The organism is Pseudomonas morbosilactucae (assembly GCF_023241665.1).
Classification (GTDB): Bacteria; Pseudomonadota; Gammaproteobacteria; order Pseudomonadales; family Pseudomonadaceae; genus Aquipseudomonas; species Aquipseudomonas morbosilactucae.
In genome coordinates this window covers 1-56249 of the sequence record NZ_JALQCX010000051.1, presented here as the reverse complement: position 1 = coordinate 56249, position 56249 = coordinate 1, and the positions used below count along the sequence as shown (strand labels likewise).

Below are 56249 nucleotides of genomic sequence, written 5' to 3'. Positions count from 1 at the left end.
GTCGAAGCGCGCACCAGTGCCGGCAATCAGGAAGATCAGCGGGGCTGCGTGGTCCTGGGTAGCGATGCGGTAGGTGAGTTTTTTCACCGCCCAGAAGTTGTCCGGCAGGATGAACTCGCGCTCCGGGCGCAGGTTCAGGCTGCGGTCAGCCTGGTTGATGTCGTCATCGGACGGCAATTCCGGGCGTAACTCCGGCGGTGTGGTGGCGATGGTCGCTTCGAACGGGTTGGTCAAAGGGTAGCCATAGCTGGCGGCGTCGATGTCCACCGCCAGAGCGGACGCACTCAAGATAAGGCCGCCGAAAAGGGCAGCGAAGCGCAAGGAACGGAGCATGACTAAATCCCTTAGAGAAAGGTACCGGATAAGGTTCGCAGGCTATGACCACCGCGCTAGTGCCGAAGTGCCATGGTTCGGCACAAAAAAACGCTCAAGGCAAGGCGGGCTGGGGGTAATAGTAGCGGGACGATACACTTTGCCGGCATTGGCTGAACAGTTATCTGTGCAACACGCTTGCTTGGCGCTCTTGGAGGCTTATGCTGGGCGCCGTTTTCGCCTTATCGGAGTGTTTCATGTCCCGCCGTCTTCCCGTGATCCTGCTGCTCATTGTCTTGCCTTTGTGGCTGGCCGCCAGTTATGGCGCGCGCTACGGCTTTATGGAGGACGCACAATGGGTGGGCGTCTGTGTGGATGAGGCCAGTCGCTGGGAATGTCAGTTGCGCGCCAACCTGGGTTGGTTGATCCACTTTCAGGTGTTGGGCTGGTCAGCCTTGGGTGCGGCGCTGCTGGCCTTTGTCCTGCCGGGGCGTGTGGGCTGGGGGTTGGCAGTCGTTGCGTTGTTGCTGGGGCTGCCGGCGCTGGCGCTGTACAACACCACGCTGGCGGTGTTTGCGGTGGTGTTGGCGGCGTTGCGCCTGGTGCGGGCGACCCGCCCAGCCCATTGATGGCTGGCTGATTTCCATGAAAAAGGGATGACCGTGGTCATCCCTTTTTTATGCCTGGGTGTCAGGCCTTGCGGATGCGCAAGCTGCGCCACAATGCGGCCACCAACAACAGGCTGACCAGCGCCCAGCCCCAGGCTTGCTGGTTTTGCAGCCCTTCGCGGTACAACTGCGGCGCGATGCCGGCACCGATGATAAAGGTCAGCAGGGCAATTTCCCGGCGCGGCACGCTCACTGGGCGGCACAGGTAGACCAGGGCGGGCAGTAGCAGGGCGGCGCTAGGGAAGCTGCGGTAGCGTGGGTCGAACACCAGCTCCAGCATCATCACGGCTCCGGCGAAGCCGGCGGCGGCCAGCAGCCAGCCGGCGCGTTGTTCCAGGGCCTTGAACGCCCGGCCGCGCCAGCCGTCGCAGTTGCTCAGGGCCAAGGCGGTATGGGCCAGCACCAGCAGGTTCAGGCCCAGCAGCAAGGCAGCCCAGAGCCACTCTCCGGTAAAACGGCTGGTGACTCGCGCCAGCTCGCCCCAGGTGCCGATGCAACAGGCACCCAAGGCGCCGAGCGCTGGCAGGAGCAACGCCGCGCGGGGGTTGCGAACCCGTCCGCCCAGAACCAGGGTGGCCAGGAACAGCGCCCCGCCAACGCCCAGCCACAACGGCCAATAAGGCAGGTTGGAGACTGGCCCGGCGAGGATGCCCTTGTCCTGGCGATCCGCGTCAAACAGGCCCCAGTAGCCGCCGACGGCCCCTTCACTGGCACGTTTCCAGGGCTGATCAAAGGCTTCGATCAGGTTGTAGTGCCAGCCGTTGGCTTCGGCCATGGCGACAAAACCACGGATGAACTGGGCCTCATTGACCCGACTTGGCAGGGCGGTTTCGCGCTGGCGGCCTTCGCTGGGCCAGCCGGTCTCGCCGATCATCACGTCCTTGGGTGCAAAGCGGTTGCCGAACACCTGGCGCACCTCGGCCACATGGTTCAGGGCGGCGTTGATGTTCGACGGATCGTCTTCCCAATACGGCAGCAAGTGAATGGTCAGGAAGTCCACCGCCGGGGCAATTTCCGGGTGCTTGAGCCAGAACTCCCAAACGTCGGCGTAGGTCACCGGCTGCTTGACGTTGGCCTTGACCTTGAGGATCAGCCGAGCCAGTTGGGCGCCGGTGACTTCCTTGCGCAGCAAGGCCTCGTTGCCGACGATCACCGCGCTGACCACGTCGGGGTTGGCGTTGGCCGAGGCGATCAACAGGTCGACTTCCTTCTCGGTGTCCACCGGGTTGCTGTTGACCCAGGCGCCGATCATCAGCTTCAGGCCGTGCTTGCGCGCCAGGTCCGGCAGGGCGTCGAGGCCGGTCATGGAGTAGGTGCGGATGCACTCGAAACGGGTGGCCAGCAGGGCCAGGTCAGCGTCCATGCGCTCCGGACGCAGCTTGAACGGCTGGTCGAACGGCGACTGGTCTTTGTCGAACGGGGTGTAAGAGGCGCATTGCAGCTTGTGGCTGGCGCTGGCGACATCTGGCAGCACCACGGGTTGGCCGAGGCCGTACCAGTAGCCGCACAGGGCGAACACGCCCAGTAGGCAGGCCAGTAAGTAGGGCAGGAGGGGGAAGCGGGCAGTCGCAGACATGGTCAGGCCGTGTGGGAGCAAAGCCGGGCATCTTACCTGCATTCATCGGCCCCTAGGTGGGCTGCATGATTTTGACATGCAAAGTTCGGGCGGGCCGGGAGGCAGGCGGTTCCGGGTGGCTGGTTGCTGGCTATCTGATGTCGTTGCTTGTTGCCTTGAGGTCGTAGACAGAGCAGGTCGCTGGAGGCTGCGGGTTGATTATCCAAGCATCAGTACTCCGCTGATGTTCGAACGAGTTTGCGGTGAGGCGTGATGGGGGCGCTGTGCACCATAACCATACGTTGACGCGCCGGGCACCCGCCTGGTGCAGCACTTTCGGGGAAGTAACGATGAAGATGCGAAGCATTTTAGGCGCAGGTGCCGCGATGGTCCTTGCGATGAGCTCCACCCTCGCCAGCGCCGACAGCAAGACCCTGAGCATCGGCTATGTCGACGGTTGGTCGGACAGCGTGGCGACCACTCACGTGGCGGCAGAGGTGATCAAGCAGAAGCTCGGTTATGACGTCAAGTTGCAGGCTGTGGCCACCGGCATCATGTGGCAGGGCGTGGCCACCGGTAAGCTCGACGCCATGCTCTCGGCCTGGTTGCCGGTGACCCACGGCGAGTACTGGGCCAAGAACAAGGATAAAGTGGTCGACTACGGCCCCAATTTCAAAGACGCGAAGATCGGTTTGATCGTGCCGGAGTACGTCAAGGCCAAGTCCATCGAGGACCTGAAAACCGACACCACCTTCAAGAACAAGATCGTGGGGATCGACGCTGGCTCGGGCGTGATGCTCAAGACCGACCAGGCGATCAAGGATTACGGCCTGGACTACAAGCTGCAGGCCAGTTCCGGCGCGGCGATGATCGCTGAGCTGACCCGTGCTGAAGAGAAGAATGAGTCCATTGCCGTCACCGGCTGGGTGCCGCACTGGATGTTCGCCAAGTGGAAACTGCGCTTCCTCGACGACCCGAAAGGCGTGTACGGCGCGGCTGAAACCGTCAACAGCATCGGTAGCAAAGGGCTGGAGAAGAAGGCGCCGGAAGTGGCGGCCTTCCTGAAGAAGTTCCAGTGGACCTCGAAAGACGAAATTGGTGAGGTCATGTTGGCCATTCAAGAGGGCGCAAAACCGGATGCGGCAGCCAAGGACTGGGTGGCCAAACACCCGGATCGGGTTGCCGAGTGGACTGCTAAGTAATAGACAAAGCGTCTAGAACAGCCTTCTAAAGACCGCCTGGGGTTCGCCCCTGGCGGTTTTTGTTTTTTCTGCGGGAGAAATTGGCGGCCGCGCTAATGTCGTTCTAATACTAAGGTCGTCTGGAACCTGCTCCATAGCCGCATAGAGTGGAATACGTTCTAACTAAAATCTGTGCTGCGAGGATAAAAACAATGAACGACAGCATTTACCTCTCGATTCAAAACAGCCCGCGTTTCAAGGAGCTGGTCAGCAAGCGAGAGCGGTTCGCCTGGATTCTATCGGCGATCATGCTTGGGCTTTACTCGGGCTTCATTCTGTTGATCGCTTACGGACCCCAGATCCTGGGGGCGAAACTCAGTCCGACGTCATCCATCACCTGGGGCATTCCCATCGGTGTGGGGCTGATTCTTTCGGCCTTTATCCTGACGGGGATCTATGTGCGACGTGCCAATGGTGAATTCGACGACCTGAACAATGCGATTCTCAAGGAGGCTCAGCAATGATCCGGCGTCTACTGGCAGCTCTCGGCATTGCAGCCTTCGCCCCGGCCGTTTGGGCCGCCGATGCACTGACTGGCGAAGTCCATAAACAACCCCTCAATGTGTCGGCGATCCTGATGTTCGTGGTGTTCGTCGGTGCGACCCTGTGCATCACTTACTGGGCGTCCAAGCGCAACAAGTCGGCGGCCGACTATTACGCGGCGGGCGGCAAGATCACCGGCTTCCAGAACGGCCTGGCGATTGCCGGCGACTACATGTCGGCGGCGTCCTTCCTGGGGATTTCCGCGCTGGTGTATACCTCTGGCTATGACGGCCTGATTTACTCCATCGGCTTCCTGGTGGGCTGGCCGATCATTCTGTTCCTGATCGCTGAGCGTCTGCGTAACCTGGGCAAATATACCTTCGCCGACGTGGCTTCCTATCGCCTTGGGCAGACGCAGATCCGTTCTTTGTCGGCCTGTGGTTCGCTGGTGGTAGTGGCGTTCTACCTGATCGCGCAGATGGTGGGTGCCGGTAAGCTGATCCAGCTGTTGTTCGGCCTTGATTACCATGTGGCGGTGATCCTGGTGGGCATCCTGATGTGCCTCTATGTGTTGTTCGGCGGCATGCTGGCAACCACCTGGGTACAGATCATCAAGGCGGTGCTGTTGCTGTCCGGTGCGTCCTTCATGGCACTGATGGTGATGAAGCACGTCAACTTCGACTTCAACGCCCTGTTCTCCGAAGCGATCAAGGTTCACCCCAAAGGTGAGGCAATCATGAGCCCTGGCGGCTTGGTGAAGGATCCGATCTCGGCCTTCTCCCTGGGCCTGGCGCTGATGTTCGGTACCGCGGGCCTGCCCCATATCCTGATGCGCTTCTTCACGGTGAGTGACGCGAAAGAAGCTCGTAAGAGCGTGCTTTATGCCACAGGCTTCATCGGCTACTTCTACATCCTGACGTTCATCATCGGTTTTGGCGCGATCTTGCTGGTCAGCACCAACCCTGCGTTCAAGGATGCGGCGGGTGCGCTGTTGGGCGGTAACAACATGGCGGCGGTACATTTGGCCGATGCCGTGGGCGGTAGCATCTTCCTGGGCTTTATCTCGGCAGTGGCCTTCGCCACCATCCTCGCCGTAGTGGCTGGCCTCACGTTGGCGGGTGCTTCGGCGGTGTCCCATGACCTGTACGCCAGCGTGATCAAGAAGGGCAAGGCCAACGACAAGGATGAGATCCGCGTCTCGAAGATCACCACCATCGCCCTGGGCGTGCTGGCGATCGGCCTGGGCATTCTCTTCGAAAGCCAGAACATTGCGTTCATGGTGGGCCTGGCGTTCTCCATTGCTGCAAGCTGCAACTTCCCGGTTCTGCTGCTTTCCATGTACTGGAAGAAACTCACCACCCGCGGTGCCATGATTGGTGGCTGGCTGGGGCTGATCAGTGCAGTGGGGCTGATGATCCTTGGGCCGACCATCTGGGTGCAGATCCTCCATCACGAGAAGGCGATCTTCCCGTATGAGTACCCTGCGCTGTTCTCGATGATCATTGCCTTTGTCGGGATCTGGTTCTTCTCCATCACTGACAAGTCGACTGCGGCAGAGAATGAGCGGGCGCTGTTCTTCCCGCAGTTCGTACGTTCGCAGACCGGCCTGGGTGCCAGTGGAGCGGTGTCGCACTGAGTCGGAACTGAGTATCGGCTTCTATATATAAGCTGTGTGATATTGAAATGCCTTGATCGAGAGATCAGGGCATTTTTTTATACCCGCCATCCAGTCAGGGTCGCAGGAGCTGGCTTGCCAGCGAAGGCGTCTCTGAGGCTGAGGATGGGTTTGGAGTTGGGTGCTGTGCTTGGGATCGATTCGCCGGCAAGCCGGTTCCCGCGAGAGGCTGGGACATGGGAGAGGAGGGCGGAAACAAATACGGCCTCTGTTTAGAGGCCGTATCCGCTGCAATCAAGACGTGTGCGCTAGGCGGGTCTTACTTGCGGTCTTCCAGTTTGCTGATGTCGCGCGATTCGTAGCCGGTGTACAGCTGGCGTGGACGGCCGATCTTGTACGGGCTGGAGAGCATTTCCTTCCAGTGGGAGATCCAGCCGACGGTCCGCGCCAGGGCGAAGATCACGGTGAACATGCTGGTTGGAATGCCGATCGCCTTGAGGATGATCCCCGAGTAGAAGTCGACGTTCGGGTACAGCGAGCGTTCGATGAAGTACGGGTCGGTCAGGGCGATCTCTTCCAGGCGCATAGCCAGTTCGAGTTGCGGATCGTTTTTGATGCCCAGTTCCTTCAACACTTCGTCGCAGGTCTGCTTCATTACGGTGGCGCGTGGGTCACGGTTCTTGTAGACGCGGTGACCGAAGCCCATGAGCTTGAACGGATCGTTCTTGTCCTTGGCCTTGGCGATGAACTTGTCGATGTTCGAGACATCGCCGATTTCATCGAGCATGGTCAGCACGGCTTCGTTGGCGCCGCCGTGAGCCGGGCCCCAGAGCGCAGCGATACCGGCAGCGATACAGGCGAACGGGTTGGCACCCGAGGAGCCTGCCAGGCGTACGGTGGAGGTCGATGCGTTCTGCTCGTGGTCGGCGTGGAGGATGAAGATCCGGTCCATTGCCTTGGCCAGTACCGGGCTGATCGGTTTGATCTCGCACGGGGTGTTGAACATCATGTGCAGGAAGTTTTCCGCGTACGACAGGTCGTTGCGCGGGTACATCATGGGTTGGCCCATGGAGTACTTGTAAACCATCGCGGCCAGGGTCGGCATCTTGGCGACCAGGCGCACCGCCGAGATTTCGCGGTGTTGCGGGTTATTGATGTCCAGGGAGTCGTGGTAGAACGCCGACAGGGCGCCGACGACACCACACATGACCGCCATCGGGTGGGCGTCACGACGGAAACCGTTGAAGAAGGTTTTCAGCTGTTCGTGAACCATGGTGTGGTTCTTGACGGTGCTGACGAACTGGGCCTTCTGTTCTGCGGTTGGCAGTTCGCCATTGAGCAGCAGGTAGCAGGTTTCCAGGTAGTCCGACTTCTCGGCCAGTTGCTCGATCGGGTAGCCCCGATGCAGCAGGATGCCGTTGTCACCATCAATATAGGTGATCTTCGACTCGCAGGAGGCAGTCGACATGAAACCAGGGTCAAAGGTGAAGCGGCCCGTGGCCGTCAGGCCCCGAACATCGATAACATCGGGACCAACGGTGCCGGTTAAAATGGGCAGCTCGACGGGGGCTGCGCCCTCGATGATCAACTGCGCTTTTTTGTCAGCCATGTGGCCTCCTATTTATGCTTGAAATCATCTGACAGACCCCCCACGCAGGGCCCGCACCACTATAGTGAGATAAATCTGAATGTCAATTTGCCTAAAGTCTTGCTCCAGAAGGCTTTAAGCCGAGTTTTTCCTCGAAATTCCCTGCCATTTACGCCTTTTATTACGGTAACGCAATCAGCTATTAGGGGGAGGTGTTTGCGTTGTCATTAGTAGCCTAACTGTCTATACTCGGCCACCGACCTCCGTAGGCTTCTGGGCCCGCTTTATTGGGGGTCGCACTCCCTGGGTAGTGGTTGCCTGACCAGTGCACTCCCCAACAACTTTGCCCTGATTGTTAGGGGCTCTTCAGTGTGAAAAAAGCCGTGAATAGCCAACGACCTGTAAACCTAGACCTAAGGACCATCAAACTCCCCATCACCGGCGTTACGTCGTTTCTCCACCGTGTTTCCGGCATCATCCTCTTCCTGGGCATCGGCATCATGCTTTACGCATTGAGCAAATCCCTGGGTTCCGAGGAAGGGTATGCCGAGGTGAAGGCGTGCTTGACCAGTCCGCTGGCCAAATTCGTTGCATGGGGCCTCCTGTCCGCCTTGCTGTATCACTTGGTGGCCGGTGTACGCCATCTGATCATGGACATGGGCATCGGTGAAACGCTGGAAGGCGGCAAGCTGGGCTCGAAAATCGTTATCGCCGTATCCGTGGTGGTAATCGTTCTGGCGGGAGTTTGGATATGGTAACCAGCGTTACGAACCTGTCGCGTTCGGGCCTTTATGACTGGATGGCGCAGCGTGTGTCTGCGGTCGTTCTCGCGGCTTATTTCATCTTCCTGATCGGGTACCTCGTTGCGAACCCTGGCCTTGGCTACGCCCAATGGCACGCTCTGTTCGCCAACAACTGGATGCGTATCTTCAGCCTGCTGGCCATGGTTGCTCTGGGCGCTCACGCCTGGGTCGGCATGTGGACCATCTCCACTGACTACCTGACGCCGATGGCGCTGGGCAAGTCGGCCACAGCAGTACGTTTCCTTTTCCAGGCAGTATGCGGCGTTGCGATGTTCGCTTACTTCGTCTGGGGTGTGCAGATTCTCTGGGGTATCTGATTCATGGCTAACATTCCAACGATTTCTTTCGATGCCATCATCATTGGCGGCGGCGGCGCAGGCATGCGTGCCGCACTGCAGCTGGCCCAAGGCGGCCACAAGACTGCGGTGATCACCAAGGTGTTCCCGACTCGTTCGCACACCGTGTCTGCCCAGGGTGGCATCACCTGCGCCATCGCTTCGGCCGATCCGAACGATGACTGGCGCTGGCACATGTACGATACCGTCAAGGGTTCCGACTACATCGGTGACCAGGACGCTATCGAATACATGTGTCAGGAAGGCCCGGCTGCGGTCTTCGAGCTGGACCACATGGGCCTGCCGTTCTCGCGTACCGAAACCGGTCGTATCTACCAGCGTCCTTTCGGCGGTCAGTCCAAGGACTACGGCAAGGGCGGCCAGGCTGCTCGTACATGCGCCGCATCCGACCGTACCGGTCACGCTCTGCTGCACACCCTTTATCAGGGCAACCTGAAAGCGGGTACCACCTTCCTTAATGAGTGGTATGCCGTTGACCTGGTGAAAAACGAAGACGGCGCGTTCGTCGGCGTTATCGCCATCTGCATCGAAACCGGCGAAACCACCTACATCCGTGCCAAGGCTACCGTTCTGGCCACTGGCGGTGCAGGTCGTATCTATGCGTCCACTACCAACGCCCTGATCAACACCGGTGACGGCGTCGGCATGGCTTTGCGTGCTGGCGTTCCGGTGCAAGACATCGAAATGTGGCAGTTCCACCCAACTGGTATCGCCGGCGCCGGTGTACTGGTGACCGAAGGTTGCCGTGGTGAAGGTGGTTACCTGATCAACAAGCACGGCGAGCGTTTCATGGAGCGTTATGCTCCGAACGCCAAAGACTTGGCGGGTCGTGACGTTGTAGCCCGTTCCATGGTTAAAGAGATCATCGCCGGCAACGGCTGTGGCCCTAACGGCGACCACGTGATGCTCAAGCTCGACCACCTGGGCGAGGAAGTGCTGCACAGCCGCCTGCCAGGCATCTGCGAGCTGTCCAAGACCTTTGCTCACGTTGACCCAGTGGTTGCTCCGGTTCCGGTTGTTCCAACCTGCCACTACATGATGGGCGGCGTTGCCACCAACATTCATGGTCAGGCCATCACTCAGGACGCCGAAGGCGTGGACACCATCATCCCTGGCTTGTTCGCAGTGGGTGAAGTGGCTTGCGTATCGGTTCACGGTGCCAACCGTCTGGGCGGCAACTCGCTGCTGGACCTGGTGGTCTTCGGTCGCGCGGCGGCCTGCACCTGGAAAAAGCCCTGACTGACGGTATCGAATACCGTGACGCCAGCGACACCAACGTTGAAGTTGCCCTGAACCGTCTGGCCAAGCTCAACGAGCGCACCACCGGTGAAGACGTGGCGACCCTGCGTCGTGAGCTGCAAAACTGCATGCAGAACTATTTCGGTGTATTCCGTACTGGCGAATACATGCAGAAGGGTATCGCTCAGTTGGCAGACCTGCGCGAGCGTATCGCTAACGTCAAGATCAACGACAAGTCCCAGGCGTTCAACACTGCCCGTATCGAAGCGCTTGAGCTGCAGAACCTGCTGGAAGTGGCCGAAGCCACCGCCATCGCTGCTGAAGTGCGTAAAGAGTCCCGCGGCGCCCACGCCCGTGAAGACTTTGAAGATCGCGACGACGAAAACTGGCTGTGCCACACCCTGTACTTCCCGGGTGAGAAGCGCGTTGCCAAGCGTGCCGTGAACTTCTCGCCGAAGACGGTTCCGACTTTTGAACCAAAAATTCGGACTTATTAAGGGTGGCCGATATGTTGAAAGTCAGTGTTTATCGTTACAACCCTGATCAGGACGCCGCGCCGTTCATGCAGGAGTTCCAGGTCGATACCGGTGGTAAAGACCTGATGGTGCTGGATGTCCTGGCACTGATCAAAGAGCAGGACGAAGGTTTCTCCTATCGTCGCTCCTGCCGTGAAGGTGTTTGTGGCTCCGATGGCATGAACATCAACGGCAAAAACGGCTTGGCATGCATCACGCCACTGTCTGCGGTCGTCAAAGGTAACAAGCTGGTTGTTCGTCCTCTGCCTGGTTTGCCGGTTATCCGTGACCTGGTCGTCGATATGAGCATCTTCTACAAGCAATACGAGAAGGTTAAGCCATTCCTGCAGAACGACACGCCGGCTCCGGCCATTGAGCGTCTGCAGTCCCCGGAAGAGCGCGAAAAGCTCGACGGTCTGTACGAGTGCATCCTGTGCGCTTGCTGCTCGACCTCTTGCCCGTCCTTCTGGTGGAACCCGGACAAGTTCCTGGGTCCAGCTGCTCTGCTGCAAGCTTATCGCTTCCTGGCAGACAGCCGCGACACCAAGACTACCGAGCGTCTGGCTTCGCTGGATGACCCGTTCAGCGTATTCCGCTGCCGCGGGATCATGAACTGCGTCAACGTTTGTCCGAAAGGCCTGAACCCGACTAAGGCCATCGGTCACATCCGTAACATGCTGCTGCAAAGCGGCGTTTGATTCAGCTGCTGTACCCGTAGAACCGCTTTACCCGTAGATGCTACGGCGCAGGCTTCAACCGGCGCCGTAGTTTTAACCTGAGCAGCAGCTCACAAAGTTGCCGCTCTATATTTTGAAGAAATGAGACAAGCAGGGGCATCCGGGCTGGTACCCGGACTATCAGCGTGATCCTAAGTGGCTTGTTTTAGTCGCTGCATTCGGACTTCTGCAAGTTTGCTCGGTGTCTTCGCAGGTGGTGTTCCCCTAACCGAGGGTGACCAAGCATGCAAGAAAGCGTGATGCAGCGCATGTGGAACAGCGCCTACCTATCCGGTAGTAACGCTGCCTATGTGGAAGAGCTCTACGAGCTCTACCTGCACGACCCTAACGCTGTGCCAGAAGAGTGGCGCACTTACTTCCAGAAGTTGCCTACCGACGGCAGCACTGCCATCGATGTTTCGCACTCCACAATCCGCGATCATTTCGTCTTGCTGGCAAAGAACCAGCGCCGCGCACAACCGGTATCTGCCGGCAGCGTGAGCAGTGAGCACGAGAAGAAGCAGGTTGAAGTGCTGCGATTGATCCAGGCCTACCGTATGCGTGGCCACCAGGCAGCCCAGCTTGACCCGCTGGGGCTGTGGCAGCGTCCTGCACCTGCAGACCTGTCGATCAATCATTACGGCTTGACCAATGCCGATCTTGATACGACCTTCCGTGCCGGCGACCTGTTCATCGGCAAAGAGGAAGCGAGCCTACGCGAAATTCACGAAGCGTTGCAGCAGACATATTGCCGCACCATCGGCGCTGAATTTACGCACATCGTCGATTCCGAACAGCGTCAGTGGTTCCAGCAGCGTCTGGAAAGCGTGCGTGGCCGTCCGACTTACTCCACGGACATCAAGAGCCACCTGCTTGAGCGCGTGACCGCAGCTGAAGGCCTCGAGAAATACCTGGGCACCAAGTACCCGGGTACCAAGCGTTTCGGTCTGGAAGGCGGCGAGAGCCTGATTCCGTTGCTTGATGAGCTGATCCAGCGTTCCGGTTCCTACGGCACCAAGGAAATCGTCATCGGCATGGCCCACCGTGGTCGCCTCAACGTACTGGTCAACACCTTCGGCAAAAACCCGCGCGAACTCTTCGACGAGTTTGAAGGCAAGAAGAAGGTCGAGCTGGGCTCCGGCGACGTGAAATATCACCAGGGCTTCTCGTCCAACGTGATGACCGCCGGCGGCGAAGTTCACCTGGCCATGGCCTTCAACCCTTCCCACCTGGAAATCGTTTCTCCAGTGGTCGAGGGTTCGGTGCGTGCTCGCCAGGATCGTCGTAACGACCTGAACGGTGACAAGGTACTGCCAATTTCCATCCACGGCGACGCTGCATTCGCAGGTCAGGGCGTGGTCATGGAAACCTTCCAGATGTCGCAGACCCGCGGCTTCAAGACTGGCGGCACCATCCACCTGGTGATCAACAACCAGGTCGGCTTCACCATCAGCAACCCGCTGGACTCGCGTTCCACCGAGTACGCCACCGACGTCGCGAAAATGATCCAGGCGCCGATCCTCCATGTGAATGGTGATGATCCGGAAGCCGTATTGTTCGTGACCCAGTTGGCCATCGACTACCGCATGCAGTACAAGCGCGACGTTGTGATCGACCTGGTCTGCTACCGTCGTCGCGGCCACAACGAGGCCGACGAGCCAAGCGGCACCCAGCCACTGATGTATCAGCAGATCGTCAAACAGCGCACCACTCGTGAACTGTATGCCGAACGCCTGACTCAGGGCGGTGTGCTCGACGCAGAGCGTGTTCAGGCGAAAGTCGACGAATACCGCAATGCGCTGGACAACGGTCTGCACGTGGTGAAAAGCCTGGTCAAAGAGCCGAACAAAGAGTTGTTCGTGGACTGGCGTCCGTACCTGGGCCACGCCTGGACTGCGCGTCACGACACCCGGTTCGACCTGAAGACCCTGCAAGAACTGTCTGCCAAGCTGCTGGAACTGCCGGAAGGCTTCGTGGTTCAGCGCCAAGTGGCGAAGATCTACGAAGACCGTCAGAAAATGCAAGCCGGCGGCCTGCCGATCAACTGGGGTTACGCCGAAACCATGGCGTACGCGACCCTGGCGTTCGAAGGTCACCCGATTCGCATGACCGGCCAGGACATCGGCCGTGGTACGTTCTCGCACCGTCACGCGGTGTTGCACAACCAGAAAGACGCGGGCACCTACATCCCGTTGCAGCACCTGTACGAAGGCCAGCCACGTTTCGACCTGTACGACTCGTTCCTGTCCGAAGAAGCCGTGCTGGCGTTCGAATACGGTTACTCGACCACCACGCCAAACGCGCTGGTGATCTGGGAAGCCCAGTTCGGCGACTTCGCCAACGGTGCCCAAGTAGTGATCGACCAGTTCATCACCAGCGGCGAGCACAAGTGGGGCCGTCTCTGCGGTCTGACCATGCTGCTGCCACACGGTTATGAAGGTCAGGGTCCTGAGCACTCCTCGGCCCGTCTGGAGCGTTACCTGCAGCTGTGCGCCGAGCACAACATCCAGGTGTGCGTACCGACCACTCCGGCCCAGATCTACCACTTGCTGCGTCGCCAGGTGATTCGTCCCCTGCGCAAGCCGCTGGTAGTCCTGACGCCGAAATCGCTGCTGCGTCATAAATTGGCCATCTCGACCCTGGAAGATCTGGCGGAAGGTTCCTTCCAGACCGTTATTCCGGAAATCGATGCCCAAGATCCAAAAGATGTAGGTCGCATCGTTCTGTGTAGCGGCAAGGTCTACTACGACTTGCTGGAAAAACGCCGTGCCGAAGGTCGTGATGACATCGCCATCGTGCGGATCGAGCAGCTGTACCCATTCCCTGAGGACGACTTGATTGAAGTCCTGGCTCCGTACAAAAACGTCAAACACATCGTTTGGTGTCAGGAAGAGCCGATGAACCAGGGTGCCTGGTACTGCAGCCAGCATCACATGCGTCGCATCATCAGCGGTCACAACAAGTCGCTCGTACTCGAGTACGCGGGCCGTGACGCTTCTGCTGCACCTGCATGTGGTTACGCATCGATGCACGCCGAGCAGCAAGAAAAACTGCTGCAAGATGCCTTCACTGTTTAATGCCTTCGCGCACCTGAAACCGAATTTAAGGAACCACAGATAATGGCTATCGAGATCAAAGCCCCCACTTTCCCGGAATCGGTTGCCGATGGCACCGTTGCCACCTGGCACAAACAACCGGGCGACGCCGTCAAGCGTGACGAACTGATCGTCGACATCGAAACCGACAAGGTTGTGCTGGAAGTGTTGGCGACTGCCGACGGCGTGTTGGGCGCTATCGTCAAGAACGAAGGCGACACCGTTCTGTCCGACGAAGTCCTGGGCTCCATCGTGGAAGGCGGCGCTGCTGCCGCTGCACCTGCCGCCGCCGCTGCTCCAGCGGCTGCCCAGGCTGCCGCTCCAGCCGCTGCTGGCGAAGACGATCCTGTTGCTGCTCCTGCTGCACGCAAGCTGGCTGAAGAAAACGGCATCAACATCGCTTCCGTTGCCGGTACTGGCAAAGGCGGTCGCGTGACCAAGGAAGACGTGGTTGCCGCTGTTGCTGCCAAGAAAGCCGCTCCGGCTGCCGCGCCTGCCAAGGCTGCTGCACCGGCTGCCGCTGCTCCTGTGTTCGCCGCTGGCGACCGCATCGAGAAGCGCGTACCGATGACCCGCGTTCGTGCAACCGTTGCCAAGCGTCTGGTTGAAGCTCAGTCGAACATGGCGATGCTGACCACCTTCAACGAAGTTGACATGACCGAAGTCATGGCCCTGCGTTCGAAGTACAAGGATCTGTTCGAGAAGAGCCACAACGGCGTACGCCTGGGCTTCATGTCGTTCTTCGTCAAGGCTGCCACCGAAGCGCTGAAACGCTTCCCGGCGGTCAACGCGTCGATCGATGGTGGCGACATCGTTTACCACGGCTACGCCGACGTCGGTGTTGCGGTCTCCAGCGACCGTGGCCTGGTGGTTCCGGTTCTGCGTAACGCCGAACTGATGAGCCTGGCTGAAATTGAAGGCGGCATCGCCACCTTCGGCAAGAAAGCCCGTGACGGCAAACTGTCGATGGACGAAATGACCGGTGGTACGTTCACCATCACCAACGGCGGTACTTTCGGTTCGATGATGTCGACCCCGATCGTCAACCCGCCGCAAGCAGCAATCCTGGGCATGCACAACATTCTGCAACGTCCGATGGCCATCAACGGTCAAGTCGTTATCCGTCCGATGATGTACCTGGCTCTGTCCTACGATCACCGTCTGATCGATGGCAAAGAAGCTGTGACCTTCCTGGTCACCATCAAGAACCTGCTGGAAGATCCGGCTCGTCTGCTGCTGGATATCTGATAAAGCAGCTGTGAGCTGCAGGCCGAAAGCTGCAAGAAAATGCAGCTTGGCTTGCCGCTCGCGGCTTGAAGCTTGTTGCTAAAAGAGGATCTTTTTACATGACTCAGAAATTCGACGTGGTAGTGATTGGTGCGGGCCCTGGCGGTTATGTAGCCGCCATTAAAGCTGCGCAACTTGGCCTTTCCACTGCCTGCATCGAGAAGTACACCGACAAAGAGGGCAAGCTGGCCCTGGGTGGTACTTGCCTGAACGTGGGTTGCATTCCTTCCAAGGCACTGCTGGACAGCTCCTGGAAATTCCACGAAGCCCAAGACGGTTTCGCGATCCACGGTATCAACCACGCTGGCGTGACCATGGACGTGCCAGCAATGGTCGGCCGTAAGGCCAACATCGTCAAAGGCCTGACCTCTGGCGTTGCGACCCTGTTCAAAGCCAACGGTGTGACCTCGATCCAAGGCCACGGCAAGCTGCTGGCCGGCAAGAAAGTCGAAGTCACCAAGCCTGACGGTTCGGTTGAAGTGATCGAAGCCGAGAACGTGATCCTGGCTCCAGGTTCGCGCCCAATCGACATTCCACCGGCTCCAGTCGATCAGAACGTGATCGTCGACTCCACCGGCGCCCTGGAATTCCAAGCTGTGCCAAAACGCCTGGGCGTGATCGGCGCTGGCGTCATTGGCCTGGAACTGGGTTCGGTCTGGTCGCGTCTGGGCGCACAAGTGACTGTCCTGGAAGCCCTGGACACCTTCCTGATGGCTGCTGACACCGCCGTCTCCAAGGAAGCGCTGAAAACCCTGACCAAACAAGGTCTGGACATCAAGCTGGGCGCTCGCGTGACCGGTTCCAAGGTCAACGGCGACGAAGTGGTCGTGACCTACACCGACGCCAACGGCGAACAGACCATCACCTTCGACAAGCTGATCGTAGCCGTTGGTCGTCGTCCGGTGACCACCGACCTGCTGGCCGCTGATTGCGGCGTGACCCTCGACGAGCGCGGTTTCGTGCACGTTGACGATCACTGCGCCACCACCGTACCGGGCGTCTACGCCATCGGCGACGTGGTCCGCGGCATGATGCTGGCTCACAAGGCTTCGGAAGAGGGCATCATGGTCGTCGAGCGCATTAAGGGCCACAAAGCCCAGATGAACTATGACCTGATCCCATCGGTTATTTATACTCACCCGGAAATTGCATGGGTCGGTAAAACCGAGCAGGCCTTGAAAGCTGAAGGCGTTGAAGTTAACGTCGGCACCTTCCCGTTTGCAGCCAGCGGCCGTGCCATGGCAGCGAACGACACTGGCGGTTTCGTCAAAGTCATCGCCGATGCCAAGACTGATCGCGTATTGGGCGTCCACGTGATTGGCCCAAGCGCTGCGGAACTGGTTCAGCAAGGTGCAATCGGCATGGAATTCGGCACCAGTGCCGAAGACCTGGGCATGATGGTCTTCTCCCATCCGACCCTGTCCGAAGCCCTGCACGAAGCTGCACTGGCAGTGAATGGCGGCGCCATCCACATCGCCAACCGCAAAAAGCGTTAAGACAATAAGAAACCACGGCGGATTGCCCGTCGTGAGCCTTGCGAGCAAGACTCACCGCGGAATCTCCGCTGGACTCGACCTCTCGAGGTAGCGCCGCACACTGGACCGGAGCCCTGGCTCCTGGTTCATGGGCGGCGCTGGTTTGAGAGTAGCGGTCACAGGTGGTGCGGCACTCATCATGAGCGCAGCGCCGAATGCGCAGTACCTAACGAAGACGGTAAAAAGCATGAATCTTCACGAGTATCAGGGTAAGCAGCTGTTCGCTGAGTACGGCCTGCCAGTATCCAAAGGCTACGCGGTAGACACCCCCGAAGAAGCAGCAGAAGCTTGCGACAAAATCGGCGGTTCGGAGTGGGTTGTTAAAGCCCAGGTCCACGCAGGTGGTCGCGGTAAAGCGGGCGGCGTTAAGCTGGTTCGCAGCAAAGAAGACGCTAAAGCATTCGCTCAACAGTGGTTGGGCAAGCGTCTGGTGACTTATCAGACTGACGCCAATGGCCAGCCTGTCACCAAGATCCTGGTTGAATCGTGCACTGATATCGCTAAAGAGCTGTACCTGGGCGCTGTCGTTGACCGTTCGAGCCGTCGCATCGTGTTCATGGCTTCCACCGAAGGTGGCGTGGACATCGAGAAAATCGCTCACGACACTCCAGAAAAAATTCTGAAAGCCACCATCGATCCACTGGTTGGCGCTCAGCCATTCCAGGGTCGCGAGCTGGCATTCCAGCTGGGCCTGGAAGGCAAGCAAGTTGCTCAGTTCGCCAAGATCTTCGTAGGTCTGGCCAAGCTGTTCAAGGATCACGACCTGGCTCTGCTGGAAGTGAACCCGCTGGTGATCAAGGCTGACGGCGATCTGCATTGCCTGGACGCGAAGATCAACATCGACGCCAACGCCATGTACCGTCAGCCTAAGCTGAAGACTTTCCACGATCCGTCGCAAGACGATCCGCGCGAAGCGCACGCTGCCAAGTTCGAACTGAACTACGTAGCCCTGGAAGGCAACATCGGCTGCATGGTCAACGGTGCTGGCCTGGCCATGGGTACCATGGACATCGTCAACCTGCATGGCGGCAAACCAGCCAACTTCCTCGACGTGGGCGGTGGTGCTACCAAAGAACGCGTAACCGAAGCCTTCAAGATCATCCTGTCCGACACTAACGTCGCTGCAGTACTGGTCAACATCTTCGGCGGCATCGTTCGTTGCGACATGATTGCCGAAGGCATCATCGGTGCAGTGAAAGAAGTCGGCGTGAAAATCCCGGTTGTTGTTCGCCTTGAAGGTAACAACGCTGAACTGGGCGCTAAAGTACTGGCAGAAAGCGGCTTGAACATCATCGCTGCTACCAGCCTGACCGACGCTGCTCAACAAGTTGTCAAAGCTGCGGAGGGCAAATAATGAGCGTCCTGATCAATAAAGACACCAAAGTTATCTGCCAGGGTATTACCGGTTCGCAAGGTAGTTTCCACACCCAGCAAGCCATCGAGTACGGCACCCAAATGGTGGGCGGCGTCACTCCAGGCAAAGGCGGCACCGAGCACCTGGGCCTGCCAGTGTTCAACACCGTGAAAGACGCTGTAGCTGCCACTGGCGCCACTGCCAGCGTGATCTACGTTCCAGCTCCTTTCTGCAAAGACTCCATCCTGGAAGCAGCATTCGGCGGCATCAAGCTGATCGTTTGCATCACCGAAGGCATTCCTACCCTGGACATGCTGGACGCTAAAGTTAAGTGCGACGAGCTGGGCGTTGTCCTGATCGGCCCTAACTGCCCAGGCGTGATCACCCCAGGCGAATGCAAGATCGGCATCATGCCAGGTCACATTCACTTGCCAGGTAAGGTCGGTATCGTTTCCCGTTCCGGCACCCTGACTTACGAAGCTGTTAAGCAGACCACTGACGCCGGTTTCGGTCAGTCGACTTGCGTCGGCATCGGCGGTGACCCGATCCCAGGCTCCAACTTCATCGACATCCTGAAACTGTTCCAGGAAGACCCGAAGACCGAAGCGATCGTAATGATCGGCGAGATCGGCGGTTCGGCTGAAGAAGAAGCGGCTGCCTACATCAAGGCTCACGTGACCAAACCGGTTGTTTCCTACATCGCTGGTGTGACTGCTCCTCCGGGCAAGCGCATGGGCCATGCTGGCGCAATCATCTCTGGCGGCAAAGGCACAGCAGACGAGAAATTCGCTGCTCTGCAAGACGCAGGCGTTAAAACCGTGCGTTCGCTGGCAGACATCGGCAAGGCCCTGGCCGAGCTGACCGGTTGGGCTGTCAAGTAAGCCTCGCGCTTAGCTGAAACCCCAATACGACAAAAGCCACCTTCGGGTGGCTTTTGTTGTTTTGGGGCAGCTACAAGTGGCGATTTTTTAGCTTCAAGCTTGAAGCCCAAGGCTGTTGCTTGCCGCTTATGGCTGCTTTTCTTTCAAAAACGCGACACGGAAATGTCGCTTATCAGATAGTTCGCCCTCTAACGGTGCGTTTGTCTTGTGAAATCTGTAATCTACCCGCCTCTTTTTGCGTCTGCTGCCCACAAGGTCGCGGCGCGCTAAACGGGTCAGTCTTATACGGATTGACAGCATTTCCCTCACTCATAGGGAAATCCCTCTCTAAATTCCGATTCAGTAGTGTGGTATTTCCTTAATGAACGTGTTGAAAGGTCAGGACATCCTGGCACTTGGTTTTATGACATTTGCCCTGTTCGTCGGGGCCGGCAACATCATCTTCCCCCCCATCGTCGGTTTGCAGTCCGGGCCTCATGTCTGGATGGCGGCGTTGGGCTTCCTGATCACCGCCGTCGGCCTGCCAGTGGTCACCGTAGTGGCCTTGGCCAAGGTGGGCGGGGCGATGGATGCGCTGAGCAGCCCCATCGGCAAGGTCGCCGGCGGCCTGCTGGCGGCGGTGTGCTACCTGGCGGTCGGTCCGCTGTTCGCCACCCCACGTACCGCCACCGTGTCCTTTGAAGTGGGCCTCGCGCCGCTGACCGGTGAAAGCCCGCTGGCGCTGTTCCTATACAGCTCGGTGTACTTCCTCCTGGTGTTCTTCGTTTCCTTGTACCCGGGGCGTCTGCTGGACACCGTTGGGCGCTTCCTGGCGCCGCTGAAGATCATTGCCCTGGCCGTGTTGGGCATTGCCGCGTTCGCGCTGCCGGCGGGGGATATCGGCACGGCCACCCCTGAATACGTGGCGGCACCGTTTTCCCAAGGCTTTATCAATGGCTACCTGACCATGGATACCCTGGGCGCACTGGTGTTCGGCATCGTCATCGTCAATGCCATCCGCTCTCGGGGTGTCGAGTCGCCGCGCCTGATCACCCGCTACGCCATCATTGCCGGGCTGATTGCCGGTGTCGGTCTGGCGCTGGTGTACATCAGCCTGTTCCGCCTGGGTTCGGGCAGCCATGAAGTGGCCGCCGGTGCCAACAACGGTGCTGCGGTGTTGCACGCTTATGTACAACACACCTTCGGTTCCCTGGGCAGCGGTTTCCTCGCGGTGCTGATCTCCCTGGCATGCCTGGTGACTGCGGTCGGCCTGACCTGCGCCTGCGCCGAATACTTCAGCCGGGTGTTGCCGCTGTCCTACAAGACGCTGGTCATCATCCTTGCGCTGTTCTCGCTGCTGGTGTCCAACCTGGGCCTGACCAAGCTGATCGCCTTCTCCATCCCGGTGCTGACCGCCATCTACCCGCCGTGCATCGCTCTGGTCGCCCTGAGCTTCTGCAAGGATTTCTGGCATGAACAGGGGCGCATTGTTGGTCCGGTGATGCTGGTGGCCTTCCTGTTCGGCACCATCGATGCTCTGAAAGGCACTCCGCTGGCGAGCCGTATGCCGCAGGTGTTGCTCGACCTGCCGTTGAGCCAGCAAGGCCTGGCCTGGCTGGTGCCTTCGGTGATTGTCCTGGTGCTGGCAGTGGTCTGCGACCGCATGCTGGGCAAGCGCGCCGAAGTCTTGGCTTGATCGCCCCGGGCTCGCCACAAGCGGGCCTTGAGGAGTGACCGAAATGCCCCGTATCCATCGATACGGGGCATTTTTTATGGGCGCTGGCGGGTGTCTTTTTCACTGCTGCGGCGTCGAAGCAGTGCCTGTTTGTTTTACCCTCTGCCAACGCCTTGATAGGGAATTGCATGTCGTTCGTTGAAGCCAACCTGGTCCATATCCTCGCTGCCCTGTGGTTTGCCATCTGCTGGGGCGGTTACACCCGCTACGCCACCTGGAAAGGGCGCGATACCGCCTGCCTGGCCAGTGTGATGCACCTGTACCGTGAAGACTGGATGCGCCGCATGCTGCTGCGGGACAACCGCATTGCCGACGCCAGCGTGATCGGTAACCTGGAACGCAATGCCTCGTTCTTTGCCTCCAGCACCCTGATTATCCTGGCCGGTATTCTCACCGTGCTCGGTGCGTCGGAGCGTGCGGTGTCGCTGTTGGCGGACATCCCCATGGTCCAGCAAGCATCCCAGGGCATGTCGGAGATCAAACTGCTGTGCCTGGCGCTGGTATTTGTCTACGCCTTCTTTACCTTCAGTTGGTGCATGCGCCAGTACAACTTTGCCGCGGTGCTGGTGGGGTCGGCACCGATGATCGGTGAGCGTCATGTTTCCGAGCAGGAGCGCAAGGCCTTTGCCTCGCGGGCGGCGCGGGTGATCTCCATGGCGGCCAACCAGTTCAACTTCGGTTTGCGTTCCTATTACTTCGGCATGACCATGCTGGCCTGGTTCGTCAGCCCCTGGTTGTTCATGCTGATGAGTGCCGGGGTGGTGTTCGTGTTGTATCAGCGGGAGTTTCATTCCGATGTACTGGACGTCATGGTCTATACCCCGACTGAAATGCCTGTGAGCGATGGGGCCAAAGAGGGCGTTTGATCTCACTATCTATCGATGGGCCTGTGCCCGGTTAAAAGGATATGACCGATGAACAACTCCCGTGCCCTGAAGTGTTTGTGCTTGTTGTTTTTTGTGTTGTCGGGCTGTCGAGTGCAAACCCTGTACCTGAACGGACAGGCCCGTGGCCAGGTGGTGGACGCCATGAGCGGCGTGCCGATTGCGGGGGCCAAAGGGGTGTTCTGTGGTGCGCGGTTCCTGACCCGCGATGACGGCGGCTTTGAGGTCGAGGAAGCGACCGACTGGGAGTGGGTCATGGTATTGGCCGGCCGTTCGCCACAGGACACCCCTCATCCTTGCTACATGAGCATTGCGGCTCCGGGGTATCAGGCGCGCCAATGGCTGGCGCCGTTTGCCGTGGGTTACGACTTCCCAATCCGCTTGCTGCCGACTATCAGCACCTTGCATTACAGGCTGGAGGCTCCGGTCAATGACGAAGGGCTGATGCCCTCGTTGCAGATGCCCCCGCAACGGGACGAGGTGTTCCCGGAGGCGGGAAACTAGTCTTCGACGTGTTTATTCTTTCCCTCATGGGCAGCCTGTTTTACGGGCAAGAAAAAGCCCGCGCGAGGCGGGCTTTTTTGTTCTGCACTAAAACCACGGTTAGTTGGTTTTAGGCGCTGCTTCAGTGGCGTTCTCTTCAGCAGCGGCTTTGTTGGATTCAGCCTGATCTTTGGCGGCTTCGGCGTTTTCTTTCGCCGCGTCGTTCACTTTATCCTGAGCCTCGTTCATTTTCTGTTGAGCTTGCTCAGCATGTTGGTTGGCATCTTGAGCTTTGTCCTCGGATTTTTTATCGCAGGCAGCGAGACCGAGGGAAGCGGTCAGCATCAGGGCAATAGCTAAAGTCTTACGCATGGGGTGTTTCTCCTTATTGAAGATATCTAGTGGCCTTTCGAGCACAGCCGCAAAGCTTAAGTTCCTCGTAGTTCACAGATATATAAAGTTCGCTTTTGTTGGAACTTTTACGCTCTTTGTTAACTGCGGTGTTGCAACACTAAACAGAGACTTCCGGCCATGGCGCAAACCCCTATTTTTGAGCGTGCGACGCGTTTTTTGTCGGCGTTGCGGCACTGTCAGGTGCTGGGCCTTGAGGTTCACAGCGCCTCGACGGACGGCATCACCTTGAGCCTTCCCTATAGCCCGCACATTGTCGGCAACCCCGAGACCGGGGTCATCCACGGTGGAGCCCTGACCTCGTTGATGGACAGCGCCTGTGGCATGGCCACTTTGTGTGCATTGCCGGAGTTCGAGGTCTGCCCGACCCTGGACCTGCGCATCGACTACATGCGTTCCGCCGAGCCCCATAAAGGCGTGTACGGGTTTGCCCAGTGCTATCGAGTGACCACAGACGTGATCTTTATCCGCGGCTTTGCCTATCAGGACGATCCCGAGCAGCCGATTGCCCATGCGGTCGGCACCTTTATGCGCATGGGCACAGGGATCAAGGGCAGCAAGGGCTTCGCCGGCGCGTTGAAAGGGCAAGGGCAATGACTGAAGACTTCAAGGAACAACTGAGGCAGGCCCACGAGCGGGGCGATTATGGGGTGCTGTTGCAGCGCATCCCCTACGCCAAATTGATCGGTGTCGAATGCTCGCGATTGGGTGACGAACTGCTGTTTTGTCTGCCGGCCAACCGGGACAACATCGGTAACCCTTTGCTGCCGGCCATCCACGGTGGGGTGATTGCCGGCTTCATGGAACTGGCGGCAGCCTTGCATCTGTTGGTGTTCACCGGGTCCCCCGGGGTGCCGAAAATCATCGACTTCTCCCTGGACTACCTGCGTGCCGGGCAGTTTCGCGACACCTACGCCAAATGCCAGGTCTGTCGCCAGGGACGGAGGGTGGCCAACGTCGCCATTACCGCGTGGCAAAGCACCGAAGCCGAACCGATTGCCACTGCTCGGGCACATTTCAAGATTGAGGAATGCCCCAGCCCTTGAAATCCTCGGATCAACCCCCAACTTTGATGACATCCCGCCGTTGGCCCTTTGGTTACGGCTTATGCCATCTGATTTGGAGTTTGATGACCATGAGTGTGGAAACTCAAAAGGAAACCCTGGGCTTCCAGACCGAGGTGAAGCAACTGCTGCACCTCATGATCCATTCGCTGTATTCCAACAAGGAAATCTTCCTTCGCGAATTGATCTCGAACGCCTCTGACGCTGTCGACAAATTGCGTTTCGAAGCCTTGTCCAAGCCTGAGTTGCTGGAAGGTGGCGCCGAACTGAAAATCCGTGTGAGCTTCGATAAGGACGCGAAAACCGTCACCCTCGAAGACAACGGCATCGGCATGAGCCGTGAAGATGTGATCACCCACCTGGGGACCATCGCCAAGTCCGGCACCGCCGACTTCATGAAAAACCTCAGCGGCGACCAGAAGAAGGACTCGCACCTGATCGGTCAGTTCGGTGTCGGTTTCTACTCCGCGTTTATCGTCGCCGACCAGGTTGAAGTGTTCAGCCGCCGTGCCGGTCTGGCCGCCAGCGAAGGCGTGCATTGGTCGTCCAAGGGCGAGGGCGAGTTTGAAGTCGCCACCGTCGAGAAGGCCGATCGCGGTACCCGCATCGTGCTGCACCTGAAGTCCGGCGAAGACGAATTTGCCGATGGCTGGCGCCTGCGCAACATCATCAAGAAGTACTCCGACCACATCGCCTTGCCGATCGAGCTGCCGAAAGAACAAGCCGCTGCCGAAGGTGAAGAGGCCCCGGCGCTGGAATGGGAAACCGTCAACCGCGCCAGCGCGCTGTGGACCCGTCCGCGCACCGAGGTCAAGGACGAGGAATACCAGGAGTTCTACAAGCACATCGCTCACGACTTCGAGAACCCGCTGAGCTGGAGCCACAACAAGGTCGAAGGCAAGCTGGAATACAGCTCGCTGCTCTATGTGCCGGCCCGCGCGCCGTTCGACCTGTACCAGCGTGAAGCGCCGAAAGGCCTGAAGCTGTATGTGCAGCGTGTCTTCGTCATGGATCAGGCCGAGTCCTTCCTGCCGCTGTACCTGCGTTTCATCAAGGGCGTGGTCGATTCCAACGACCTGTCCCTGAACGTCTCGCGGGAAATCCTGCAGAAAGACCCGATCATCGATTCCATGAAGTCGGCACTGACCAAGCGCGTCCTCGACATGCTGGAAAAACTGGCGAAGAACGAGCCTGAGCAATACAAAGGCTTCTGGAAAAACTTCGGCCAAGTCATGAAAGAAGGCCCGGCTGAAGATTTCGCCAACAAGGAAAAAATCGCCGGCCTGCTGCGTTTCGCCTCGACCCACGGTGATGACGGCGAGCAAAACGTCGCCCTGTCCGAGTACCTGGCACGCGCCAAGGAAGGCCAGGACAAGATCTACTACCTGACCGGTGAAACCTACGCCCAGGTGAAAAACAGCCCGCACCTGGAAGTCTTCCGCAAGAAAGGCATCGAAGTGCTGTTGCTCACCGACCGTATCGACGAGTGGCTGATGAGCTACCTCAGCGATTTCGACGGCAAAGGGTTTGTCGACGTGGCTCGTGGCGACCTGGACCTGGGCAACCTGGACTCGGAAGAGGACAAGAAGGCCGCAGAGGAATTCGCCAAGACCAAAGAAGGTTTGGTTGAGCGGATCAAGACTGCCCTGGGCGAGTCGGTCAGCGAAGTGCGGGTTTCCCACCGTCTTACCGATTCTCCGGCGATCCTGGCCATTGGCGAACAAGACCTGGGCCTGCAAATGCGTCAGATCCTTGAAGCCAGCGGGCAGAAGGTGCCGGACTCCAAGCCAATCTTCGAATTCAACCCGACTCACCCGTTGATCGAGAAACTCGACAACGAGCAGAGCGAAGAGCGTTTTGGCGACCTGTCGCACATCCTCTTCGATCAGGCGGCCCTGGCGGCCGGCGACAGCTTGAAAGACCCGGCGGCCTATGTGCGCCGCCTGAACAAGCTGTTGGTTGAACTGTCGGTTTAACCTCGTAGCAAGAAAACCCCGCTTCGGCGGGGTTTTTCGTTCTAGCGAACTTCAACTGGAGAAAATGATGAGCCAAGTCACCGTGCGTTCCGTGGTCTATCAGGTTGATGGCCAGTCTTATGAAAGCCGCCTGGCCTTTGATGCCAGCCACCAGGGCCCGCAGCCGGGCTTGCTGATGGCGCCGAACTGGATGGGTGTCAGCGCCGCAGCCGAAGAGATTGCCAAGGCCGTGGCCGGCAAGGGCTATGTGGTGTTGATCGCTGATCTCTACGGGCAGCGTGTGCGTCCGCAAAACGGCGATGAAGCCGGCGCCGCGATGATGCCGCTGAAAAATGACCGGGCACTGCTGCGCAAGCGCATGCAGGCGGCGTTCGAACAACTGCAAGGCCAGTCGGAAGCGGCTGTCGATACCTCGAAGCTGGCCACGTTCGGCTTCTGTTTTGGTGGTTGCTGCTCCCTGGAGCTGGCGCGTACCGGCGCCCCGGTGAAAGCGACGGTGTCGTTCCACGGCACCCTGGATACGCCGACCCCGGCCGATGCCAAGAACATCAGCGGTTCGGTTCTGGTGCTGCACGGCGCCGCCGACCCGCTGGTGGACAAGGCCCAGTTGCCGGCGTTCGAGGCGGAAATGGATGCGGCAGGCGTGGACTGGCAACTGCTCAGCTATGGCGGTGCGGTGCATTCCTTCACCGACCCCCACGCCAACGTGCCGGGCAAAATGATGTATGACGCCAAGACCTCTGCCCGAGCCTTTACCGCCATGCACAACCTGCTGGATGAAGTGTTCAAGGGCTGATGCCTGATCGCCGGCAAGCGCGCTCCTACTGTAGGAGCCGGCTTGCCAGCGATGCCGATAATCCGGCCGGCTCCAACCTCAAGCCTTACTCCCCGGCAACTCGATCCGCTCAACTTCCCCTGGCACCCTTGGCCAATCCCCGGCTGCCCAGCGTCGGCGTGCGTCATCGATCCGTGCCGGGTCGCTGGCCACGAAGTTCCAGTTGATCCGCCGTGGCCCATCCAGCGGCGCACCGCCCAGGATCACCAGGTGGCACTCGGTTTCAGCAAACAGCGTGGCGCTGTCTCCCGCTGGCAGGACCACCAGCGAATGAGGTTCCAACGTCTCGCCCTCCAACTGTGCTTCACCTTCCAGCACATACAGCGCGCGTTCCTGATGTTCATCGGGGATCAGCAGGCTGGTGGCGGTCTGCATCTGTACTTCGGCGTAGAGGGTGGGGGAGAGCACCGGCACCGGCGACTCCAGGCAGAAGCCTGAACCGGCGATCATGCGGATGCGTACGCCGAGGTTATCGCTGACCGGCAAGCTGGTCGCCGGGTGATGGCTGTAATGCCCCGGCCCTTGTTCATGCTCCTTGGGCGAGGCCAGCCAGACTTGCAGGCCATGCAGGCTGAAGCCCTGCTCCATGAGCGCCTGCGGGGTGCGTTCGACATGGGCGATGGCGCTGCCGGCAGTCATCCAGCTGACGTCCCCGGCTTGCACCACTTGGTCGGAGCCCAAGCTGTCCTTGTGCTGGATCTGCCCTTCGAACAGGTAGGTCAGGGTGGACAGGCCAATGTGCGGATGCTGGCGGATATTCATCCCATGCCCGGCCGGGTAGCGGGTGCTGAGCATGTGGTCAAAGAACACGAAGGGCCCGACGCTGCGGCACTGAGCTGAAGGCAGTGGCCGAAGGATGGGTTGGCCTTCGACGTCTTCGGCGCGGGGACGGATTACCAGGGGAGTCGGCATGGCGGTATTCCAGGCTGGGCGGGTGATGCCGAGGAGCATAACCCGCTTCGACAGGCCTGGGCGTTATTGGCTGAAGGCGCCTTCGGAGAGATGGGTTTCGACCGTGACTTCGGCGCTGGTCATCAGTTTATGAATCGGGCAGCGGTCGGCCACACGGTGCAATTCGTCACGCTGGGCGTCGGTGAGCACGCCCTTGAGGGTGAGTTTGACGTGCAGGGCGTACAGGCCTTTCTGCTCTTGGCTATTGTCGTGCTTGACCTCCACCGTGACGCCGGTGAGCGGGATGTTCTTTTTCTGCGCATACAGCTTGAGGGTCAGCGCCTTGCAGGCCCCGAGGGCGGCGTCGAAGAAGTCATGGGGTTCCGGCGCCGAGCCCTCGCCACCGGCGCTGACGGGCAGGTCGGCAAAGAGTTGATGGTCGTCGATCTGGATGCTGTGGCGAAAACCTTCGCTGGACTCGGTATTGACGGTGATGGTCATGGCAAACCTCGGGCAGTAATGGATGTCGGAACGGGCTTACTAAAGGTGCTGAAGTTATAGAGCATTCATCGCTGCGAGCGTTCCTCTTTTCTGAACCGCTGCTGGTGGCCGAGGGTCTATCCTGCTCGACCTTGCTGGAGATTGCCCCGTGCACTGGACTCACCTGACGGCTTTGCTGTTGTTGCTACCCGGCGCCTGGGTCCAGGCCGGTGACGATGTCCAGCGAAATAATCTGCCCAAGGGTTATGCCTACAGCGACGCGCACCTGCATTACGTGGATTTTTTCCAGGAGTCGGCCGGCATGGACAAGCTGCTCAAGTCCATGGACGACAATCGGATCGAGCATGTAATGATTTCCGGTATTCCGGTGGCCAAGAAATGGCATGAAGACGAGCCCAAGCGTCCCCGCTACTACGCCGGTGATGATGCCGACGCTTACTGGTACAGCGCCACCGATGTGCTGGTGGCGGCGGCGGTCAGCCAGCTGCCTGCGGAGCAGCGGCGGCGCTTTCATCCGTTTCTGTCGGGCTTCAACCCCAATGACAAGAACTCCGCCGCCCATATCCAGCGCATGCTGGACCTCAATCCGGGCCTTTGGCAGGGGCTGGGGGAGGTCTTTACCCGGCATGACGATCTCACCGCACTGACCTCCGGCGACACCCCCAGGGCCAACAACGAAGCCATGACCCGCATCTACCACCTGGCGGCGGAGAACGACCTGCCGGTGATGCTGCACTCCAACATCACCTCCAAGCGTGAACGCAACCCGCTGTACCTGGCGGAGATCGAAGAGCCGCTGCGCAATCATCCCCACACGCGATTCATCTGGGCCCACGCCGGGACCAGCATGGAAATCCACCGCCATCAGGTGCAGCTGGATTTTCTCCTGCCAACCCTGACGCGGCTGCTCGAGGCCTACCCCAATCTGTACGTGGACCTGTCCTGGAGCGTGCTCAGGCCTTACTTGCTGGACGATGCCGGCAAGCCCCGCCCTGAATGGCTGGCGCTGGTCCAGCGCTTTCCTGAGCGCTTTATGCTCGGCTCGGACGTGGTCGGGCGTTTCAACAAATTGGGCAAGGCCTTGACCGCCTTCGATCCATTTCTCGACGCCTTGCCCGAGGACGTGGCCCGCCGGGTGGCGCGGGATAACTTCCTGGCGATCCTGCCGCGCTCGGCCGCCCGATAAGGCCCGGCCCGGGGCTGCTGTGCGCCGCTGTGGGAATGTCATCAGCCTGTCATGCCTGCGTCATAGGCTCGCGCCATCTCAATCAAGGAGCGCGATATGCACCTCACTCGTTTAAGCGCACTGGCGGCGCTGATGCTGCTCAGTGGCCTGGCCTCTGCCGAAGTTCACGTTGAAGGCCCGGTGGAATACGGCGTGTTTGAAGGCCCCAAGGCCCAGTTGCAGTCCGGCGAGCGTGTGTTGCGCCGCAACAACGAAGCCATCCTGCAGACCGAGGTGGTGCCGGCCAAGCTGGGGACCAAGTTCGGCATGCGTTACCAGTTGGTGGGTAAAGTGGCCGAGGATGTGCCCTTGACCCTGCTGTATTTCACCCCAGGCATTCGCACCGCCGATGGCCTGCGCCACGACAAGTTTGAAGTGACTCAGAAGCTGGTGCCGGGTGCGCCTCAGGAAGTCATGGCCTACGAATTCACCGAAAGCCATGAGGTGGTGCCCGGTGAGTGGCGTTTTATGGTGTTCCAAGGGGACCGTTTGTTGGCCCAGCAGCGTTTCACCGTGCGCTGAATCGTTTTACGCCCAAGTATCGAAGTGCTTGGGCGGTTTGATATCACGTTTTCGTCTTACGCAAATTTTCCAAGGGCCGATACCTTCTAAAGCAGCCGACTGCATGGACGATGCAGTGCTCTTGGAAGGAACCAGAGAATGAGCCTAAGAAGTCTTAATATTGCACCCCGTGCCGGCCTGGGTTTTGGGTTGTTGGCGCTGATGGTGTTTGGCCTAGGGGCGTTCGCCCTGATGCAGATGGCCAATATGCGCCAGCAGTCCGAAGCGGTAGAGCGAAACTGGCTACCCAGCGTGATGGCGGTGGGCGAGATGAGTCAGGATCTGCTACGGATTCGTGCCTTGACCCTGCGCCTGCTGATCAATCGCGACCCCCAGTCGGTGTCACAGAACGCCAGCAAGATCGCGGACATCAAGACCGGCTTGAGCGCCGCCCAGGCGCGTTATGAAGCCTTGATTGTCTTGCCCCGTGAGCGTGAGCTGTTCGATCGCTTCAAGGTCATCGAGCAGCAGTACCTGGAGCGCCAGGAGCAGGTGATGGCCCACTCCAGCCAGAACCAGCTGGAAGAGGCGGCCAAGGTGGTCAACGGCGAGATGAACCAGTTGGCCGACCAGATGGCGGCGACCCTGCACGACCTGACCGACCTGAACAAGCAAAGCGCGACTCAGGCTACTGACCTGGCTCGGGCAGTGTTCAGCAGTTCCCGGGTCTGGGTGGTGGTGATGATCGCCGTGGCGGCGCTGATCACCATTGGCCTGGCGCTGGTGTTGACCCGCAGCATTGTGCGGCCTTTGGTGCAGTCACTGGGTGTCGCCGAAGTGGTGGCGAGCGGCGACCTGACCGGTGTGATCCAGGTCGAGGGCAAGGATGAGCCGGCACGCCTGCAGCAAGCCCTCAAGGTCATGCAACAGAGCCTGCGCGATACCATCCGGCGCATCTCCGACTCCTCCAGCCAGTTGGCCTCGGCCTCGGAAGAGCTCAGCAGTGTCACTGAAGATGCCACCCGCGGCCTGCACCAGCAGAGCCTGGAGATCGAGCAGGCGGCCACGGCGGTGAACCAGATGACCGCGGCGGTGGAGGAGGTGGCGAGCAATGCGGTGGCCACCTCCGAAGCGTCCCGGGAGTCCGACCGGATTGCCCAGCACGGTCGCCAACAGGTGCAGCAGACAGTGTCATCGATTCAATCCCTGGCCGAGGACGTGACCGCCAACGCCAGCCAGGTCGAAGACTTGGCGCAGAAGGTCTATGGCATCAGCAAAGTGCTTGAAGTGATTCGCTCCATTGCTGAACAGACCAACTTGCTGGCGTTGAATGCGGCAATCGAGGCAGCGCGGGCCGGTGATGCCGGTCGGGGTTTTGCCGTGGTGGCGGACGAGGTACGGGCCCTGGCTCATCGCACCCAGCAGTCGACCCGGGAAATCGAGCAGATGATCAGTGGCATTCAACAGGGCACGGACCTGGCGGTCAGCTCGATGCAGCAGAGCAACAGTCGCGCCCACTCGACCCTGGAGGTGGCCAGGGCAGCGGGGCAGGCCCTGGAAGACATCGCCTCGGCGTTCACCCTGATCAACGAGCGCAACCTGGTGATTGCCAGCGCCTCGGAACAGCAGGCGGCAGTGGCCAGGGAGGTGGACCGTAATCTGATGAATATTCGTGATTTGGCGTTGCAGACATCGGCGGGTGCCAATCAGACCAGCGCAGCCAGCCACGAGCTGTCGCGGTTGGCGGTGGACCTGAATAGCATGGTGGCGCGGTTTTCGGTGTAGGAGGGGAGCTGTTGCCAGTGACAAGCTTCAAGCCCCAAGCAGGCGAGCTGCTTTAGGCTTGAAGCTTGTGGCTTACCGTTTGTAGCTTATTTCCAGCGTTTCAGGACCAGGGTGGCGTTGGTGCCACCGAAGCCGAAGCTGTTGCTCATTACGGTGTCGATTTTTGCGTTTTCAACGGTCTTGGTCAGGATCGGCATATCGGCGACGACCGGATCGATCTCGTCGATGTTGGCCGAACCGGCCATGAAGTTGCCTTCCATCATCAGCAAGCAGTAGATCGCTTCGTGAACGCCAGCGGCGCCCAGGGAGTGACCCGACAGGCTCTTGGTGGAGCTGATGGCTGGAGCCTTGTCGCCGAATACCGCACGCACGCCTTCCATTTCCTTGGCATCGCCGACCGGAGTCGAGGTGCCGTGGGTGTTCAGGTAGTCGATCGGGGTATCCACGGTGGACATGGCCATCTGCATGCAGCGGATGGCACCTTCGCCGCTTGGCGCGACCATGTCGTAGCCGTCGGAAGTGGCGCCGTAGCCGACGATTTCCGCGTAGATCTTCGCGCCACGGGCCAGAGCGTGTTCCAGCTCCTCGACCACCACCATGCCGCCACCGCCGGCGATGACGAAACCGTCACGCTTGGCGTCGTAGGCGCGGGAGGCCTTTTCCGGGGTTTCGTTGTACTGGGTGGACAGTGCGCCCATGGCGTCGAACAGGAACGACTGGCTCCAATGTTCTTCTTCACCGCCGCCGGCGAATACGATGTCCTGCTTGCCCAACTGGATCTGCTCGACCGCAGTACCAATGCAGTGGGCACTGGTGGCGCAAGCGGAGGAGATCGAGTAGTTCACGCCCTTGATCTGGAACGGCGTGGCCAGGCAGGCGGAAACGGTGCTGCCCATGGTCCGTGTGACGCGGTACGGGCCAACACGCTTGACGCCTTTTTCGCGCAGGATATCCAGCGCTTCCATCTGGTTCAGGGTGGACGCGCCACCCGAACCGGCGATCAGGCCGGTGCGCACGTTCGATACCTGATCTTCGCTCAGGCCGGAGTCGGCGATGGCGTCTTTCATGGCCAGGTAGGCGTAGGCAGCAGCGTGGCCGACGAAGCGGTAGATCTTGCGATCGATCAGTTCTTCGAGGGGCAGGTCAATGGAGCCGGAAACCTGGCTACGCAGACCCATTTCGGCATATTCCGGGTTGAAGCGGATGCCAGGGCGACTTGCACGCAGGTTAGCGGAGACGGTCTCTTTGTCATTGCCCAGGCACGAAACGATGCCCAGACCAGTGATAACGACGCGGCGCATGCGGATAACCCTTAGAAGTTGTCAGTGGAGGTGAAGACGCCGACCCGAAGGCCTTCGGCGGTGTAGATTTCGCGGCCGTCGACGCTGACCGAACCATCGGCGATGGCCATGTTCAGCTTGCCTTTGAGGACGCGCTTGATGTGAATGTTATAGGTGACTTTCTTGGCGGTCGGCAGCACTTGGCCGAAGAATTTCACTTCGCCCGAGCCCAGCGCACGGCCGCGGCCCGGCAGGCCTTGCCAGCCGAGGAAGAAACCGACCAGTTGCCACATGGCATCCAGGCCCAGGCAGCCCGGCATCACCGGATCACCTTCGAAGTGGCAGGCGAAGAACCACAGGTCTGGAGTGATATCCAGCTCGGCGACCAACTCACCTTTGCCGTACTTGCCACCCTCTTCACTGATATGGGTGATGCGATCCACCATCAGCATGTTCGGGGCGGGCAGTTGCGCGTTACCTGGGCCGAACAGCTCACCGCGACTGCAGCGCAGCAGGTCTTCCCGAGTAAAGGCGTTTTGTTTGGTCATGCGAGCTCCTCAATAGTCCCATGCGGCAGGTGGGGCAAATCTTCCCGGCCGATCGAAGCGTTCATGCCTCGAGCCGGCAGCCTACTCATAGACTATTGCGTTGTGGTGAAAGTCACAGCACAAGGAACATGAATGTACACTTGTGCACTGAAATTTTTTGACCGGCCCGTTTCCGGGTCCGTTCGGGTGCCTAAGACTGCCGCACTTTCGCCCATCACGCCAGTCGCAGATGGTCGAAAACTGCCAGCTATTGCACCCAGCGCTGGAGAATTTGCTGCAGGTCCGCGCGTTTGAAAGGCTTGGCCAGGTAATCGCTCATGCCCGCCGAGAGGCAGGCTTCTCGGTCGCCCTGCAAGGCGTTGGCGGTCAGGGCAATGATCGGCAGATCGGCGCAGCCGGGCAGTTGGCGGATTTGCCGGGTGGCTTCGTAGCCATCGATCAGCGGCAAGCGGCAATCCATCAGGATCGCTTCGAAGATCAGGCTCTCTGCGCTGCGAATGGCCTGGGCGCCGTCGCTGGCGATGCTGACATTGAAGCCCAGGCTGCGCAGCATGGCCTGGATCACCGTCTGGTTGACCGGGTTGTCCTCCACCAGCAGCACGTTGCGCCCTTCGCCGTGGGTATCGCTGCTGGGTACGCGGGGTGCCAGTGCCGGCGGGTTGTGCTGGAACAGCGCCAGGGGTATCTCCAGGGTAAACACCGAACCGCGGCCTTCTTCGCTCTGGGCGCGCAGGGTGCCGCCCATGCGCTCGGCCAGGGTGCGGGCGATCGGCAGCCCCAGGCCGGTGCCGCCGTAACGCCGGGAAATCGAGCTGTCGGCCTGCTGGAAGGCATTGAACATCAGCTCCAGGCTGTCCGCGCTGATGCCGATCCCGCTGTCGCGCACGCTGCAGGTGAACCACAGCAACTCATGGTCCAGGGTCTGCCAGTGCGGCTCGACGGTGACGCTGCCGCGTTCGGTGAATTTCAAGGCGTTGCCGATCAGGTTGACCAGGATCTGGCGGATCCGCGTCGGGTCGCCCTTGACCTGCAACGACGCCATCCCTGGGGGCAGGCGCAGTTGCAGGTCGAGGCCACGTTGCGCCGCGCTGTGCTGGAAGGCCTGGGCCGAACTGACGATCAACTCGCCCAGGTTGAACGGGATATGTTCCAGCTCCAGGGCCGAACGCTCGATGCGCGAGAAGTCGAGGATGTCGTTGATGACCTTCAGCAAGTGCTCGGTGGATTCCGAGGCCAGGGCCGCGTATTCGCTCTGCTCCTGGGTCATCTCGGTGGTTTCCAGCAATTGCAGCATGCCCAGCACGCCGTTCATCGGTGTGCGCAGTTCGTGGCTCATCATGGCCAGGAAGTCCGACTTGGCCTTGTTCGCTCGCTCCGCTTCTTCGCGGGTCTGGATCAACTGGGCCATGGCTTGTTGCTGTTCCTGGCTGGCCTGTTCGAGGCCAGCGGCGAGGTTGTTGATGTGCCGCGCCAAGTCCCCCAGCTCGGCGTCATCGACGATCGGCAAGGGCGTCTTGAAGTCGCCTTCCTGGATCGCCTTGACCGCCTGGCCCATGGCGCTGATGGGCTGCGACAGGCTGGACGCCAGGCGGCGTGCCAGGAGAAAGGTGAACAGCAGGGCGCAGAGCGCCAGCACCGCGGCCTTGAGGACGATCTCCTGCTGGCGTTCGCTGAAGGCGTCATTCGACATGCCGACGATCACTCGGCCCAGGTAACCGTCGCCCGAGGTGGGGACGTTGACGTCGTCGTTCTGGAAAAAGTCGTTGTGCAGTTGAATCCGCTGCAGCCGCACCGGGGCCTGGAAGACTTTGACCTGCTGCGCACGGCGGTGGTTGGCCGAGGGTTGCTCGACGTACACCAGAATATTGTTGGCACTGTCCTGGACTTCGAGAAAGTGCACGTGGGGCGTGGCCAGGGTGGCTTTGAGCAGGCTTTCCAGGCCTTCGCTGTTGCCGGAAATCACCCCGTACTCGGTGGCCGGTGCCAGTTGGTTGGCGATCAGTTGGCCCGTGTGGTTGAGCTCCTGGCGCAAGTCCTGGATCCGCACGAAGGTGAAGAAGCTGATCAACAGCAAGGTCAGCAGCAGGGCCGGGCCAAGGCTGATGATCTGGGTACGGGTGTGGATATCCCAATGGCGTCGGAAGGTCATGGGCGGGTTTCTCCTTCTGCCAGCCGGGTCGCGACCTGGCCTGGGTCAATCTCTTCGATACCCAGCGAGCGGGCCACTTGGGGGTTGCTCAACACCTTGAAGTGTCGTGGGTACAGCGAGCGTGGCCAGTGCGTGGGCGGCTGGTCAAGCAGGTCGTGGAGGGTCAGCAGCCAATCCTGTTGGTCGCTGTAGGTGCTGGCCAGGCTGCCCGCCTTGACGAATGCGGCATCAGGGCCGACCAGCGCCAACTGTCGGGCGTAGCTGCTGAGCAGCAGGTTCTTGGCGGTCTTGGGGTTGAACAGGTTCGGGTCGTCCAGCCCCAGCAGTACGTCGCTGCTTTTCAGCAAGTCTTGCAGCGGGCGGCTGTCGTAAGGGTTGTCCCAGCGTTTGCCGACGATCTCCAGGCCCAGGCGCTTGGCCTCGGGTTGCAGCTCCTTGAGCAGGAACTGGCTGTCGGCGCCGTACAACACGCCGACGCGCCGGGCCTGGGGCAGGATGGCGCGGATCAGGCGCAGTTGGCGTCCCAGGGGCGGGTCGCTCCACAGCAGGCTCAAGCGTTGCCAGGCCGGGCCCTGAGGGCGGGCCTGGGCCTGCAAGCGGCTGATACGCAACACCAGCGTCATCGGGCCATGGGCATCCTGCAGGCGCCAGTCGAGGCTGTCGCTGTCCAGCAGAATCAGGCGTGTTGCCGGCGGCAGCTTGCTGGCGGCGGGCAGGTCGTGCAGCGGTACAAAGCGCACGGTGTCGGCCGGGCGCTGTGCGGCCAGGGCCTGGGTGAATGCCTGGACGCCGGCATTGTCTTCGCCACCGGTCAACAGCACCTCGGCGGCCCGGCTCGGCAGCACCAGCAGCAGGCTGGCCAGCAACAGCAGGCCGGCCACGAGCGTGCGGCCCGGGGCAGGCGTCATCCTTGGCTGGCCTGGGCGCATGCTAGAGCTCCAGCTCCGCACTGAAATAGACCACGTGACGCTGTTCGTAGTGGTTGTCGATAAAGGTGGTGGGCTGGTGGTCCAGGCGTTGCTGCAGCATGCCGGCCAGTTCCAGGTTGCCTCGGCCCAGCCTGAAACGCTTGGCGATACGGCTGTCGACGCGTTCGAAACGGTAGCCGTTGAGGGCGTTGTCGCCGTAGTAAAAGAGGGCGCTGGACCAGCCACGGCCCCAGTTGCGCATCCAGCCTGCCGAGCCGCTGTGGCTGGCGGTCAGGCGCTGGTCCAGGGGGTTGCTGGCGTCGGCGTGGACATAGGCGTAGGTCAGGCGCAGCCGGTCGGCCCTGCTCAGGCGCCAGTCCAGTTGGGTTTCGGCGCCGGAGAAGCGTGCCGAGTTGCCGTTGCTGGCGATGTACTGGTTGTTGCGCAAGGGTTCGCTGACCATGCCGCTGATTTCGTCATGGAACAGCTTCACGTCGAGGTTGAGCCCCAGGTCGACGAAGAAACCGTTGTAGCCCAGCTCGCGGGAGCGCATGTGCTCCTGGTCGAGGTTGCCCGGGCCCCGGGTCTTGACGAAGTATTCGGCGCTGGATTGGCCGGCGACCCTGGGTGTCAGCTCGGTGACCCGGTAGCTCCAGTTGACGTTGTTCTCGAACATGTCTGGCGAGCGGATGGCCTCGGAGTACACCGCCCGCAGGCCATGGCGCGGGTTGATCAGGTAATTGATCGCCACCCTCGGGGTCAGGGAGTCGCCGGTCAATCGGGTGTCTTCGTACATTGCCCCGCCCTGGAGCAGCCAGTGCTCGCTGGCCCGCCATTCCAGATGGCCGAACGCGCGCCACGTGGTGTCATCGAGAGTGCCATTGAAGTAGGTCTCGGAATCGGCCCGGTCGTAACGATAGTTCATGCCGCTGACCAGCCGCAGGCTGTCGGACAGGCTCAGGGTGTCTTGCAGCTCCAGGTCATAGCGCGACTCTCGGGCGCTCTGGTCGATGACGCCGCACACCGTGTCTTTGCCACCCGCCTGCCACTGGGCGATGACCTGATTGCCCAGGTCGCGCTCTGCGGTGCTGCCGGCGGGGGCTCCGGGGCCGATAAAACTGCCGATGTTGCGCACCAGGCGCTCGGCGTAGTTCGGGTTGAGTTGCCACAGGCGTGTCAGCTCGGGGCTGAAGGACAGGGCGGCGTCACAGGCCCGCCAGGTCTGCTGTCGATCCCAGTGTTGGGCCGAGCCCTGTATATAAAGGCTGTGCTCCGGGTTCAGCTCCAGGTTCCAGCGCACTGAACCGGCGTAGTCCTTGGCTATCACATCGGAGTTGTTGCCGGCGTCGGTGATGCCGGCAAACACCGGGCGATAGGTATAGGGTCGTTGGTTGGTGCCGTCTTTGGCGTTCAGTTGCCAGTCCAGGCTCTGCTGCTCATCGAGGGTCTGGCTGACAGCCAGGTTGAAGCGGTTCAGGCGCCTGCTGTCGCGATAATCGGCGCCGTTGCGGTCGGTGTCGAAGCCGTCGTCTTCCTGGCCGGACAACGACAGGCGCAGGGCGCCGCCGTCCCAGGCGCTGCCCTGGCTGGCGTACCAGTCGCTGATGCCGCGCTGGCCACGGGTGACCTTGAACCTTGTGCCGTGGCTGTCGGCCGGTGCGCGGGTGATGATATTGACCACCGCCATCAGCGCATTGGCCCCGTAGCTGACGGTGTTGGGGCCGCGAAACACCTCGATACGCTCGACGTCCTCCAGGGCCACCGGGATGTCACTCCAGTCCACGGTGGCCAGGCCCGCGCGATACACCGAGCGACCGTCGATCAGCACCTGCATGCGTCGCGCTTCGCTGGCATTGCTGCCGTGGTAGTTCACCGCTGCCTGGTTACCATTGATGGCGCCGACCATCATCCCCGGCACCAGCCGCAGCAACTCGCTGATGTCCCGGGCGCCACTGGCCTCGATCAGTTCGCTGTCGATCAGGGTCATGCTGCCGGGTACGGCCGCCGGCGACTGTTTCAGGCGGGTAGCCGTGAGTACCTGCGGCAAAGGCAGGTGCCGGAGAAACAGATCGTCGGCCAGCACCAAGGGGCTGAACATCAGCGCCAGCAGCAACGAAGGGCGGGAAGGTCCTGAGTACAAGGTGCAGCCTAGAATCCAGGGAATGGGCGCGCATGTTAACCGAGATGGTCGAGTTTTCCAGTCGAGAAGCCCGACATTCCCCGGCTGTTCTCGACAAGTGCGCGAATCGTCGTGGGGGCTGGTGGTCGCAGGGCTGCCCCGTATAATGCGCCATCGCCACTGGTATGGATTGACGGATTGCATATGACTGAACAGCACCCTATCGCGGTCCTGGGAGGCGGAAGTTTTGGTACCGCCGTGGCCAATCTGCTGGCCGAGAACGGTCATCAGGTGCGGCAATGGATGCGTGATCCCGAGCAGGCCGAGGCCATTCGGGTCAATCGCGAAAATCCGCGCTACCTCAAAGGCATCAAGATCCACCCGGCGGTGGAGCCGGTCACGGATCTGCTGGCCACCCTCAATCAGTGCGACTTGTGCTTTGTCGCCTTGCCCTCCAGCGCCCTGCGCACGGTGCTGGCGCCCCACGCCGAGTTGCTCGGCGGCAAGCTGCTGGTCAGCCTGACCAAAGGCATCGAGGCCCAGAGCTTCAAATTGATGAGCGAGATCCTCCAGGACATCGCCCCGCAAGCGCGGATCGGTGTGCTGTCGGGGCCGAACCTGGCGCGGGAAGTGGCCGAGCACGCCCTGACCGCCACCGTGGTCGCCAGTGAAGACGAAGAACTCTGCCAACGCGTCCAGGCGGCGTTGCATGGCCGGACCTTCCGCGTCTATGCCAGTGCCGACCGTTTTGGTGTCGAACTGGGCGGTGCGCTGAAGAACGTCTACGCGATCATCGCCGGCATGGCGGTGGCCCTGGGCATGGGCGAGAACACCAAGAGCATGTTGATTACCCGGGCCCTGGCCGAGATGACTCGCTTTGCCGTGAGCCAGGGTGCCAACCCCATGACTTTCCTCGGCCTGGCCGGCGTGGGCGATTTGATCGTCACCTGTTCTTCGCCCAAAAGCCGTAACTACCAGGTCGGTTTCGCCCTGGGCCAGGGTTTGAGCCTGGACGAGGCGGTGACCCGTCTCGGCGAAGTGGCCGAGGGCGTCAATACCCTCAAGGTACTCAAGGTCAAGGCGCAGGAACTGGGGGTGTACATGCCGCTGGTGGCCGGGCTGCATGCGATTTTGTTTGAAGGGCGTACCCTGAACCAGGTGATCGAGTTGCTGATGCGTGGCGAGCCGAAAACCGACGTCGACTTTATTTCCACCAGTGGCTTCAACTGAGTGGCACAGGAGCGAGACATGAACGATACGAATCCCGAAGGCAAATACGAGTCCATCCTCCTGCGTGTGTTGTGGATGCTGGTGTACCTGCTGGTCTGGCAAGTGGCGCAGTTCATCCTCGGTGCCCTGGTGCTGGTGCAACTGATTTATCGCCTGATCTACAGCGCGCCCAGCGCCAGCATGATGAATTTCGGCGACAGTCTGAGCCAGTTCCTGGCGCAGATCGGCCGTTTCGGCAGCTTCCACAGTGACCAGAAACCGTGGCCATTCGCCGATTGGCCGACGCCCCGTGCACCTGAAGGCGAAGCTCCCCATAGCGTGCCGCCCGCGCCTCACCCGGCCCGTGACGAGGAGCCCAAGCTATGAAGCTCTGGGTACTGCGTCACGGTGAAGCCGAGTCCCAGGCCCGCAGCGATGCCGAGCGCAACCTGACCGAGCATGGCCGCAAGGAAGTGCTCGAGAGTGCTGCGCAGCTGATTGGCCAGCCCATCGGCGCGATCCTCGCCAGCCCCTATGTGCGGGCCCAGCAGACGGCGCAATTGGTGCGCGAAGCCCTGGGGTTTGCCGGCGAGATCCGCACCGTGTCCTGGCTGACCCCCGAGAGCAATCCCCTGGCCACCCTGGAACAGCTCAACAGCGCCGACAACCTGCTGCTGGTCAGCCACCAACCGTTGGTGGGCAGCCTGATCAGCCTGCTGCAGTACGGCCATCTGCGCAGCCCGCAGCCGATGGGCACCGCCAGCCTCGCCGAGCTGGAAGGTGACTGGCCATTGGCCGGGCTGATGAGCCTCAACCAGATTCACCACGTTTGAAACCGGCGCCGCAGCATGGCGGCCGGCTACATTTCTTCACTTGCAGCGCCCCTTTGTGCGTGAAATAGTCAGCCAAGCAAGTGCTTGGTTGGTCATTTCACGGTCAGAATAAAAACAAAGGAGCGAGTCGCATGTCTGCCGCTTTTCGTTTGCCGCTGGAAGTGTTCTACGAGCGTGAAGCTCGCCATCCCCGCCAACGTTTCCTGGTCCAACCTTCAAGCGGAGGGCAGGTCGAGGAACTGAGCTGGGCGGATGTCGGCCACCAGGCGCGTTGCGCCGCTCACTGGCTACGGGCGCAGGAACTGCCCCAGGGCAGTCACGTCGCGATTATTTCCAAGAACTGTGCCCACTGGATCATTGCCGACCTGGCGATTTGGATGGCCGGCCATGTGTCGGTGCCCTTGTACCCCAACCTCACCGCTGAATCGGTGGCGCAGGTGCTTGAGCATTCCGAGTCGGCCCTGGTGTTTATCGGCAAGCTGGACGACTGGCCGGGCATGGCGGCCGGGGTCCGGCCCGGGCTGCCGACCATCAGCCTGCCGCTGCATCCTCCAGGTGATTTCGACTTCAGTTGGGACGACTTGCAGCGCAGCTCGCCGATCCAGGACAACCCCAGCCCCGCCGCTGAACAGTTGGCAACCATTATCTACACCTCCGGCACCACCGGGCTGCCCAAGGGGGTGATGCACAGCTTTGGCAACCTCGGTTTTGCTGCCACCCACGGGGCCCAGTTGTTCCAGTTGGGCCCCTCTGATCGCCTGTTGTCGTATTTGCCGCTGTGCCATGTGGCCGAACGCATGTTTGTCGAGATGGCGGCGATCTACACCGGGCAAACGGTGTTCTTCGCCGAGAGCCTGGAGACCTTCCTCACCGATCTGAAACGCGCCCGGCCCACCGCGTTGTTCGGCGTGCCGCGGATCTGGAGCAAGTTCCAGATGGGGGTCTACGCCAAGGTCCCGGCCAAGCGTTTGGACTGGCTCCTGGGGCTGCCGCTGATCGGCAAGCGGGTTGGCCAGCGGGTGCTCGCCGGGCTCGGCCTGGACGCCTTGCGCGTGGCCCTTTCCGGGGCGGCACCGGTGCCCCAGAGCCTGCTTCACTGGTACCAGCGCCTGGGCCTGGATGTGCTGGAGGTGTATGGCATGACCGAAAGCTGCGGGTACTCCCACATCGGTCGCAGTGGCGAGTACGTGCCCGGCTGGATCGGCCGGCCGTGCCCGCAGGTGGACGTGCGCATCGATGCTTCGGGCGAAGTGCTGGTGCGCAGCGGGGCCACCATGCTCGGTTACTACAAGGACCCGCAGAAGACCGCCGAGACCCTCACCGAGGATGGCTTCCTGCGTACCGGGGACAAGGGCGAGCAGGATGCCCAGGGGCGCTTGCGCCTGACCGGTCGGATCAAGGAAATCTTCAAGACCAGCAAAGGCAAATACGTGGCCCCGGCGCCGATCGAGAACCGCCTGGCGGTGCATTCACGGATCGAGCAGGTGTGTGTGGTCGGCGACGGCCTGAGTGCGCCCCTGGGGCTTTGCGTGCTCTCGGCCGTGGGATGGCAGGAGGCCTCCAGCGCTGCCCGCAACGGCCTGCAGCGCAGCCTGGAAACCTTGCTGGCCGAGGTCAATGGTGCCTTGGACAAACATGAGCGCTTGCACCGCCTGGTGGTGGTGAAGGACAGTTGGGCGGTGGAAAACGGCTTTCTCACACCCACGCTGAAGATCAAGCGCAATGTGATCGAGGCCCGCTATGGCGAGCGCTTCCAGGCGTGGAGCGAGCACAGCGAGGCCGTGCTGTGGCAGGATTGAACCCGATAAAAAACCAAAGGATGCAGCGATGAGCTTGTGGCGTACCACCCCGAATATCGAGCAACTGAATGCGGCGCAGAAGAACACCATCGGTGAAGTGCTGGATATCCGTTTTGAGTCCTTCGACGAAGAGTCCCTGACCGCCAGCATGGTCATCGACCATCGCACCCACCAGCCCTATGGCCTGTTGCATGGTGGGGCGTCGGTGGTGCTGGCGGAAACCGTGGGCTCCATGGCCAGCTACCTGTGCATCGACGCCAGCCAGTTCTACTGCGTGGGGCTGGAGATCAATGCCAACCATTTGCGTGGCTTGCGCAGTGGCCGGGTGACCGCCGTGGCCAAGGCCATTCATATCGGTCGCACCACCCATGTCTGGGACATCCGCCTGACCAGCGATGAAGGCAAGTCCAGCTGCATCTCGCGCCTGACCATGGCCGTGGTGCCCCTGGGACAAACGCCGCCCCCGCGTTGAGGGGCGTTATGGGCTGAGCCGGAGTGTCATCATTCCTGTCCGTTACTGTCATTGCTGCGTTGCGCTGGCGTACGGACAATCAGCCGAGTTTTTGTGAATGGGACGTTCGGTATGTCGCAACAGGTGTTTTTCGCTCACGCCAATGGTTTTCCCTCGGGCACCTACGGCAAGTTGTTCGCCGCCCTGGCGCCCGAGTACGACGTGGCCCATTTGCAGCAGCATGCCCACGATCCGCGTTTCCCGGTGGATGACAACTGGCACAACCTGGTGGACGAGCTGATCCATCACTTGCAACAGCAGGCGCAGCCGGTGTGGGGCGTGGGCCACTCCTTGGGTGGGGTGTTGCATTTGCATGCGGCCCTGCGCTGTCCCGAGTTGTACCGCGGGGTGGTGATGCTCGATTCGCCGGTGCTGACCCTGGCCGACCAATGGGTGATTCGCGCGGCCAAGCGCTTTGGCTTCATCGATCGCCTGACCCCGGCAGGGCGCACCTTGGGGCGTCGTGAGGAGTTCGCCGACCTGGATGCCGCCCGACGCTATTTCTCCACCAAGACCCTGTTCCGCGGTTTCGACCCCGATTGTTTCGACGCCTACCTGCAGCATGGTCTGCATCAGGTGGGCGACCGCTGGCGCCTGCGTTTCGACCCGGCCACGGAAATCAGCATTTACCGCGGCGTGCCCCATACCAGCCCGGGTCGAGCCCGGCAGTTGCAAGTGCCCCTGGCGGTGGTGCGCGGGCGCCAGAGCCGGGTGGTGATGCGCCATCACGCCAGCGCCGTTGGCCGCATGCCGTTGGGCGAGTCCCTGAGCATGCCTGGCGGGCATATGTTTCCCCTGGAGCGACCGCAGGACACCGCGACCTTGCTTAAAGACCTGTTCAGCCGCTGGGCCGGTCGCAGCACACGGAGTTGCGCATGAGCCCGGTGGTGGAAGAAGTGCGCCTGAGCCTGCCCCATATCGAGTTGGCCGCTCACCTGTTCGGCCCGGAAGACGGGTTGCCGGTGATTGCCTTGCACGGTTGGCTGGACAACGCCAACAGCTTCGCGCGGTTGGCGCCGAAACTCGATGGCTTGCGCATCGTCGCCCTCGACCTGGCCGGCCATGGGCATTCCGGGCACCGGCCGGTGGGGGCGAGCTATGCGCTGTGGGATTACGTCTACGATGTGCTGCAAGTGGCCGAGCAATTGGGCTGGCAGCGTTTTGCCCTGATGGGGCATTCCCTGGGGGCCATCGTGTCGTTGGTGCTGGCGGGCGCGTTGCCGCAGCGCGTGAGCCACCTGGCGCTGATCGACGGGGTAATCCCGCCCACCGCCAGCGGCGACACGGCTGCCGAGCGCCTGGGCATGGCCCTGCAAGCGCAACTGGCCCTGCAGGATAAGCGCAAGCCGGTCTACACCAGCCTGGAGCGTGCCATCGAAGCGCGCATGAAGGGCCTGGTGGCGGTGAGCCGCGAGGCCGCGGAACTGCTCGCCCAGCGCGGGCTGATGCCGGTTCCCGGCGGTTATACCTGGCGCAGTGACAGCCGCCTGACCCTGGCCTCGCCCCTGCGTTTGACCGAAGAACAGGCCATGGCCTTCGTCCAGCACGTAGCCTGCCCGACCCAACTGGTGGTCGCGGCTGACGGCATGCTGGCCAAGCACCCGGCGTTGCTGGAGCGTCTACCCTTCAGCCACGAACAGCTGCCGGGCGGTCATCACCTGCACCTCAATGACGAGGCGGGCGCCACCTTTGTCGCAGACTGTTTCAATAGGTTTTTCGCCGTTCCTTGACTTGCCGCGGTCAACTGTCGAGGCTGGGCGGGTTGAAATGGGAGACAACCATGATAGATCTGTACACCGCTGCGACCCCCAATGGCCACAAGGTCTCTATCGTGCTCAAGGAGTTCGCCATGCCCTGCAACGTGCGTGGTCTGAGCTTCGACAAAAAGGAAAAAACCGCACCAACCCTTCTGAAGAACACGGCCCGCGGGCGGATGGCAGCGATTGCTGAGCGTGCCTCTGGCGATTTTCGAGTGTCCGATTCCCTCACCCTCCAGGGTGCCCAGGCGATGCTGATCCGATGAGCCTGGCCATGCGATCGGCCAGTGTTTTTCTATTGTCCTGCTTCAGCCCCCTGCTGTTTGCCGCCGACATTCCCGGCAGTCAAGACCTGCCCCAGGTGCCGCGCCTGGCCGATGCGCAGATCGTCGATTACCGGCCGGCGATGGAGCTGGAGCGTATCTACCCCATGGGCTCCATTCGCAAGATCAGCGGGCAATTGCGTTTTGACGGCCAGGTCAGTGCCCGGGGCAAGGTCACGTCGGTGACGTACCAGTTGCCTCCCGAGCGGGCCTCCAACGAAGCCTTCACTCTGGCCCGAGAGGCCTTGCAGAAGCAGGGGGCTGAACTGTTGTTCTGGTGCCAGGCCCGTGATTGCGGTGAAAGCAGCCTGTGGGCCAATGAAGTCTTCGGCAACGCCAAGCTGTATGGCGCCGACGAGCAGCAGTCTTACCTGCTGTTGCGTCTGGCCGAGCCCCAGGACAATTCGCTGGTGGCCTTGTACAGCATCACCCGTGGCAACCGCCGGGCGTACCTGCATGTCGAGCAATTCGACAGCAGCGCGCCGTTGGGCGAATTGTTGCCGACCTCCGCGACCTTGCTCCGGCAGTTGAAAGACACCGGCCGCCTGGACTTTCCCAAATTGGCTGCCGAGCCAACACCGGTTTGGCTGAGTTTGCTGTCCCGAGGGTTGAACCTGGACGCAACGATGCGGGTCAGTGTCTCCGGGAGCAATGCCGAAGCCTGGCGCCAGGCACTGATCGGGCAGGGCGTACGCGCTGCTCGGATGGAAACCGGCAGCAGCGAGACGACCGGCCTGCACATCGAATTGTTGCGCTAGGCTCCCTCAAGGCGAACCCGTGAAGCGCGGTTCGCCTATTCTCCCTCCGTCGACCTTGCACGAGACCTTTCATGCTTAATAACGATCGCCTGTTGGTGCAGATCCTGCTCCTGGTGCTTTTCGGTGCCAGTTTCTGGGTGATGGCGCCATTCTGGTCCGCGCTGTTCTGGGGGGCGGTGCTGGCGTTTGCCAGTTGGCCGCTGATGCGTCTGCTGACCCGTTGGCTCAATGGCCGCGAGTCCCTGGCCGCGGCCGTGCTGACCTTGGGCTGGATGGTGCTGGTGGCGGCGCCCCTGGTCTGGCTGGGCTTCAACCTGGCGGACCATGTGCGCGATGCCACGGGCTTCATCAAGGATGTCCAGGTCGACGGCCTGCCGGCGGCGCCCGAGTGGCTGGGCGGGATTCCGTTGGTGGGTGAGCGTCTTGTGGCGTTGTGGGACAGCATCGATCAGCAGGGCGCGGCGATGATGCTGGCGGTCAAGCCTTACCTGGGGCAAGTCGGCAACTGGTTGCTGGCCCGCAGCGCACAGATCGGCGGCGGCATTCTCGAGCTGACCCTGAGTATCGTCTTTGTGTTTTTCTTCTACCGCGATGGCCCGCGTCTGGCGCTGTTCGTGCACAAGTTGCTGGAGCGCCTGATTGGTGATCGTGCCGGTTACTACATCGAATTGGTGGCGGGCACCGTGCAACGGGTGGTCAATGGCGTGATCGGTACCGCAGCGGCCCAGGCCGTGCTGGCGCTGATCGGCTTCCTGATTGCCGGGGTGCCGGGTGCGCTGGTGCTGGGTATTGTCACCTTCCTCCTCAGCCTGATCCCCATGGGGCCGCCTCTGGTGTGGATTCCGGCCACGGCCTGGCTGGCCTGGAAGGGTGAATACGGAATGGCGGTGTTTCTCGGGATCTGGGGCACTTTCATCATCAGTGGCGTCGACAACGTGCTGAAGCCGTACCTGATCAGCCGTGGCGGCAACCTGCCGTTGGTGATTGTGCTGCTGGGGGTGTTTGGTGGCCTGATCGCCTTCGGCTTTATTGGGCTGTTTATCGGCCCGACCTTGTTGGCCGTAGCCTACAGCCTGCTGACCGACTGGACCGCGAGCCAGGCCCACCCCCAGAGCCCGACCAAGAACCCGGCAGAGGACAAGCGCTGATCGCCGGCAAACCTCAGGCGTTGCCCCGACTCCTGCATCCCTGTAGAAGCCGGCTTGCCGGCGATGCCGATCAGGCGGCGACGTTCACGCTGCTGCCCAGGGTCGCGACGTTATCCAACTGATATTGCTTGCTCAGGTTGGCGATCATTTTGCTCAGGGCCTCGGCGACGCCGGCCTGATCGGTCTGCGCCGTGCTGTCCTGGCTGCGACCGGCGTCCAGTGCCGCTTTCAACTCATCGCTGCTGACGCCGCCGCTGCTGTCACTGTCGAGAACCTTGAGCAGGGCCGCGCTGGTGTCGGTGCTCGAAGTGCTATCGCTGGCCTGCAGGGCGCTGGTCAATTCGCTTTCAGTGATGCTGCCGTCACCGTCGGTGTCCAGTTGGCTGAACAGCTCTTCGCTCGACGCCTGCTGGGGCGGTGGTGGTGGCGGTGCCAGGCTGGCGGCCAGTTCATCGGCGCTGACGTTACCGTCCTGGTTCTTGTCCAGGGCGGAGAAGATTTCCGTGCTGTCGGCGCTGCTGCCGGCACTGCTCAGGCCCGCGCTCAACTCGTCGCTGCTGACCACGCCGTCGCCGTCGGTGTCGAGGGCACTGATCAGTGCGTCCGCCAGTTCGGTGTTGGGTGCCTGGTCCTGGGCGGGCGGCGGTGGCGCCATGGCGGCCATCTCCTCGCTGCTCAGGCTGCCGCTTTCGTCACTGTCCAGGTCGCTGAAGTTCTTGCTCAGGCTGACCAGGATGCCGTTGTCGCTTTTTTGCGACAGGGCACTGCTGAGCTCGTCCTGATCGACCGAGCCGTCGCTGTTGCTGTCGAGCTTGGCGAACAGTTCCTTCTGCAGTTCCTGGGCGCGGTTGTTGTTGCTGGTGCTGCTGGTGGAGCTGAAATAACTCGAATAGTTACTGACGCTACCGATCATGGGGCTCACTCCCTGCGGATGGATAAGGCCGGTTGGTGTACCGGCTTATGCAGCCTCAGGGGCCGATTTGTCCTGGGTATGTGGGCTTTGTAGCCGGCTGCACACATCGGCCTCAGGCCCGGGGCAGAAACACCACGGCCGTCAGGCCGCCGCCCGGGGTTTCTTCCAGGCTGAGCTCGCCCCCCAGGCGCCCCGCGGCTTCGCGAGCAATGGTCATGCCCAGGCCGACGCCGCCGGAATTGCGGTTGCGCGAACCTTCCAGGCGATAGAAGGGTTCGAACACCGCTTCACGCTTGTCGGCGGCGATCCCCGGCCCGCGGTCGATGACCCGGATCACCAGGTGATCGCGGCTGTCTTCAAGGGTGATCAGGGCGTGGCCGGCATAACGCAGGGCGTTGTCCAGCAGGTTGTTGACGCAGGAGCGCAGGGCCATGGGCTGCACGTGCAGGGGCGCGCAGTGGCCGCTGACTTGGACATCGGCCCCCTGGTCCTGGGCGTTTTCGCTCAGCGACTCCACCAGCGCCTGCACGTCCATCCATTGCTGGGCTTCGCTGGTGCGCTGTTCGTGCAGGTAGCTCAGAGTGGCGTCGAGCATGCTGATCATGTCGTCGAGGTCCTGGCGCATCTGGCCCTGCAGTTTGCTGTCTTCGATCTGTTCCAGGCGCAGCTTGAGGCGCGACAGGGGCGTGCGCAGGTCATGGGATACGGCACCGAGCATACGCCCGCGTTGCTGCACCTGTTCGCGTATCCGTCGTTGCATCAGGTTGAAGGTATGGGCCGCCTGCCGTGCTTCCCGCGGGCCGGATTCGTCGAGGGGCTCGCTGTTGAGGTTTTCGCTGAGGCGCTCGGCGGCGTCGCTGAGGCGCTGGATTGGCCGGGTCAGCAACTTGGCGCCGTACCAGGCGGCAATCACCAGGGAAATGATCTGAATCGTCAGCGGCACCACCGGCCCACCGAACCAGGGTCTCGGCGGGCGGGTTCCGGGCTGTGGCCCAGGCGCCGCACGTTGCCCTTCGGCTTGTCCGGCGGTGTGTGGGTAGGGCGGTGGGGGAGGCGGTGGTCCGTAATGCTGGAACCACAGGTAGCCGAGCAAATGGGCGAGTACGATCGCGATCAGCAGCACCCCGTACAGGCGGCCGAACAGCGTATCGAAACGCCCGCGCATCAGCCGATGTCTCGGGCGTCGAACAGGTAACCCTCACCGCGCACGGTCTTGATCAACTGTGGGGATTTGGGGTCGTCACCGAGCTTTTGCCGCAGGCGCGACACCAGCAGGTCGATGCTGCGATCGAAGGCTTCGATGGAGCGACCGCGGGCGGCGTCCAGCAGTTGTTCGCGGCTCAGCACCCGGCGGGGCCGTTCGATAAACACCCAGAGCAGGCGGAATTCGGCGTTGGACAGCGGCACCACCAGGCCATCGGCGGAGATCAGCTGGCGCAGAACGCTGTTCAGGCGCCAGTTGTCGAAGCGGATATTGGCCCGCTGTTCGCTACGGTCATCACGGACCCGGCGCAGGATGGTCTGGATACGGGCCACCAATTCCCGGGGCTCGAAGGGCTTGGCCATGTAGTCGTCGGCACCCAGTTCCAGGCCGATGATGCGGTCGGTGGGTTCGCAACGGGCGGTGAGCATGAGGATCGGAATGTCCGATTCGGTGCGCAGCCAGCGGCACAGGGACAGGCCGTCTTCACCCGGCAGCATCAGGTCGAGCACCACCACGTCGAAGTGTTCGGCCTGCAGGGCCAGGCGCATGGCCGCGCCATCGGTGACGCCGCTGGCGTGGATATTGAAACGGGCCAGGTAGTCGATCAGCAATTCTCGGATCGGAACATCATCGTCGACGATCAGCGCGCGGGTGTTCCAGCGTTTGTCATCACCGCTGACGGGGGCTTTTTGATCGTCGTTGAGAGGAGCTGGAGTGTTGTGCATGGGTGCGATGATCTGCCAGGTTGGCTGCCAACCACAAAGATGGGCTGCGGGGTTGTGGCTTCAGCATAGGCGTCCGGCCGGGGGGCTGGAAGTGCTGTTCGGGGGTGTTGCGGCTGGCGAGGGTAGCTGGCGCGATTGTTGTGGGCGTGTCGGAAGTGTATCTGAACTGACACAAAGGCCCTGAGGCCGTGGCTTTTTTTCGAACCGCCACTCTCCACAGTTGCCGCTGAGCATGATTTACCGATCATCGGGTCCCGGAGCGCCGTCGCTTGCGCTACAATCCGCGCCGATTTCGACTTGCCTGAGAGCCCCTTCATGTCCGCCTGCCAGACTCCTATCATCGTCGCCCTGGATTTCCCTACCCGTGACGCCGCACTGAAACTGGCTGATCAGCTGGACCCGAAACTGTGCCGGGTCAAAGTCGGCAAGGAACTGTTCACCAGCTGTGCCGCCGAGATTGTCGGCACCCTGCGGGACAAGGGTTTCGAAGTGTTCCTCGACCTGAAATTCCACGACATTCCCAACACCACGGCCATGGCGGTCAAGGCGGCGGCGGAGATGGGCGTGTGGATGGTCAATGTGCATTGCTCCGGTGGCCTGCGCATGATGGCCGCTTGCCGCGAGGTGTTGGACCAGCGCAGCGGGCCCAAGCCGTTGCTGATTGGCGTCACTGTGCTGACCAGCATGGAGCGTGAAGACCTGGCCGGTATCGGCCTGGACATCGAGCCTCAGGAGCAAGTGTTGCGTCTGGCGGCTTTGGCGCAAAAAGCCGGCATGGACGGCTTGGTGTGCTCGGCCCTGGAAGCCCAGGCGCTGAAAGCCGCTCATCCGTCCCTGCAACTGGTGACCCCGGGGATTCGTCCGGCGGGCAGCGCCCAGGACGACCAGCGGCGCATTCTGACCCCGCGTCAGGCGCTGGATGCCGGTTCCGACTACCTGGTGATCGGCCGTCCGATCAGCCAGGCAGCCGACCCGGCCAAGGCCCTGGCTGACGTCGTCGCCGAACTGGCCCTGTAACACGCCTCCCTTGTAGGAGCCAGCTTGCCGGCGATAGCGGTTTAGCGGTTGGCGGCCCTTTCCGGCCGCCGTTGCGGATCACCGGCAAGCCGGCTCCTACAGGTTCAGACTTTCAGCACCAGCTTGCCGAAGTTCTCTCCGCTGAACAGTTTCATCAGGGTCTCGGGGAATGTTTCCAGGCCTTCGACGATGTCTTCCTTGCTCTTGAGCTGCCCCTTGGCCATCCAGCCGGCCATCTCTTGCCCGGCCGCGGCAAACTGGCTGGCGTAGTCCATCACCACAAAACCTTCCATGCGCGCGCGGTTGACCAGCAGTGACAGGTAGTTGGCCGGGCCCTTGATCGCTTCCTTGTTGTTGTACTGGCTGATAGCGCCGCAGATCACCACCCGGGCCTTGAGGGCCAGGCGGCTGAGCACGGCGTCGAGAATGTCGCCGCCGACGTTATCGAAATACACATCGACGCCTTTCGGGCATTCACGCTTGAGCCCGGCATGCACGTCTTCGCTCTTGTAGTCGATGGCGCCGTCGAAACCCAGTTCATCGATGAGGAACTTGCATTTGTCCTGGCCGCCGGCGATGCCGATCACCCGGCAGCCTTTGATCTTGGCAATCTGCCCGGCAATGCTGCCCACGGCCCCGGCGGCGCCGGAGAGCACCACGGTGTCGCCGGCCTTGGGCGCGCCGACATCCAGCAGGGCGAAGTAGGCGGTCATGCCGGTCATGCCCAGCGCCGAGAGGTAGCGGGGCAGGGGCGCCAGCTTGGGATCGACCTTGTAGAAGCCCCGGGGCTCACCGAGGAAATAATCCTGCACCCCCAAGGCGCCGTTGACGTAATCGCCCACGGCAAAGCCCGGGTGGTTCGACGCAATGACCTGGCCCACGCCCAGGGCGCGCATCACTTCGCCAATGCCCACCGGCGGGATGTAGGACTTGCCTTCATTCATCCAGCCGCGCATGGCCGGGTCCAGGGACAGGTACTGGTTGTGCACCAGAATCTGCCCGGCCGCCGGTTCGCCGACCGCCACTTCCTGGTAGTTGAAGGTCTCGCGGGTGGCCGCGCCGACAGGGCGTTTGGCGAGCAGGAACTGGCGATTGATCTGGGTCGTCATGGCAGGCACTCAAGGGGGAAAAGAAGCCTTAGTTGATAGACCCTCGCGCCGTCCGCCGCAAGGTTTGCTGATGCAGCGAATAAGGGCCAATCCAGTGGCGTGATGGTGAGGCCGGTGCTTTTATCACTCAGACCCATAAGCACTCAAACGGCCGTTTGATAGTGCTGCCGCCGCGTCCGCGCCTGTGGCTAGATGGCCCGGCGTGATTTGAAGCATCCCATCGAGGAGTTGAGCAATGAGCATGACGTTTTCTGGCGAGGTTGCCCTGGTGACCGGGGCTGCCAACGGCATCGGCCGGGCCACGGCCCTGGCGTTTGCCGCCGAAGGCTTGAAAGTGGTGGTGGCGGACCTGGATGTCACCGGCGGCGAGGGCACGGTGGAGTTGATTCGTGGCGCCGGGGGCGACGCCGTGTTCGTGAGCTGCAACGTGACCCTAGAGAGCGAGGTGCAGAACCTGATGGCGCAGACCCTCAGCGCCTACGGTCGGCTCGACTATGCCTTCAACAACGCCGGCATCGAGATCGAAAAGGGCAAGTTGGCCGACGGCACGCTGGATGAGTTCGACGCAATCATGGCGGTCAACGTCAAGGGCGTCTGGCTGTGCATGAAGCACCAGTTGCCGCTGTTGCTGGCCCAGGGCGCGGGCGCCATCGTCAACACCGCCTCGGTGGCGGGTTTGGGGGCGGCGCCGAAGATGAGCATTTATGCGGCCTCCAAGCATGCGGTGATTGGCCTGACCAAGTCGGCGGCCATCGAATATGCGAAGAAGAACATCCGCGTGAATGCGGTGTGCCCGGCGGTGATCGATACCGATATGTTCCGCCGTGCCCATGAGGCTGATCCGCGCAAAGCGGACTTTGCGGCCGCCATGCACCCGGTGGGGCGCATCGGTCGCGTCGAGGAAATCGCAGCGGCGGTGCTCTACCTGTGCAGTGACGGTGCGGCCTTTACCACCGGGCATGCGCTGGCGGTGGACGGCGGCGCCACGGCGATCTGAAGACGGCCTAACCTCTTGAGTGCCCGGTGCCAGCCGGGCACCGAATTTTATCGAATCGACCTCGACCGTCCTGAAAGCGACCAGGGCGTAGCTTTTTGCCATTATTCCGACGCCAGAGACTTGTGCTCTGGCACACGGCGTTGCGACTCTTCAGGACTAGAAAATGGCTGGGTTGCCATTGGAGACTGGAAGGGGACTGCGCGCCATGAATTCGCCCACGAACGGACGTTTTGCCAACCTCGGCATGGCCAAGAAGCTGGCCATCGGTTTTGCCCTGGTCCTGCTGCTGACGGCGCTGGTGGCGGCCATTGGTGTCTGGTCGTTGCAAACCATCAGTCAGCGTTTCGATGGCCTCAAGCAGATGTCAGCACTGAACAGCGGCGTGCTCAAACTGCGCTTGCTGGAGCAGGATTACGCCCTGCACAGCGATGCCAAGACCGTGGATGCCTTGCATGCAAGTGTGGATGGGTTGTTGGCCCAGGCGCTGGAGCTCAAGCAGCAGTCAGCGGCGAACGAGCCGGCCATGGTGGATGTGGAGCAGGCCTTGGCGGCGTATCGCAAGGCGTTCGATGAGTTCGTCGACCTGACCCAGGCCAAGGACCTGGCGCTGGAGATGGCCAGTTGGTCGGTGTCCAGCGTGGCCAATAACCTGGATGTGCTGCAGGCGGGGTTGGCTGACGACGGCACTTACACCCTCAAGGAGTCCCAGGGTAAAGAGGGGGCGGAGTTTATCGAGCAGGCCAACCAGGTCAGCCAGGTGTCGCGCTTGATGCTCCAGGCCATGAACGAAGCGCGGGTGCGCCTCGACCAAAGCCGCAAGGGCGATGAAGAGGCCGAGCAAGGCAAGATCGAACAGGCCGATCAGGCCCTGGCCCAGGTCGAGCAATTGAAAACAGCGGTCAAGGACGCCGGCTATCAGACGGTGCTCAATGAGGTGTCTGGCCACATCGCCGGGTTTGGCGAGAAGCTGGGTGAATACACCGGCCTGTTGGCTCAGGAAAAGCAGGTTTATCAACAACTGCGCGAGCGTGCCGCCCAGGTGATGGACCGTGTGGACCAGGCCTATGGTGCGCAAGATCAGTCGATGCAAGCCGAGCTGAAAAAGAACGCCTTGTTGATCATCGGTTCATCGGCACTGGCCTTGTTGGTGGGGGTGTTGGCGGCCTGGTTGATCACGCGCCTGATTGTCGGGCCGCTGCGCAGTGTGATGCGGGTCGCCCAGCAGATCGCTGCCGGTGACCTGAGCGCCACCATCGAGGTCACCCGTCGCGATGAAATCGGCCAATTGATGTTGGCAATGCAGCAAATGGGCAGTGGCTTGAGCGGTATTGTCAGCGGCTTGCAGGCCGGCATTGAACAGTTGGCCAGCTCGGCCCAGTCGCTGTCGGCGGTGACCGAGCAGACCAACCTGGAGGTCAGCAGCCAGAAGGAAGAAACCGAGCAAGTGGCCACGGCGATGAATCAGATGACCGCCACGGTGCACGATGTGGCGCGCAACGCTGAACAAGCCGCGTCGGCGGCGCAAACCGCCGATGGCAAGGTCGAAAGCGGCCAGCAGGTGGTGCGTCAGAGTATGCAACGCATCGAGCAGTTGGCCGATTCGGCGGGACAGGCCAGCCACAGCATCGAAAGCCTGAGCGCGGAAATCCAGAACATCGGCACGGTGTTGAGCGTGATCAAGAGCGTCGCCGAGCAAACCAACCTGCTGGCGCTCAACGCGGCAATCGAGGCGGCTCGGGCCGGGGAGCAGGGGCGAGGGTTCGCGGTGGTGGCCGATGAGGTCCGGGCCCTGGCCAAGCGGACCCAGCAATCCACCGAAGAAATCGAGCGGCTGGTCCAGGCCCTGCATACGGCGGCGGACGTCTCGGTGCGACAGATCCGCAGCAGTGGCGATCTGGTCAAACTGGCCGTCAGCGATGCCCTGCAGACCGAAAGCGCCTTGGGCAGCATTGCTGCGGCAGTGTCATTGATTCAGCAGATGAACCAGCAGATTGCTGCCGCTGCCGAGCAGCAGAGTTCGGTGGCCGAGGAGATCAACCGCAGCGTCACCAGCATTCGCGCCAGCGCCGATCAGTCCTCGTTGGCCATGCAGGGCAATGCGGCGTCGAGCATCGAACTGGCGCAGTTGGGCGTGGAGTTGAAGGGGATGGTCGGGCATTTCCGCCTGTAGCGGCGGTGGGGGCAGGGCGGTGAGTCGTGTCGTGCAGGGTGTGCTGCATCCGTGCTGGATGCAGCCCCTTGTGTTCGATCAGTCGTAAATGACTTTCTTTTTCCAGTCGGCGTCGGCGTCGGCGACTTTCAGGCCTTCGGTCAATTGGTTGACCTCGCCTTCCACAGGCTTGGTGCTGTTGAGCACCATCTCGTTGGAGCGCACCAGGAGTTTCTCCAGGTATTCCAGCTGCTCTTTATAGACGGCCGGCTCCGGCTGCTTGCGCAGGTATTGAACCGCCCGCTCGAACGCCAGGCGCGCCTGGCCGGGTTGATTCTGCTGCAGGGAATGCTGGCCCAGGTTGTTGAAGAATTCGATGTGCAGCAGCACCAGGATGTGGCGAATTTCCTTGATCCAGTACTTGGCTTCGTTGGTCGGCAGGAAACCGTCGTGGGCCGCCCGCGTCACTTGGCCGTGCAGGGCTTCCAGCAGGAAACGCACGTCCTTGGCCTTGGCTTCGGTCTGGATGGGGTTGGGCGGGTTGTTCACCGGAATGGATTCGCCTTGGGCGACCAGAGCGTTGAGCTCGGTGATCCGCGCCTTGAGACCGGCGTTGGTCTTTTCCAGGTTCAGCAGGCGTTGATTGACGTTGAGTTCCAGACGGGTCAACAGCAGCTTGAGTTTCGGCGACATCAACTGGCCGGGGAAGGTCTCGGTGATCTCACCACAACGGCGCAGGCGATCCTGGAGTTCGACCTTGGTGCGGGCTTTTTCCAGTTTGTTGTTTTCCACCACATGGTTCATGTAGCCAATGGCGATCAGTATTGCGATCCCGGCTATTACCAGCAGGGTGATCATGAGTGGTGTCACCGTTAAAACCTCGATATGGGATTCGCGTGCGAGTGTAGTGGCTTAGCGTATAGGCGCATAGGGCCGTTCGATGAGCCGGCCGGAGCGGCGGTGCTTCTATCTATGGCGATGTCGGTGCTTCTCTCTATATAGCTCTATAGCAGCGCTGTGGATGGATGCACATTGCCACTATCTGCGGCTGCGGACTATAGCGTCTTGTCGGTGGTCAGAATACAGGCGTCAAAGCCCAGGCTCCATAAATCTCGGAACCGGGTGCAAAGCACGGCGAAGTCATTGATTTAAATAAATTTATATCAGGGGGTTGACGACCCCTCAAACCATCCATAGAATGCGCGCCACTTACAGCGTAAAGCACACAGCGAAACGCGGTAGGGAGTGAATGTTGTACGTGTGTCCCCTTCGTCTAGTGG

General features: G+C 61.0%; 51 protein-coding genes and 3 pseudogenes (1 of these 54 running past the window's edge). 38 read left to right on the top strand and 16 right to left on the bottom strand.

What is annotated here, in order from left to right:
* On the bottom strand, positions 1 to 333 hold the 5' portion of the coding sequence (locus M1B35_RS24495; protein WP_123330215.1) for a serine/threonine protein kinase. 966 nt of this gene lie to the left of the window's left edge; only the first 333 of its 1299 coding nucleotides appear in the window; its start codon is at positions 331 to 333; its stop codon lies off the left edge, out of view.
* A gap of 236 nt (positions 334 to 569) precedes the next feature.
* Between M1B35_RS24495 and M1B35_RS24490 the strand changes: the two genes are divergently transcribed.
* Positions 570 to 941: a hypothetical protein gene (locus M1B35_RS24490; protein ID WP_268263355.1), complete on the top strand. Its 372-nt coding sequence runs from the start codon at positions 570 to 572 to the stop codon at positions 939 to 941.
* 61 nt (positions 942 to 1002) lie between these two features.
* Here the strand turns inward: M1B35_RS24490 and M1B35_RS24485 are convergent, their stop codons facing one another.
* Positions 1003 to 2598, bottom strand: coding sequence for a glycoside hydrolase family 17 protein (locus M1B35_RS24485; protein ID WP_268263354.1), 1596 nt, complete (start codon positions 2596 to 2598; stop codon positions 1003 to 1005).
* A 287-nt stretch (positions 2599 to 2885) separates the two neighbouring features.
* Here M1B35_RS24485 and M1B35_RS24480 point away from each other — a divergent pair, with 287 nt between their 5' ends.
* From M1B35_RS24480 to M1B35_RS24470, 3 genes are all read left to right on the top strand, one after another.
* A complete protein-coding gene (locus M1B35_RS24480; protein WP_123330219.1) occupies positions 2886 to 3737 on the top strand; it encodes a glycine betaine ABC transporter substrate-binding protein in 852 nt (283 codons plus the stop codon).
* Between the two features lie 191 nt (positions 3738 to 3928).
* Entirely contained in the window at positions 3929 to 4240 is a 312-nt protein-coding gene (locus M1B35_RS24475) for a DUF485 domain-containing protein (protein WP_123330221.1), read from the top strand.
* Positions 4237 to 5895 (top strand): cation acetate symporter, encoded by a 1659-nt coding sequence (locus tag M1B35_RS24470; RefSeq protein WP_268263353.1) that lies wholly within the window; start codon positions 4237 to 4239, stop codon positions 5893 to 5895. Before M1B35_RS24475 ends, M1B35_RS24470 begins: the two co-directional genes overlap by 4 nt.
* 298 nt (positions 5896 to 6193) lie before the next feature.
* On the opposite strand, the gene gltA is transcribed toward M1B35_RS24470, so the two are convergent.
* Positions 6194 to 7483: a citrate synthase gene (gltA, locus tag M1B35_RS24465; protein WP_268263352.1), complete on the bottom strand. Its 1290-nt coding sequence runs from the start codon at positions 7481 to 7483 to the stop codon at positions 6194 to 6196.
* A 350-nt stretch (positions 7484 to 7833) separates the two neighbouring features.
* Between gltA and sdhC the strand changes: the two genes are divergently transcribed.
* The 12 genes and pseudogenes from sdhC (at position 7834) to M1B35_RS24405 (ending at position 22345) form a co-directional block, all read left to right on the top strand.
* Positions 7834 to 8220 (top strand): succinate dehydrogenase, cytochrome b556 subunit, encoded by a 387-nt coding sequence (sdhC, locus tag M1B35_RS24460; protein WP_015634665.1) that lies wholly within the window; start codon positions 7834 to 7836, stop codon positions 8218 to 8220.
* On the top strand, positions 8214 to 8582 hold the full coding sequence (gene sdhD / locus M1B35_RS24455) for a succinate dehydrogenase, hydrophobic membrane anchor protein (protein ID WP_123330227.1): 369 nt from the start codon (positions 8214 to 8216) through the stop codon (positions 8580 to 8582). Before sdhC ends, sdhD begins: the two co-directional genes overlap by 7 nt.
* Positions 8583 to 8585: 3 nt before the next feature.
* Positions 8586 to 10357 (top strand): annotated as a pseudogene (sdhA, locus tag M1B35_RS24450) (succinate dehydrogenase flavoprotein subunit).
* An 11-nt stretch (positions 10358 to 10368) separates the two neighbouring features.
* Positions 10369 to 11073 (top strand): succinate dehydrogenase iron-sulfur subunit, encoded by a 705-nt coding sequence (locus tag M1B35_RS24445; RefSeq protein ID WP_123330232.1) that lies wholly within the window; start codon positions 10369 to 10371, stop codon positions 11071 to 11073.
* Positions 11074 to 11336: 263 nt separating this feature from the next.
* Positions 11337 to 14168 (top strand): 2-oxoglutarate dehydrogenase E1 component, encoded by a 2832-nt coding sequence (locus M1B35_RS24440; protein WP_268263351.1) that lies wholly within the window; start codon positions 11337 to 11339, stop codon positions 14166 to 14168.
* A 42-nt stretch (positions 14169 to 14210) separates the two neighbouring features.
* Positions 14211 to 15434, top strand: a complete 1224-nt coding sequence (odhB, locus tag M1B35_RS24435) for a 2-oxoglutarate dehydrogenase complex dihydrolipoyllysine-residue succinyltransferase (RefSeq protein WP_123330237.1) — start codon at positions 14211 to 14213, stop codon at positions 15432 to 15434.
* A 98-nt stretch (positions 15435 to 15532) separates the two neighbouring features.
* Complete coding sequence (gene lpdA / locus M1B35_RS24430) at positions 15533 to 16969, top strand: dihydrolipoyl dehydrogenase (RefSeq protein WP_123330238.1); 1437 nt, start codon at positions 15533 to 15535, stop codon at positions 16967 to 16969.
* Between the two features lie 226 nt (positions 16970 to 17195).
* A complete protein-coding gene (gene sucC, locus M1B35_RS24425; protein ID WP_017127972.1) occupies positions 17196 to 18362 on the top strand; it encodes an ADP-forming succinate--CoA ligase subunit beta in 1167 nt (388 codons plus the stop codon).
* Positions 18362 to 19243: a succinate--CoA ligase subunit alpha gene (gene sucD, locus M1B35_RS24420; RefSeq protein ID WP_095191616.1), complete on the top strand. Its 882-nt coding sequence runs from the start codon at positions 18362 to 18364 to the stop codon at positions 19241 to 19243. Before sucC ends, sucD begins: the two co-directional genes overlap by 1 nt.
* Before the next feature lie 361 nt (positions 19244 to 19604).
* A complete protein-coding gene (gene brnQ, locus M1B35_RS24415; RefSeq protein ID WP_268263350.1) occupies positions 19605 to 20918 on the top strand; it encodes a branched-chain amino acid transport system II carrier protein in 1314 nt (437 codons plus the stop codon).
* Positions 20919 to 21085: 167 nt separating this feature from the next.
* Positions 21086 to 21823, top strand: coding sequence for a DUF599 domain-containing protein (locus M1B35_RS24410; RefSeq protein ID WP_268263349.1), 738 nt, complete (start codon positions 21086 to 21088; stop codon positions 21821 to 21823).
* A gap of 48 nt (positions 21824 to 21871) precedes the next feature.
* Positions 21872 to 22345, top strand: a complete 474-nt coding sequence (locus tag M1B35_RS24405) for a hypothetical protein (protein WP_268263348.1) — start codon at positions 21872 to 21874, stop codon at positions 22343 to 22345.
* Positions 22346 to 22444: 99 nt separating this feature from the next.
* Here M1B35_RS24405 and M1B35_RS24400 read toward each other — a convergent pair whose 3' ends face one another.
* Positions 22445 to 22696, bottom strand: a complete 252-nt coding sequence (locus tag M1B35_RS24400; protein ID WP_123330246.1) for a hypothetical protein — start codon at positions 22694 to 22696, stop codon at positions 22445 to 22447.
* Between the two features lie 159 nt (positions 22697 to 22855).
* Between M1B35_RS24400 and M1B35_RS24395 the strand changes: the two genes are divergently transcribed.
* The 4 genes from M1B35_RS24395 to M1B35_RS24380 all read left to right on the top strand — a co-directional run bounded on the left by M1B35_RS24395 (position 22856) and on the right by M1B35_RS24380 (position 26571).
* Positions 22856 to 23332 (top strand): PaaI family thioesterase, encoded by a 477-nt coding sequence (locus M1B35_RS24395; RefSeq protein ID WP_268263347.1) that lies wholly within the window; start codon positions 22856 to 22858, stop codon positions 23330 to 23332.
* Positions 23329 to 23781 (top strand): PaaI family thioesterase, encoded by a 453-nt coding sequence (locus M1B35_RS24390; protein WP_268263346.1) that lies wholly within the window; start codon positions 23329 to 23331, stop codon positions 23779 to 23781. The genes M1B35_RS24395 and M1B35_RS24390 overlap by 4 nt, the downstream gene beginning before the upstream one ends.
* Positions 23782 to 23870: 89 nt before the next feature.
* On the top strand, positions 23871 to 25775 hold the full coding sequence (gene htpG / locus M1B35_RS24385; protein WP_268263345.1) for a molecular chaperone HtpG: 1905 nt from the start codon (positions 23871 to 23873) through the stop codon (positions 25773 to 25775).
* Between the two features lie 67 nt (positions 25776 to 25842).
* The gene (locus M1B35_RS24380; RefSeq protein ID WP_268263344.1) at positions 25843 to 26571 is read left to right on the top strand and encodes a dienelactone hydrolase family protein; all 729 of its coding nucleotides are present in this window, start codon (positions 25843 to 25845) and stop codon (positions 26569 to 26571) included.
* Positions 26572 to 26649: 78 nt separating this feature from the next.
* On the opposite strand, the gene M1B35_RS24375 is transcribed toward M1B35_RS24380, so the two are convergent.
* Positions 26650 to 27522 (bottom strand): pirin family protein, encoded by an 873-nt coding sequence (locus M1B35_RS24375; protein WP_268263343.1) that lies wholly within the window; start codon positions 27520 to 27522, stop codon positions 26650 to 26652.
* 63 nt (positions 27523 to 27585) lie between these two features.
* Positions 27586 to 28002, bottom strand: coding sequence for an OsmC family protein (locus M1B35_RS24370; protein ID WP_123330256.1), 417 nt, complete (start codon positions 28000 to 28002; stop codon positions 27586 to 27588).
* Positions 28003 to 28180: 178 nt separating this feature from the next.
* Here M1B35_RS24370 and M1B35_RS24365 point away from each other — a divergent pair, with 178 nt between their 5' ends.
* The 4 genes and pseudogenes from M1B35_RS24365 to M1B35_RS32400 all read left to right on the top strand — a co-directional run bounded on the left by M1B35_RS24365 (position 28181) and on the right by M1B35_RS32400 (position 31513).
* The gene (locus M1B35_RS24365; protein ID WP_425273447.1) at positions 28181 to 29188 is read left to right on the top strand and encodes an amidohydrolase family protein; all 1008 of its coding nucleotides are present in this window, start codon (positions 28181 to 28183) and stop codon (positions 29186 to 29188) included.
* Between the two features lie 96 nt (positions 29189 to 29284).
* Positions 29285 to 29749 (top strand): DUF3859 domain-containing protein, encoded by a 465-nt coding sequence (locus M1B35_RS24360; protein ID WP_268263342.1) that lies wholly within the window; start codon positions 29285 to 29287, stop codon positions 29747 to 29749.
* A 138-nt stretch (positions 29750 to 29887) separates the two neighbouring features.
* Positions 29888 to 30658 (top strand): annotated as a pseudogene (locus tag M1B35_RS32405) (MCP four helix bundle domain-containing protein); the annotation flags it as partial.
* The gene (locus tag M1B35_RS32400) at positions 30650 to 31513 is read left to right on the top strand and encodes a methyl-accepting chemotaxis protein (protein WP_425273446.1); all 864 of its coding nucleotides are present in this window, start codon (positions 30650 to 30652) and stop codon (positions 31511 to 31513) included. The pseudogene M1B35_RS32405 and the gene M1B35_RS32400, both read left to right, overlap by 9 nt.
* 86 nt (positions 31514 to 31599) lie before the next feature.
* Here the strand turns inward: M1B35_RS32400 and fabB are convergent, their stop codons facing one another.
* From fabB to M1B35_RS24330, 5 genes are all read right to left on the bottom strand, one after another.
* The gene (fabB, locus tag M1B35_RS24350; RefSeq protein ID WP_123330264.1) at positions 31600 to 32814 is read right to left on the bottom strand and encodes a beta-ketoacyl-ACP synthase I; all 1215 of its coding nucleotides are present in this window, start codon (positions 32812 to 32814) and stop codon (positions 31600 to 31602) included.
* A gap of 11 nt (positions 32815 to 32825) precedes the next feature.
* Complete coding sequence (fabA, locus tag M1B35_RS24345) at positions 32826 to 33341, bottom strand: 3-hydroxyacyl-[acyl-carrier-protein] dehydratase FabA (protein WP_011060067.1); 516 nt, start codon at positions 33339 to 33341, stop codon at positions 32826 to 32828.
* Between the two features lie 247 nt (positions 33342 to 33588).
* Positions 33589 to 35490, bottom strand: a complete 1902-nt coding sequence (locus M1B35_RS24340; RefSeq protein WP_123330266.1) for an ATP-binding protein — start codon at positions 35488 to 35490, stop codon at positions 33589 to 33591.
* Positions 35487 to 36398, bottom strand: coding sequence for an ABC transporter substrate-binding protein (locus M1B35_RS24335; RefSeq protein ID WP_268263340.1), 912 nt, complete (start codon positions 36396 to 36398; stop codon positions 35487 to 35489). The genes M1B35_RS24340 and M1B35_RS24335 overlap by 4 nt, the downstream gene beginning before the upstream one ends.
* A 22-nt stretch (positions 36399 to 36420) precedes the next feature.
* On the bottom strand, positions 36421 to 38538 hold the full coding sequence (locus M1B35_RS24330) for a TonB-dependent receptor plug domain-containing protein (protein WP_268263339.1): 2118 nt from the start codon (positions 38536 to 38538) through the stop codon (positions 36421 to 36423).
* Positions 38539 to 38721: 183 nt separating this feature from the next.
* Between M1B35_RS24330 and M1B35_RS24325 the strand changes: the two genes are divergently transcribed.
* From M1B35_RS24325 to M1B35_RS24280, 10 genes are all read left to right on the top strand, one after another.
* Complete coding sequence (locus M1B35_RS24325; RefSeq protein WP_123330270.1) at positions 38722 to 39747, top strand: NAD(P)H-dependent glycerol-3-phosphate dehydrogenase; 1026 nt, start codon at positions 38722 to 38724, stop codon at positions 39745 to 39747.
* A gap of 18 nt (positions 39748 to 39765) precedes the next feature.
* On the top strand, positions 39766 to 40113 hold the full coding sequence (locus M1B35_RS24320; protein WP_268263338.1) for a DUF4389 domain-containing protein: 348 nt from the start codon (positions 39766 to 39768) through the stop codon (positions 40111 to 40113).
* Positions 40110 to 40559: a phosphohistidine phosphatase SixA gene (sixA, locus tag M1B35_RS24315; protein WP_268263337.1), complete on the top strand. Its 450-nt coding sequence runs from the start codon at positions 40110 to 40112 to the stop codon at positions 40557 to 40559. The genes M1B35_RS24320 and sixA overlap by 4 nt, the downstream gene beginning before the upstream one ends.
* Positions 40560 to 40690: 131 nt before the next feature.
* Positions 40691 to 42358 (top strand): AMP-binding protein, encoded by a 1668-nt coding sequence (locus M1B35_RS24310; RefSeq protein WP_268263336.1) that lies wholly within the window; start codon positions 40691 to 40693, stop codon positions 42356 to 42358.
* Positions 42359 to 42386: 28 nt separating this feature from the next.
* Positions 42387 to 42830, top strand: a complete 444-nt coding sequence (locus M1B35_RS24305) for a hotdog fold thioesterase (RefSeq protein WP_123330277.1) — start codon at positions 42387 to 42389, stop codon at positions 42828 to 42830.
* Between the two features lie 111 nt (positions 42831 to 42941).
* The gene (locus tag M1B35_RS24300; RefSeq protein WP_123330279.1) at positions 42942 to 43748 is read left to right on the top strand and encodes an alpha/beta fold hydrolase; all 807 of its coding nucleotides are present in this window, start codon (positions 42942 to 42944) and stop codon (positions 43746 to 43748) included.
* A complete protein-coding gene (locus tag M1B35_RS24295) occupies positions 43745 to 44599 on the top strand; it encodes an alpha/beta hydrolase (RefSeq protein ID WP_123330281.1) in 855 nt (284 codons plus the stop codon). Before M1B35_RS24300 ends, M1B35_RS24295 begins: the two co-directional genes overlap by 4 nt.
* 50 nt (positions 44600 to 44649) lie before the next feature.
* Complete coding sequence (locus M1B35_RS24290) at positions 44650 to 44892, top strand: thioredoxin domain-containing protein (protein ID WP_123330283.1); 243 nt, start codon at positions 44650 to 44652, stop codon at positions 44890 to 44892.
* An 8-nt stretch (positions 44893 to 44900) separates the two neighbouring features.
* Positions 44901 to 45707, top strand: coding sequence for a DUF4892 domain-containing protein (locus M1B35_RS24285; protein WP_268263335.1), 807 nt, complete (start codon positions 44901 to 44903; stop codon positions 45705 to 45707).
* A gap of 71 nt (positions 45708 to 45778) precedes the next feature.
* Positions 45779 to 46855, top strand: coding sequence for an AI-2E family transporter (locus M1B35_RS24280; protein ID WP_268263334.1), 1077 nt, complete (start codon positions 45779 to 45781; stop codon positions 46853 to 46855).
* A gap of 70 nt (positions 46856 to 46925) precedes the next feature.
* On the opposite strand, the gene xopAW is transcribed toward M1B35_RS24280, so the two are convergent.
* The 3 genes from xopAW to M1B35_RS24265 form a co-directional block, all read right to left on the bottom strand.
* Positions 46926 to 47768: an EF-hand domain-containing protein gene (gene xopAW / locus M1B35_RS24275; RefSeq protein WP_268263333.1), complete on the bottom strand. Its 843-nt coding sequence runs from the start codon at positions 47766 to 47768 to the stop codon at positions 46926 to 46928.
* A 112-nt stretch (positions 47769 to 47880) separates the two neighbouring features.
* The gene (locus M1B35_RS24270; RefSeq protein WP_123330291.1) at positions 47881 to 48933 is read right to left on the bottom strand and encodes a sensor histidine kinase; all 1053 of its coding nucleotides are present in this window, start codon (positions 48931 to 48933) and stop codon (positions 47881 to 47883) included.
* Positions 48933 to 49697 carry a response regulator gene (locus tag M1B35_RS24265; protein ID WP_123330293.1) on the bottom strand — a complete coding sequence of 255 codons (765 nt, stop codon included), beginning with the start codon at positions 49695 to 49697 and terminating at the stop codon, positions 48933 to 48935. The genes M1B35_RS24270 and M1B35_RS24265 overlap by 1 nt, the downstream gene beginning before the upstream one ends.
* A gap of 315 nt (positions 49698 to 50012) precedes the next feature.
* On the opposite strand from M1B35_RS24265, the gene pyrF reads away from it, so the two are divergent.
* Complete coding sequence (gene pyrF / locus M1B35_RS24260; protein WP_268263332.1) at positions 50013 to 50714, top strand: orotidine-5'-phosphate decarboxylase; 702 nt, start codon at positions 50013 to 50015, stop codon at positions 50712 to 50714.
* 104 nt (positions 50715 to 50818) lie between these two features.
* On the opposite strand, the gene M1B35_RS24255 is transcribed toward pyrF, so the two are convergent.
* Positions 50819 to 51823 (bottom strand): NADP-dependent oxidoreductase, encoded by a 1005-nt coding sequence (locus M1B35_RS24255; protein WP_268263331.1) that lies wholly within the window; start codon positions 51821 to 51823, stop codon positions 50819 to 50821.
* A 235-nt stretch (positions 51824 to 52058) separates the two neighbouring features.
* Between M1B35_RS24255 and M1B35_RS24250 the strand changes: the two genes are divergently transcribed.
* From M1B35_RS24250 to M1B35_RS32390, 3 genes and pseudogenes are all read left to right on the top strand, one after another.
* Positions 52059 to 52820 (top strand): SDR family oxidoreductase, encoded by a 762-nt coding sequence (locus M1B35_RS24250; protein ID WP_268263330.1) that lies wholly within the window; start codon positions 52059 to 52061, stop codon positions 52818 to 52820.
* 163 nt (positions 52821 to 52983) lie between these two features.
* Positions 52984 to 54126: pseudogene (locus M1B35_RS32395) on the top strand (HAMP domain-containing protein); the annotation flags it as partial.
* Complete coding sequence (locus M1B35_RS32390; protein WP_425273445.1) at positions 54109 to 54990, top strand: methyl-accepting chemotaxis protein; 882 nt, start codon at positions 54109 to 54111, stop codon at positions 54988 to 54990. The pseudogene M1B35_RS32395 and the gene M1B35_RS32390, both read left to right, overlap by 18 nt.
* A 78-nt stretch (positions 54991 to 55068) precedes the next feature.
* Here M1B35_RS32390 and M1B35_RS24240 read toward each other — a convergent pair whose 3' ends face one another.
* Positions 55069 to 55839 (bottom strand): hypothetical protein, encoded by a 771-nt coding sequence (locus M1B35_RS24240; protein WP_123330301.1) that lies wholly within the window; start codon positions 55837 to 55839, stop codon positions 55069 to 55071.
* Positions 55840 to 56249 lie beyond the last annotated feature (410 nt).

Excerpts from the sequence above, each read along its gene's own strand:
- M1B35_RS24370 (WP_123330256.1), bottom strand. The coding sequence starts at position 28,002 with ATGACCATCACCGTCAATACCGAGTCCAGCGAAGGTTTTCGCCACAGC.
- M1B35_RS24480 (WP_123330219.1), top strand. The coding sequence starts at position 2,886 with ATGAAGATGCGAAGCATTTTAGGCGCAGGTGCCGCGATGGTCCTTGCG.
- M1B35_RS24250 (WP_268263330.1), top strand. The coding sequence starts at position 52,059 with ATGAGCATGACGTTTTCTGGCGAGGTTGCCCTGGTGACCGGGGCTGCC.
- fabA (WP_011060067.1), bottom strand. The coding sequence starts at position 33,341 with ATGACCAAACAAAACGCCTTTACTCGGGAAGACCTGCTGCGCTGCAGT.
- M1B35_RS24490 (WP_268263355.1), top strand. The coding sequence starts at position 570 with ATGTCCCGCCGTCTTCCCGTGATCCTGCTGCTCATTGTCTTGCCTTTG.
- M1B35_RS24295 (WP_123330281.1), top strand. The coding sequence starts at position 43,745 with ATGAGCCCGGTGGTGGAAGAAGTGCGCCTGAGCCTGCCCCATATCGAG.
- M1B35_RS24270 (WP_123330291.1), bottom strand. The coding sequence starts at position 48,933 with ATGCGCGGGCGTTTCGATACGCTGTTCGGCCGCCTGTACGGGGTGCTG.
- M1B35_RS24265 (WP_123330293.1), bottom strand. The coding sequence starts at position 49,697 with ATGCACAACACTCCAGCTCCTCTCAACGACGATCAAAAAGCCCCCGTC.
- odhB (WP_123330237.1), top strand. The coding sequence starts at position 14,211 with ATGGCTATCGAGATCAAAGCCCCCACTTTCCCGGAATCGGTTGCCGAT.
- htpG (WP_268263345.1), top strand. The coding sequence starts at position 23,871 with ATGAGTGTGGAAACTCAAAAGGAAACCCTGGGCTTCCAGACCGAGGTG.
- M1B35_RS24475 (WP_123330221.1), top strand. The coding sequence starts at position 3,929 with ATGAACGACAGCATTTACCTCTCGATTCAAAACAGCCCGCGTTTCAAG.
- M1B35_RS24335 (WP_268263340.1), bottom strand. The coding sequence starts at position 36,398 with ATGACGCCTGCCCCGGGCCGCACGCTCGTGGCCGGCCTGCTGTTGCTG.
- M1B35_RS24290 (WP_123330283.1), top strand. The coding sequence starts at position 44,650 with ATGATAGATCTGTACACCGCTGCGACCCCCAATGGCCACAAGGTCTCT.
- M1B35_RS24305 (WP_123330277.1), top strand. The coding sequence starts at position 42,387 with ATGAGCTTGTGGCGTACCACCCCGAATATCGAGCAACTGAATGCGGCG.
- M1B35_RS24390 (WP_268263346.1), top strand. The coding sequence starts at position 23,329 with ATGACTGAAGACTTCAAGGAACAACTGAGGCAGGCCCACGAGCGGGGC.
- M1B35_RS24410 (WP_268263349.1), top strand. The coding sequence starts at position 21,086 with ATGTCGTTCGTTGAAGCCAACCTGGTCCATATCCTCGCTGCCCTGTGG.
- sucD (WP_095191616.1), top strand. The coding sequence starts at position 18,362 with ATGAGCGTCCTGATCAATAAAGACACCAAAGTTATCTGCCAGGGTATT.
- pyrF (WP_268263332.1), top strand. The coding sequence starts at position 50,013 with ATGTCCGCCTGCCAGACTCCTATCATCGTCGCCCTGGATTTCCCTACC.
- M1B35_RS32390 (WP_425273445.1), top strand. The coding sequence starts at position 54,109 with ATGTTGGCAATGCAGCAAATGGGCAGTGGCTTGAGCGGTATTGTCAGC.
- lpdA (WP_123330238.1), top strand. The coding sequence starts at position 15,533 with ATGACTCAGAAATTCGACGTGGTAGTGATTGGTGCGGGCCCTGGCGGT.
- sixA (WP_268263337.1), top strand. The coding sequence starts at position 40,110 with ATGAAGCTCTGGGTACTGCGTCACGGTGAAGCCGAGTCCCAGGCCCGC.
- gltA (WP_268263352.1), bottom strand. The coding sequence starts at position 7,483 with ATGGCTGACAAAAAAGCGCAGTTGATCATCGAGGGCGCAGCCCCCGTC.
- xopAW (WP_268263333.1), bottom strand. The coding sequence starts at position 47,768 with ATGATCGGTAGCGTCAGTAACTATTCGAGTTATTTCAGCTCCACCAGC.
- M1B35_RS24280 (WP_268263334.1), top strand. The coding sequence starts at position 45,779 with ATGCTTAATAACGATCGCCTGTTGGTGCAGATCCTGCTCCTGGTGCTT.
- M1B35_RS24395 (WP_268263347.1), top strand. The coding sequence starts at position 22,856 with ATGGCGCAAACCCCTATTTTTGAGCGTGCGACGCGTTTTTTGTCGGCG.
- M1B35_RS24400 (WP_123330246.1), bottom strand. The coding sequence starts at position 22,696 with ATGCGTAAGACTTTAGCTATTGCCCTGATGCTGACCGCTTCCCTCGGT.
- M1B35_RS24325 (WP_123330270.1), top strand. The coding sequence starts at position 38,722 with ATGACTGAACAGCACCCTATCGCGGTCCTGGGAGGCGGAAGTTTTGGT.
- M1B35_RS24445 (WP_123330232.1), top strand. The coding sequence starts at position 10,369 with ATGTTGAAAGTCAGTGTTTATCGTTACAACCCTGATCAGGACGCCGCG.
- M1B35_RS24380 (WP_268263344.1), top strand. The coding sequence starts at position 25,843 with ATGAGCCAAGTCACCGTGCGTTCCGTGGTCTATCAGGTTGATGGCCAG.
- M1B35_RS24405 (WP_268263348.1), top strand. The coding sequence starts at position 21,872 with ATGAACAACTCCCGTGCCCTGAAGTGTTTGTGCTTGTTGTTTTTTGTG.
- M1B35_RS24470 (WP_268263353.1), top strand. The coding sequence starts at position 4,237 with ATGATCCGGCGTCTACTGGCAGCTCTCGGCATTGCAGCCTTCGCCCCG.
- M1B35_RS24340 (WP_123330266.1), bottom strand. The coding sequence starts at position 35,490 with ATGACCTTCCGACGCCATTGGGATATCCACACCCGTACCCAGATCATC.
- M1B35_RS24375 (WP_268263343.1), bottom strand. The coding sequence starts at position 27,522 with ATGCCGACTCCCCTGGTAATCCGTCCCCGCGCCGAAGACGTCGAAGGC.
- sucC (WP_017127972.1), top strand. The coding sequence starts at position 17,196 with ATGAATCTTCACGAGTATCAGGGTAAGCAGCTGTTCGCTGAGTACGGC.
- M1B35_RS24300 (WP_123330279.1), top strand. The coding sequence starts at position 42,942 with ATGTCGCAACAGGTGTTTTTCGCTCACGCCAATGGTTTTCCCTCGGGC.
- M1B35_RS24485 (WP_268263354.1), bottom strand. The coding sequence starts at position 2,598 with ATGCAGGTAAGATGCCCGGCTTTGCTCCCACACGGCCTGACCATGTCT.
- M1B35_RS24320 (WP_268263338.1), top strand. The coding sequence starts at position 39,766 with ATGAACGATACGAATCCCGAAGGCAAATACGAGTCCATCCTCCTGCGT.
- M1B35_RS24440 (WP_268263351.1), top strand. The coding sequence starts at position 11,337 with ATGCAAGAAAGCGTGATGCAGCGCATGTGGAACAGCGCCTACCTATCC.
- M1B35_RS24310 (WP_268263336.1), top strand. The coding sequence starts at position 40,691 with ATGTCTGCCGCTTTTCGTTTGCCGCTGGAAGTGTTCTACGAGCGTGAA.
- fabB (WP_123330264.1), bottom strand. The coding sequence starts at position 32,814 with ATGCGCCGCGTCGTTATCACTGGTCTGGGCATCGTTTCGTGCCTGGGC.
- brnQ (WP_268263350.1), top strand. The coding sequence starts at position 19,605 with ATGAACGTGTTGAAAGGTCAGGACATCCTGGCACTTGGTTTTATGACA.
- M1B35_RS24255 (WP_268263331.1), bottom strand. The coding sequence starts at position 51,823 with ATGACGACCCAGATCAATCGCCAGTTCCTGCTCGCCAAACGCCCTGTC.
- M1B35_RS24360 (WP_268263342.1), top strand. The coding sequence starts at position 29,285 with ATGCACCTCACTCGTTTAAGCGCACTGGCGGCGCTGATGCTGCTCAGT.
- M1B35_RS24285 (WP_268263335.1), top strand. The coding sequence starts at position 44,901 with ATGCGATCGGCCAGTGTTTTTCTATTGTCCTGCTTCAGCCCCCTGCTG.
- sdhD (WP_123330227.1), top strand. The coding sequence starts at position 8,214 with ATGGTAACCAGCGTTACGAACCTGTCGCGTTCGGGCCTTTATGACTGG.
- M1B35_RS32400 (WP_425273446.1), top strand. The coding sequence starts at position 30,650 with ATGCAACAGAGCCTGCGCGATACCATCCGGCGCATCTCCGACTCCTCC.